Below are 57051 nucleotides of genomic sequence, written 5' to 3' on the forward strand. Positions count from 1 at the left end.
GGTGGATCCCACCGTGACACCGTCATCACCAACACCAACCCTTCAGATCAGTGTTGCAACGACCACTAGAACTTAAGTCGCGGATCGGACACGTGAAAAACCCCGTCACGGGTTCTTTCGTGACGGCGGGCCCGTGAAGGATTTAGGGGCTGCGGATGCTCAGAGTGTAGTGAAGGCCGGTCCTCATTGCGCCTTTTGCAGAGTTTGTGGTCGGTTTTCAGGTGTTTTGCGACCTTAAACTCTGCAAAACCGTGCGGGGCCCGGGCGTGCCACCCGTGCGGGGCGGAGCCCGCGAGGAGTGTGAGAGGTGCACGGATGCGCGGGTTGCTCCCGGGTGTGCTGCCCGTGCGAAGGCTGGGCCTTAGAGGGTCGGGCGGGGGAGGTGATCCGAGCTCGGGGTGTGCTGTTGCTTCGCGGCTTCTTCGCGGTTGCCCCGCACGAACTTTTCGATCAGCAGGATGGTGATCGGGAACTCCGCGACCATGAACAGGACGATCAGGATGATGAGCTGGGTGCTGCCCTCCAGAGCCGAGAACTCAGCTGGGGGTGCGACGAGAAGGTAGATGAAGGCGACGACGGCCACTACCGCAAGGACGATGATGAATGCATGTTTCTTCATAGGAATGCAACCTTTAGCTCTGTCGATCAGGGCCTTGTTCCTTCGACGTTATCCTTGTCAGCAGTGTAAATAAATGCTTTTGGGGGAAAATCTAAAGTGAATTTTTGATAAAGAAACTCCCGCCACCGGTGGTTGAAAGCCACCCGCAGCGGGAGCGGTGCGGGAACACACGCCCAGCGCCAGTGCTTAGGCCGGGTTCGTGGTCTCCTCGCCGTTGACGATGATCGTGCGGCCGGCGTCTCGCCAGCCGATGGAGCCATTGGACACGTTGATCGCGTCAATGCCGTTGAGCTCCAGCCACTGGCAGGCCTTCGCCGACCGGCCGCCAGACAGGCAAATGATGTACAGGTCCTGGTCCAGATCCAGCTCGCCGTAGCGCAGCTGCAGCTCGGACAGCGGGAGGTTCTCCGCGCCCTTGGCGTGCCACTCCGCGAACTCATTGGCCTCGCGGACGTCCACCAACTGGACGCCCTCTGGGACGTCTTCTGCTCTCATGGATTCAAAGTCACTCATGCCCGCCATGCTACTAGCTGCAACTTGTCGTGCTACGTCAAGAGTTATCAAGCCCCAAAAGGCAAATAAGCTCTGGCCCGCAGTTCGAAACTGGGGGCTATCTTTCTACCTGGGCAAGGGGTTCGTTGGGCCCCTGTTCAATTCCACCCTGCGCATACAAAAAGCGCCCGCCCCACAGCGGGGGACCGGGCGCTGAGAGCCTAAGAAGCCTTACGGTTGAAGTCTAAAATCCTAAGCCGTTACTTCTTGGCGCGCTCGATGGCGTCGGTCAGGATCTTCTCCGCGTCAGCAGCGGTGCCCCAGCCCTCGCCGCGGGCCTCCTTGCCCGGCTCGAGGTCCTTGTAGTGCACGAAGAAGTGCTCGATCTCGTCCTTCGTGAACTGGGAGATGTCGTCCACGTCCTGGTACTGGTCGAAGCGCGGGTCGTCGAGCACGCAGAGCAGCTTGTCGTCGCCACCGGCCTCGTCGGTCATCTTGAACACACCAACCGGGCGGGCCTTGACAACCACGCCTGGGAACAGTGGCTCCGGCAGGATGACCAGCGCGTCCAGCGGGTCGCCGTCCTCGCCGAGGGTGTTGTCGATGAAGCCGTAGTCAGCCGGGTACGCCATCGGGGTGAAGAGGTAACGGTCCAGGTGAACCTTGCCGGTCTCCTCGTCGATCTCGTACTTGTTGCGGGAACCCTTCGGGATCTCGATGGTGACTTCGATGCTCTGAGCCATAACTCGCGCCATCCTTAAAATCGGTGTCTGCTTGAAGCGCCTCGTGGCGCCTGACGTACATGCAGGCCCCATTCTAGTCGCAGGATAAGGTGGAACCTACTAACTCGCCCGCCCCTGCCGCCCACACATTGTCAGGATTGAGATTTTGGAAGCTGAGAAGAAGTCCTCTTTCCGCCGCTGGCTCCTCGCGGTGGTGGCGTTCCTCGTGGTCGCCGCCGCCATCATCGCTGGCGCGGTGGTTCTTTCCCAGCGCCCCCATTACGACGTCGCCCCCGCAGCGCTTCCCCGTCCTGACGAACCAGTGATGGTGGAGGCCAGCCCGCCTGCCACCCCGGTGGACTTGACCGAGGTGAAGAAGGCGGCGAAGGACCGGCAGCTGGGGCGCCTGTCCGCGGAGATCACCGACCTGGAAACCGGTGAGGTGATCTACGCCAACAATGAGGGCAAGCACCTGGTGCCCGCATCCTCGACGAAGGTGTACACCACCGCCGCGGCCCTGCTGGCGAAGGGGCCGCAGGACCGGCTGGCGACCTCAGTGGTCAAGGGTGAGCCGGGCGAGCTGATCCTCGTCGGGGAGGGGGATATCACCCTGTCCCGCAAGCCTGACTCCGGCTTCTTCACGGACGCCCCGGCCATCAGCGAGCTGGCGGACCAGGTGCGCCGCGCCCTGCCGCCCGAGGAGCTGAAGAAGATCACCAAGATCACGGTGGATAACTCCATGCGGGAGAAGTCCACCTTCCACAAGAGCTGGGACCTGGTGGAGATCGGGATGGGCAACGTGACCTTCCTGGACTCCGTGATGATCGACGCCGGGCGCATCATCCCCACGGAGAACTACTCCGCCCGCAGCAATACCCCAGCCCGGGACGTGGCCCAGGCGCTCGCCGAGGATATGGGGCTGGGGGAGAAGCTCAAGACCAAGAAGCTCAAGCTCGAGGTTTCCGATGATCCCGTGGGGCCGGCCCATCCAACCGCTGAGGAAGCGTTGGGGCAGGTGCTCTCCGCGCCACTGAGTACCCGACTGCGGGACATGATGCTGCACTCGGACAACATGCTCGCAGAGGCCGTCGGCCGCGAGGTGGCGATCAGCCAGGACCTGCCGGGCACCTTCAAGGGCGCGACCGAGGGCGTGCTCAAGGTGCTGAAGGACAACGGCGTGGACACCGAAGGTGCGGTGCTGCACGACACCTCCGGCATGAGCGAGGACAACCGCCTGAGCGCCCACAACCTGAACTCCGCGCTGGGCAGCAAGAAGCTGCACGCCCTGCAGCAGGACCTGCCGGTCGCCGGTGCGGAGGGCACGCTGCGCAACCGTTACCTGGCGGGCAGCGGGGCCGAGGACGCAGCCGGGTGGGTGCGCGCGAAAACCGGCACCCTCGACGGGGTCAATGCCCTGGCCGGCACGGTGGTCACCAAGTCCGGCCGCCCGTTGAGTTTCGCTTTCCTGTCCAATACTCCCGCCGACGTCGGCGACGGGCGCGAAGCCCTCGACCGGCTGTCCGCCGCCGTGTATCGGCTCTAGTTTTCTCGGCAACGGCCACGCCGGGTGACTGGGGCCAAGCCCTGGGGAGGAGGAACACCGTGAGCACCGCAGCGGACTTCCGCGCCTGGCTCGCTGGGCTGCGCACAACGCATCCGGAGCACGCCGCGCAGTTGGCCGAGGGGCCAGTCTACCTGGGGGTTTCCGGGGGTGCGGACTCCCTCGCGCTGGCCTATACCGCCGCCGGGATCGCCAAGAAAGACCTGCCGGGGGCGAGCTTCCGCGCCTTGGTGGTGGATCACCAGCTGCAGGAAGGTTCCGCCGAGGTCGCCGCCACCGCGGCGCAGAACTGTGAGGAGATCGGCATCCCGGCCCAGGTCCTCACCATCGATGTCCCCGGCGGGCCGGGTGCAGATGAGGCCGCCGCCCGCGAGGCCCGCTACCGCGCGCTCGGGGCCGCGGCTGCGGGGCGGCCACTGTTGGTGGCGCACACCGCCTCCGATGACGCGGAAGGGTTGTTGCTGGGCCTGGCCCGTGGTTCCGGGACGGGTGCGCTGGCCGGGCTGCGCCCCATCACGACGGCCACCCACCAGCGCTCGGATAATGGCGAGCAACAGGCCGGCAACGAGCACCCGGCCATTGCTGCGGGGGCCGGGTGGCTCGGCCGCCCCTTGCTGGACAGCACGCGAGAGGACACCGAGGCCACGTGCCACCGCGCCGGGCTGAGCTTTTGGTCTGACCCGCACAATGCCAGCCCCCGCTTTCGCCGATCGCGGGTCCGCCAGGAGCTGCTGCCCCTGCTGGAGGAGATCCTCGGCCCCGGCGTGGCCGACTCCCTCACCCGCACCGCCCGGCTGCTGCGCGAGGATTCCGACTACCTGGAGGCCGCCGCCCACGCGGAATACACCCGGCTTATCGCCGAAGCCGGCAGCCACGGGCACGCCGAGGGTCACGAGCAAGCCGACAACCGTGAGCACGCCGGGGATCGTCCGCACGCCACCGCCGAGCTGGCCTGCGCCCCACTCGCCGAGCTGTCCGACGCCCTCCGGCGCCGCGTGATCCGCCATTGGCTCGCGGGAAAAACCGGGCCGTTGACCTACTCCCACTTGAGCCGCATCGACGCCCTCGTCACGGATTGGGCCGGGCAAGGCGGCGTGTCCGTCCCGTGGCATACAATGAACGGTTATGAGGCTTTAGGCAGAGGCCACGCCCACCCGCCGAGCCCGCCACCAGCGGAGGTGTCGCCCACCGGGCAACACCGCACCCGGCTGGTGGTGGCGCGGCGCGGCGGCGTCCTGCGCCTCGTGGCGGAAGAATCACACAAGCACCCAAAGGATCGACGAGCACATGACTGATCAGAACTCGACTTGGACCAAGAAGAGCACCGACATCCCGGCCCACCCCTACGGTGACGACCTGGAAGCCGTCCTGATCGACCAGGACACCCTCCACTCCCGCATCCGCGAACTCGCCGCCGCCGTTGACGAGCGCTATCGCGACGCCCCGGAGGACCTCATTCTCGTCTGCGTGCTCAAGGGTGCGGTCTTCTTCATCACCGACTTCGCCCGCGAGCTGGAGATCCCGAACCAGCTGGAGTTCATGGCCGTCAGCTCCTACGGCAACTCCACCAGCTCCTCCGGCGTCGTCCGCATCATGAAGGACCTGGACCGCGACATCGAGGGCCGCGACGTCCTGATCGTCGAGGACATCATCGACTCCGGCCTGACCCTGTCCTGGCTGATGAAGAACCTCACCAACCGCAAGCCGCGCTCCTTGTCCGTCGTGACACTCTTCCGCAAGCCAGAGGCCGTCAAGGTCGAGATCGAGGACCTCATTGAGGTCGGATTCGACATTCCGAACGAGTTCGTGGTGGGCTATGGCCTGGACTTCGCCGAACGCTACCGCGACCTGCCATTCGTCGGCACCCTGAAGCCGGAAGTGCACGAATAGAGCGTTCACGCACCTTCAGCCAGCGCCCGGACGTCCGCGAGTAGCGCTGGCGAAACAATGCGCGGGCACAACTAACTGATGGGAAATATGGACAAGAACAAGGTCCTGAGGATCGCGGGGATTGTCGCCGCCGCCCTCATCGCTATTTATGCTTTTGGCGTGCTCACGGACAGCGACCGTGGTTTCGACAAGGTCGATACCTCCATCGCGATCAAGGAGCTCGACGCCAAGAACGTCAAGGAAGCCGAGATCAAGGACCGCGAACAGACGGTCCAGCTGAAGCTGAAGAAGCCCATCGAGGTCGAGGGCAAGGATGGGATCGAGCAGATCACCACCCAGTACCCGGCCCGGGCCAGCCAGCAGATCTTCGATGCGGTGAAGGGCTCCGAGGCGGAGAAGTTCGACACTCACGTCTCGCAGGACTCCTTCATCGGCGGGCTGCTGATGATGCTCCTGCCGATGCTGCTGATCTTCGGCCTGCTGTTCTTCATGCTCACCCGCATGCAGGGTGGCGGGGGCATGGGGCCTTTCGGCTTCGGCAAGTCCCGCGCCAAGGACCTGCAGAAGGACAACCCGGATACCCGCTTCGACGACGTCGCCGGTGCGGACGAGGCCGTCGAGGAGCTCGACGAGATCCGGGACTTCCTCTCCAACCCGGGGAAGTACGAGAAGCTCGGCGCGAAGATCCCGCGCGGCGTGCTGCTCTACGGCCCGCCCGGCACAGGTAAGACGCTGCTGGCCCGCGCCGTGGCCGGTGAGTCCGGGGTGCCGTTCTACAGCATCTCCGGCTCCGACTTCGTGGAAATGTTCGTCGGTGTCGGTGCCTCCCGCGTGCGCGACCTGTTCAAGCAGGCCAAGGAAAACGCGCCCTGCATCATCTTCGTCGACGAGATCGACGCCGTCGGCCGCCAGCGTGGCGCCGGCATGGGCGGTGGCCACGACGAGCGCGAGCAGACCCTGAACCAGCTGCTCGTGGAGATGGATGGCTTCAACGGCCGCGAGGGCGTGATCCTCATGGCCGCGACGAACCGCCCGGACGTGCTCGACCCAGCACTCCTGCGCCCGGGCCGCTTCGACCGCCAGATCCCGGTGACCAACCCGGACCTGGTGGGCCGCGAGCAGATCCTGCGCGTCCACGCTGAGGGCAAGCCGCTGGCACCGGACGTCGACCTGGCCTCCCTGGCCAAGCGCACCGCCGGCATGTCCGGCGCGGACCTGGAGAATGTCCTCAACGAGGCCGCGCTGCTGACCGCGCGCGTGGACGGCAACGTCATCACCGGCGACGCCCTGGAAGAGGCCACCGACCGCGTGGTCGGTGGCCCGCGCCGCACCTCGAAGATCATCTCCGAGCACGAGAAGAAGGTCACCGCCTACCACGAGGGCGGCCACACGCTGGCTGCCTGGGCGATGAAGGACATCGAGCGGGTCTACAAGGTCACCATCCTGGCCCGCGGCCGCACCGGCGGGCACGCGATGACCGCCGCGGAAGACGATAAGGGCATGTACAACCGCTCCGAGCTCTTCGCTCGCCTCGTCTTCGCCATGGGCGGCCGCGCCGCCGAGGAGCTGGTCTTCGGCAACCCGACAACCGGCGCGAGCGCGGATATCGAGATGGCCACGAAGATCGCCAAGGCCATGGTCGTGGAGTACGGCATGAGCCCGCGCGTGGGTGCCGTGAAGTTCGGTGAGGAGCAGGGCGACCCGTTCGTCGGCCGCGGTGGCGGTGGCCAGTTCCACCCCTCCGAGAAGGTTGCCGCGCTGGTGGACGAAGACGTCCGCATGCTCATGGACAAGGCGCAGAACATCGCCTACGAGGTCCTGCGCGAGCACCGGGAGTACCTGGACACCCTGGCGGAGAAGCTGCTCGAGAAGGAGACGCTGCGCCGCCCGGACCTCGAGTCCATCTTCGAGGGCATCACCCCGCGCGAGGTCTCCGAGATCTTCCCGGGCCAGGACCTGGACCGCCCGAAGGACTACCGCGAGCCGGTGAAGACCCCGGTCGAGCTGGCCAAGGAGCGTGGCGAGGAGCCGCCGAAGCGCAAGGACTACTTCTCCGCCGCCCGCCGCGCGCGCATCGAAAAGCGCAAGCAGGAACAGCAGGAGCAGGTCAAGCAGCTGGAGCGTGAGCAGGAGGCCAACCAGGAGCCGCAGCGCGGTTTCGAGCTGCCGGAGCACGAGCGCCCGGATAACCCGTGGACCTCGGACGACGCCCCGACCACCCAGATCCGCCCGGTCACTGAGGCCGGCGGGCAGGGTGTCTCGGAGTCCCCGGCCGCCGGTGAGCCCGCGCCGCATGTTTCTGGCCCGGATGCGGCAGAGCCAGAGAGCCCGGAGCAGCAGAACCCAACGCCGGGTAGCCCAGCGCCGGAGCCGTACAACGGCGGGCGCCACGCCCGCCGCGACCCCGCGCAGCACCCAGGGACCAGCGCCTACGGCGACGGTAGTGACTGGGGTGAGTCGGGTGGTCGTCATCACTCCCGGCCGAATGATGACAACCCCAGCGATGAAGAGAAGAACTAAGGAAGGCGGCGAACACCGACATGGCTGATTCTGCGAAGCCTGAATCAACGAGGCACTTTGACCGCGAACGCGCTGAAGCCGCCGTCCGCGAGCTGCTCATCGCTGTGGGGGAGGACCCCGACCGCGAAGGCCTGGCCGATACCCCGGCCCGCGTGGCACGCGCCTACGAAGAGGTCTTCTCCGGCATCGGCACCGACCCCACCGAGGTTCTCAACACCACCTTCAACGAGGACCACCGGGAACTCGTGCTCGTCAAGGACATCCCGTTCTACTCCACCTGCGAACACCACCTCGTGCCCTTCTTCGGCCACGCCCACATCGGCTACATCCCGGGGCATTCTGGGAAGGTCACCGGGCTGTCCAAGCTGGCCCGCCTGGTGGAGGGCTTCGCCCGCCGCCCGCAGGTCCAGGAGCGGCTGACCACCTCCATCGCCGATGCGCTGATGGACCGGCTGGACGCCTCCGCGGTGATCGTCGTGATCGAGGCCGAGCACCTGTGCATGGCGATGCGCGGGGTGCGCAAGCCGGGCGCGAACACCGTGACCTCAGCCGTGCGCGGCGGCTTCCAGAACAACGCCGCCACCCGCGCCGAAGCCATGGCGCTGATCCGCGGGAACTAGAACCCCAGCACTAGCGCCCGGGCCCAGCGCACCAACAGCGAACCCTGCGGGAACCAACCCTAGAAAGACTTGATGATGCAGCCTGCACAGTCTGCTCAGCCTGACCAGCCGACCACGCCGGAGAAGAGCACCCAGCAGAACCACCCGGCAACCCCGCCGCGCACCAAAGTGATGGGGATCCTCAACGTCACGGAAGACTCCTTCTCCGACGGGGGCTCCAACCCGGACACCGCCACCGCCGTGCGCCATGCCCAGCAGATGGTTGACGCGGGCGCGGACATCATCGACGTCGGCGGCGAATCCACCCGACCCGGTGCCCAGCGCGTTGACCCGGAAGTCGAACGTGGGCGCGTGACCCCCGTGATCGCGGAGCTCTCCGCGCGAGGTATCACCACGAGCGTGGACACCATGCGCGCCGCCACCGCACTCGCCGCTGCGGAGGCCGGGGTGGACATCCTCAACGACGTCTCCGGTGGCCTCGCGGACAAGGACATGCTCCCCGTCGCCGCCGAGACCAGCCTGCCGATCTGTCTCATGCACTGGCAGACCGACCGCTTCGAAGGCGCCGAAGGCTACGCGGACCAGAGCGCGGGTACTGGCGTGGATGTGGTCACCGCCGTCCGCGACTGGCTGCTGCGCCGAGTGGACGCAGCACTCGCCGCCGGGGTGAAAGAGGAGAACATCATCCTGGACCCCGGCATCGGGTTTGCGAAGTCCCCGGCGGATAACTGGCAGCTCCTGGGGGCGATGGGCCAGCTCAACGAGCTGGGTTTCCCCGTGCTGATCGGCGCCAGCCGCAAGCGTTTCCTCACCGCCCTGCGCCCCGCCAGCGACGGCGCCCCTGGCTCCCCGGAGACGGCGGACGACGCCACCGCGGCGGTCTCCGCGCTGGCAGCCCAGGCGGGCTCCTGGGCGGTGCGGGTGCACAACGTGGCCCCTTCCCGGGCTGCGGTGGATGTGGCTTATTACTCCCGCCTGGGCGACGGCCCGGCGGTGGCAGAAGGGTGGCGAGCACGCCGTGGCTGATCGCATTGAACTCATGGGCCTGAAGGCCTTTGGCTACCACGGGGTCCACGATTTCGAGAAGGACGAGGGCCAGAACTTCGAGGTGGACATCGTCGTCTGGACGGACTTCGCCGCCTCCGCGGCCTCGGATGACCTTTCCGACACGATCTCGTACGTGGACCTGGCAGACATCGCCGTCGCCGTGGTGGAGCAGGAGCGCTTCGACCTGATCGAAACGCTCGCCGCCACCATCGCCGACCGGATCATCGCCCTCGGCGGTGCACACGCCGCGGAGGTCACCGTGCACAAGCCGCAGGCCCCGATCCCGCACCACTTCAGCGACGTGCGGGTCGTCGCCCGCCGCAACCTCAAGCAGCAAAAAGGCAGGTAAGACCGTGGCGAGCAACACCGCCGGCTGGCGGGTGGCCATCGGGCTGGGCAGTAATATGCCCGGCGACCAGGGCAGCCCGGAAGCCATGATCCGCGCGGCCGCCCGCGCCGTGGCCGACCTGCCCGGCACCCAGCTGCTGGCAGCCTCCCAGGTCTACGCCACCCCGCCGTGGGGCGTGGTCACCCAGGAAGAATTCCGCAACGCCGTGATTCTCGTGGCCACCGAACTAGAGCCCCTCGATCTGCTGCACGCCTGCCAGCACATCGAGAACGAGGGCGGCCGGGTGCGCCTCCAGCACTGGGGGCCGCGGACCGTGGACCTCGACCTGCTGGCCGCCTACGACGGCGCTACCGGCGAGCCGGTGATCTCCGCCGGGCGCTGGGGCGAGGAACTGATCCTGCCGCACCCGTACACCACCGCCCGGGGATTCGTGCTCGTGCCCTGGGCAGAGATCGCCCCGGAGGACCCGCTGCCGCGCGTCCCCGGCTCCCCGGCAGGCCCGGCCGCAACCGCCACGGTCGGTGAGTGGCTGGCCCAGCTACCCGAAGAGGACACCGCGGGCATCACCCAGCTCGGGCCGCTGCTGACCGGTCCGGCCACGCCCGGGGAGGCTGGGGTTGACGTCCTAAAACACGGCAGCAACGAGCCCAGGGACCGCGACGAGCCCTGGGTAGACTGAGAAATATGAAGAAGATGAAGCAGGTCGCGCCCACGGCGCTGGTGGTCGCAGCAGTGATCGCCGCCGCCTTCGCCTGGGTGACCGCGCTCGGCTTCTACGCCTACTTCCCGCGCATCGAGCTGGCGACCAGCAGCGTGCTGTGGATCGCCGCGATCATTTGCGGGGTGCAGGGCTTCATCATGCGCAAGAAACTACAGGACAACGCCATCGGCCTGGACCGCAGCCAGGTCAACCCCATGACGGTCGCGTTCAGCGGAGTGCTCGGCCAGGCTGTCGCGTGGATCGGCGCGATCTTCGCCGGAGCCTATGGCGGGATGGTCGTCTTCCTGGTCTTCAACGCCGGCCACCTCGTCGTCGCGCAGGAGGATACCCCGGGCGCGATCGTCGGGATGCTCGGCGGAGCGCTGGCTGCGGTGGCGGGAAAATGGCTGGAACAGAACTGCCTCACTCCACCGGAAGATGGCGGGGTAGCCGGTGAATAACAGCGTCAACAGGTAAGGTGACCAGCATGAGCAATCGGGAGAACTGGAGCCAGAACGCCGCTGCGGGCGGTGCCGAGCAGACGGACGGGCAGAACAGCGGGCCACGCGTACTGATGGTGCTGCTCGTGGTGCTGGCGCTGATCGCCAGCATCCTGATGCTGTTCCTGGATTCCGACCTGTGGCTGAAGATCGCGGTCATTGCCGCGCTGTGGGCCGCGTTCCTGGGCATCGTGCTGGTCTCGAAGTACTCCAGCGCGCTGCGCGCCGAGCAGAAGCGCGTGAACACCCTGGAGCGTGCTCACCGTGCGGAGATGGAGCGCGAGGCCGCGGGCTATCAGCAGCGCGAGGCGGCGCTGAAGGAAAACTACACCCGCCAGCTGCGCAACCAGCGCGATGAGCACCTGGAGCAGCTGCGTCACGAGCTGATCTCCCTGCGGGCGCAGCTCGCGGAGATGTCCGGCGAGGATCTGGACGACGAGCAGACCGCCGTGCACGCCCGCGCCGAGCGGATCATCGAGCTGGACCGGGGCGGGGCGCAGCCGACCGACCGCCGCTACCAGACCGGCACGTCCGGGCAGGCTGGGCAGAAGCAGCCGCAGGCTGAGCAGGCTGGGCAGGCAGCTCAGGCCTCGCAGAGCGCGGCGCGCAGCAGCCAGCCGGGTGCGTCCGCCCGCGCCGCCTCCTCCGCGGGTTCCCCGACGCTCGGCCACCACAGCGAGCCGAGCTCCGACCGCCGCGCCTCTGCCTTCTCCACCGGCAGCTTCGCCGCCGTGAAGTGGACCGGGGACAACACCGAGGAGACCACGCAGATCCCGATCGTCGTGGACTCCAGCTCTTCCAGCAGCGCCCAGTCCAGCACCCAGTCGGGTGCCTCCGGCGCGCAGGCTGCAGCCAACCGTGGATCCGAGGCCGCAGAGCCGAAGGCAGCGGGCCGTGGCCAGCACGAGCAGCGCGAGGCCGCGCAGGCTCCCCAGCAGGAGCGCGCAGCCCAGCCCGCCCCGCGCACCGAGCCGGCGTTCCGCGCCTACGAGCCGAGCCAGGCCGCTGCCGAGCAGGCCAGCGAATCGGCACAGAAGCAGGCTGCGCCGCAGGCTGAGCAGCAGCGCGAGCAGGCCGCCAAGCCAGCTGCCGATGAGAAGCGTGGCGCCCACGAGTACCGCGCCGGCCGTCGCCGCGCGGATGAGAACTCCGAGGGCCTGACGGTCGCAGAGCTCATGAAGCGCTTCCAGCAGAACGACAAGAAGTAGCTCGAACCGCGACCTAAAGATCTCGCACCGCGACCCAAAGATTCAGCATGATTGATCGCCAACCCCCACGCCTGAGCGTGGGGATTATTTCTGCCGGCGCCGTCGGACTCGCCCTCGCCGAGGCTTTCACCCGGGCCGGTCACCACGTCCACGGCATCCACGCCCACTCCGAGCGCTCCCGGGCACGGGCAGCCCAGCGCGTCCCGGGCATCCCCATCGTTTCGCTGGCCGAGGCCGCGATGGCCCAGCTGGTGGTGCTCGCCGTTCCAGACCCGGTGTTGCCGGAGGTGGCCGCCGAGGTGGCCCACACCGTCCGCGACGGCCAGATGGTCATGCACACCTCCGGGCGTAACGGCTGCCAGGTGCTCCAGCCCATCACCGACGAGGGCGCGCTCCCGCTGGCCCTGCACCCGGCGATGGGCTTCGTCGGCACCCCGCAGGACACCGACAACCTGCTGGGCTGCGGCTGGGGTGTCACCACCGACTCCGAGGTCGGTCAGGCAGTCAGCGAACTGCTCGTCCAGTCCCTCGGCGGCGTGGCCGTCCACATTGCGGAGGACCGCCGCCCGGCTTATCACGCGGCCATGGCCCACGCCGCGAATCACCTGGTCACCCTCATCTCGGATGCCCACTCCATGCTCAACGCGGTGCTCGATAAGCCGAACGACCCGGCCGCCATCGAGGGGGAGGGGGAGTCGAGCGAGGCCCGGCTGCTGCTCAACTCCATCGTCCGAGCCGGAGCGGATGCCACCCTGCGCGAGCACCTGGGCGCCCTGACTGGCCCTGCCTCCCGCGACGACGCCCCCGCCGTCCTCGCGCACCTCGAGGCACTGCGCCAGCTCTCCGAAAACTCCGCCGACCCTCACTCCCATGACCTGCACCTGCGTTATCTGCCGATGGCCGAGCGCACCGCCCAGGCAGCTGGTTCCCCGGAGGTCGAGCGGGCGCTCATGGCCTACCGCAGCGAACACGGTCTGCCGGGTGGACTAACCTAAGGCGCATGACCAAGAATCAGCCCAGCCCCCAGGCCGACCCGCAGGCAAACCCCCAGCCCTTCCGCCGCGGCGAAGCCACCCTGATGACCACCATCGACGAGTTCAGCCAGGTCACCCGCGCGATGCGCAAGGCCGGCAAGCCGGTGTGCCTCGTGCCCACGATGGGTGCGCTCCACGAAGGCCACCTTTCCCTGGTCAAGGCAGCAAAGGCAATGCCGGGCGCCTTCGTCGCGGTCAGCATCTTCGTCAACCCGCTGCAGTTCGCGGAGGGCGAGGACCTGGACGCCTACCCCCGCACCCTCGACGCCGACGTCGAAAAGCTCAAGGCCGCAGGCGTGGACGCCGTCTTCGCACCCTCTGCCCGGGAGATGTACCCCAACGGCCCCCGCACCACGATCCACCCCGGCCCCGTCGGCGCGATCCTGGAGGGTGAGCACCGCCCGACCCACTTCGCGGGCATGCTCACGGTCGTCAACAAGCTCTTCCAGATCTCCCACTGCGACCACGCCTTCTTCGGTGAGAAGGACTACCAGCAGCTCGTCCTGGTCCAGCAGATGGTCAACGACCTCAACATGGAGCTGCGCGTCCACGGCGTCCCGATCGTCCGCGAGGGCGGGGGACTGGCGCTGTCCAGCCGCAACGTTTACCTCTCCGACGAGGAGCGCGAGCTCGCCCTCACCCTCTCCGCGGCACTGACGGCCGGTTCCTTCGTCGCCGAGGACGGCGCGGACGCGGTGCTGTCCACTGCCCGTGCCATTCTCGACGACGCCGAGGGGGTTGAGGTGGACTATCTTGCTCTCCGTGGCACCGATCTCGGCGAGGCCCCGGAAACCGGGGACGCCCGGCTTCTGGTCGCCGCTCGCGTGGGCAGCACCCGGCTGATCGATAATGTTGGCGTGCCGATTGGTGTAGGGTTCAAGAACTTGGACCCCGAGCAGGGCGTAGGAAGCCCCGACGCTGCCGCTCCTGCCACGCCCGACACCGCAACCGAGAGCTAGGAAAGTTAGGTTTTCCCCTTGTTCCGCACCATGCTGAAGTCAAAGATCCACCGTGCGACGGTCACCCAGGCCGACCTGCACTACGTGGGTTCCTGCACCATCGACGCAGACCTGATGGACGCCGCCGACATCCTCGAAGGCGAGCAGATCGACATCGTCGATATCGATAACGGCAACCGGCTGACCACCTACGCCATCACGGGCGAGCGGGGCAGCGGCGTCATCGGCATCAACGGCGCGGCTGCCCGCCTGATCAGCCCCGGCGACCTGGTGATCATCATCGGTTACGGCATCTTCGACAACGCCGAGTTGGGGGATTACCACCCGCGGGTGATCTTCGTCGACGAGAACAATAAGCAGGTTGAGCTGGGGGAGGACCCGGCCCACGCCCCGGCTGGCAGCGGCCTGAAGGACCCGCGCCACCCGGAGGCTTAAGAACCCCGGACGCGCTCTCGGTGGCGTCCGGGCGATGCAGTAGTCTGGTGGGGTGACTATAAAGAATCCATCCACCAGCAATGATGAAATTCCCGAGCAGATGCGCGTGCGCCGCGAGAAGCGCGAGCGCATCCTTGACGAAGGCCGTCAGGCTTATCCAGTAGAAGTTCCCAGGACTCACACGCTGGCGGAGGTTCGTCAGCAGTGGGCGGTCAAGCCCAAGGAGGATGACCCGGAGGCTGCGGAGAAGCTCGCCGCTCTTCCGAAGGGGGCGACCCTCCTCGACGTCGGTGAGGAAACGGACAGCGTCGTCGGCGTGGCCGGCCGCGTGATGTTCGTCCGCAACACCGGCAAGCTGGCCTTCGCCACCCTGCAGGACGGCGACGGCACCCAGCTGCAGGTCATGCTCTCCCAGGCAGAGATCGGCGCGGAAGCGCTGGACCGCTGGAAGGCGGAGGTCGACCTGGGCGACATCGTCTTCGCCAAGGGACGCGTGATCTCCTCCCGCCGCGGCGAGCTCTCCGTCATGGCCCAGGAGTGGACCATGGCTGCCAAGGCGCTGCGCCCGCTGCCGGTCGCGCACAAGGAGATGAGCGAGGACGCCCGCGTGCGTCACCGCTACACCGACCTGATCATGCGCGAAGAAGCCCGCAAGAACGCCATGACCCGCATCAAGGTGATGCGCGCCCTGCGCCACGCCCTGGAACGCCGCGGGTTCAACGAGCTCGAGACCCCGATGCTGCAGACCCTGCACGGCGGTGCCGCGGCTCGCCCGTTCGTGACCCACTCGAATGCGCTTGATATCGACCTCTACCTGCGCATCGCGCCGGAGCTGTACCTCAAGCGCGCCGTCGTCGGCGGTCTGGACCGCGTCTTCGAGATCAACCGCAACTTCCGCAACGAGGGCATCGACCGCTCCCACAGCCCGGAGTTCGCGATGCTGGAGACCTACCAGGCGTACGGGGATTACAACACCGCTGCGACGATGACCCGCGAGGTCATCCAGGAGGTCGCCGAGGAAGTCTTCGGCACCACCAAGCTGACCATGCACGACGGCACCGAGTACGACCTCGGCGGCGAGTGGCCGGTCATCGAGGTCTACCCCTCCCTGAATAAGGCGCTGGCCGAGAAGTTCCCGGATCAGCCGGAGGTCACCGTCGACTCCACCGTCGAGGAGCTCAAGGCACTCGCGAAGGTCATCGGCCTGGAGGTTCCGAAGGACGGCGGCTGGGGCCACGGCAAGCTCGTCGAGGAGATCTGGGAGTTCCTGTGCGAGGACCAGCTGTGGGGCCCGGTCTTCGTCTACAACTACCCGGTCGAGACCTCCCCACTGGTGCGCCAGCACCGCACCGAGCGCGGCGTGACCGAGAAGTGGGACCTCTACCTGCGCGGCTTCGAACTGGCGACCGGCTACTCCGAGCTGGTTGACCCGGTCATCCAGCGCGAGCGCTTCGAGGACCAGGCACGCCTGGCTGCGGGCGGCGACGATGAGGCCATGGTTCTCGACGAGGACTTCCTGCAGGCGATGGAGCAGGGCATGCCGCCGACCGCCGGCACCGGCATGGGTCTGGACCGTCTGCTGATGGCCTTCACAGGCCTGGGCATCCGCGAGACCGTGCTCTTCCCGTTGGTGAAGCCAGAGAAGTAATCTTCCTCTCGGCTGCATAAAGCCACACACCGCCCATGGTGTGTGGCTTTCTTTATGGGAATCCGCCGAAAATGTGATCTGCGCCATGTTGCCAAGTTATGATTAATAAGATCATTATCCGCACATGGTGATGCTCGGCGGATCGCAACGAGCGATGCGTAGGGCACCTCTACTGAAAGGTGGCTACCAGACAATGAGCGACTCCAAGAAGCTCAACGACTCCACCCCGGGGCTGAACAACGTCAAGCGTGACGCCATTGGTGTCGTTATGCGGGCGCTGTCTCGTTTCACTGGTTCCGACTTCGCAGAAAAGTACAACCTCAACAAGGCTGTCGACCGCGCTGCCTACGAGACCGCCAAGGGCGGCATCCGTACCGCCGGCGCGATGAACCGCCAGTTCAAGCGCATCAAGGGGTCCGGCGACCCGGTCCGTCTCCCGAAGCAGAACGAGGGCGACGTCCAGCAGTTCGAGCCGGGCAAGGCTCCATTCGACCTGAACCCGACCGAGGACCAGCAGATGATCCTCGACGCGGTACGCGAGTTCGCCATCGAGCGCCTGCGTCCGGCCGCCGCGGAGGCCAACGACGAGTCCAAGCCGACCGAGGGTCTGCTCGACACCGCTGCTGAGCTCGGCATCGCTCTCGTGAACCTCCCGGAGGAGTTCGAGGGCATCGCCAGCGCATCCGGCGCCAGCACCAACGCCCTCATCGCCGAGGCTCTCGGCTTCGGCGACATGGGCCTGGCCGTCTCCATCCTCGCCCCGGCAGGCGTGGCCAACACCATCACCAACTACGGCGACGACTCCCAGCAGAAGACCTACCTGCCGTCCTTCTCCGGCGAGTCCGTCCCACCGGCAGCCGTCGTGGTCTCCGAGGCCCGCCCGATGTTCGACGCCTTCGAGCTGCAGACCACCGCGAAGCTGGAGGGCGACGAGGTCGTCCTCAACGGTGTGAAGACCATGGTCCCGAACGCCGCAGAGTGCGAGCTCTTCGTCATCGCTGTCGAGCTGGACGGTGTGAACACCTTCGTCATCGTCGAGTCCGGCACCGAGGGCCTCGAGGTTGAGTCCGACCCGTCCATGGGCCTGCGCGCCGCAGCCCTGGGCCGCGTGATCCTCAAGGACGTCCGCGTCCCGGCCGCCAACCTCCTGGGTGGCGCGAACCTCTCCGACACCGACCGCACCGAGCAGTACGCGGAGATCATCCGCCGCTCCCGCCTGGGCTGGGCCGCACTGGCCTCCGGCACCGGCGAGGCCATCCTCGAGTACACCAAGAAGTACGTCAACGAGCGTGAGGCCTTCGGCGAGCCGATCTCCCACCGCCAGGCAGTGGCCTTCATGGTCGCCAACCTCCGCATCGAGCTCGACGGCCTGCGCCTGATCATGCTGCGCGGCGCATCCCGCCTCGACCAGGGCCTGTCCTACCACCGCGAAGCCGGCCTTGCCCGCCGCTACGCCTCCGACAAGGGCATGGTCATGGGCCTGGACGGCGTCCAGCTGCTGGGTGGCCACGGCTACACCAAGGAGCACCCGGTTGAGCGCTGGTACCGCGACATGCGCGCAATCGGCGTTGCCGAGGGCGTCGTCGTCATCTAACCCGCCATAACAAGACTTTTGGCATCTACGCACAACACAGTCCCGAGAGCAGAGGAAAAAGATCATGCTTAATCTGGAACTTCCCAAGCGTCTGAAGGCGGGCGCCAACCAGGCACACCAGGCGGCCGCACAGATTTTCCGCCCCATCTCCCGCAAGTACGACCTCAAGGAGCACGAGCGCCCGGTCGAGCTCGACACCATGGCAGCCCTCGTCGAGGGCGCCGCTGACGGCGGCGTGGCCATGGCCGGCGCCACCAGCAGCCGCGGCGACAAGAAGCAGGACACCGGCGTGAAGAACGGTGGCAACATGGCCGCCGCCCTGAACGTCATGGAGACCTGCTGGGGCGACGTCGGCCTGACCCTGTCCATCCCGTACCAGGGCCTGGGCAACGCAGCCGTCGCCGCCGTCGCTACCGACGAGCAGCTCGAGCGTTTCGGCAAGATCTGGGCCGCCATGGCCATCACCGAGCCGCAGTTCGGCTCCGACTCCGCGGCCGTCGCCGCGACCGCGAAGCTGGATGGCGACGAGTACGTCCTGAACGGCGAGAAGATCTTCGTCACCGCCGGTGAGCGCTGCACCCACGTGGTCGTCTGGGCCTCCGTGGACAAGTCCGCAGGCCGCGCAGCCATCAAATCCTTCGTCGTCCCGCGCGACACCCCGGGCTTCGAGCTGGTCCGCCTCGAGCACAAGCTGGGCATCCGCTCCTCCGATACCGCGCACTTCATCCTCGACAACGTGCGCATCCCGAAGGACAACCTCCTTGGCTCCCCCGAGGTGGACACCAAGAAGGGCTTCGGCGGTGTGATGGCCACCTTCGACAACACCCGCCCGCTGGTCGCAGCGATGGCCGTCGGTGTTGCACGCGCCTCCCTGGAGCGCCTGCGCGAGGTCCTCACCGACGCTGGCGTGAAGATCGACTACGACGCTCCGGCCTGGAACCAGTCCGCCGCCGCGTCCGAGTACATCCGCCTCGAGTCCGACTGGGAGGCTGCCTACCTGCTGACCATGCGCGCAGCATGGATGGCAGATAACAAGAACCCGAACTCCAAGGAGGCCTCCATCTGTAAGGCGAAGGCCGGCCGCATGGCGACCGACCTGACCCTGCGCGCCGTGGAGCTCGCCGGTGCCTACGGCTACTCCGAGCGCGACCTGCTGGAGAAGTGGTCCCGCGACTCCAAGATCCTCGACATCTTCGAGGGCACCCAGCAGATTCAGCAGCTCATCGTCGCCCGCCGCGAGCTGGGCCTGAGCTCCGCTGAGCTGAAGTAAGCGGAACTTCAGTTTTCCGCGACTCCTGAATAACCCCGTTCCCGGCGAGAATAACCGCTGGTAGCGGGGTTATTTCTGTGCCGGGGCTGGTGCCAACCCCCCGGCGGAAAATATGGGCTTTAGAAAAGTCCCGGAGCAAGGCAAAATGTGTACTGCCTGGGATCTCTCTGACAACGCTGGGAGCCCCCTGATATGTCTCATTCGCAACTGTTTGATTTACGAGTTAGGTCAGCACTGAATGTCTCAACCGGAGACCAAAGCCCCCATTAACGGGAGCGCAGCAGGACAAGAAAACGACTTCTGGTGGCACACCATTTTCGGCGGGTTGCTGCTCCTCGCGGTTCTCGCACTGACCTGGTGGTCCGTGGATCTCATGCCGGAGTCCGCGAACATCGGGATCCTGATCGTCACGATCATCTTCGGCATGTTCATGGCGTTCAACATCGGCGGTAACGACGTCGCGAACTCCTTCGGTACCTCGGTCGGTGCGAAGACACTGACCATCAAGCAGGCGCTGCTCATCGCCGCCATCTTCGAGGTCGGTGGTGCGCTGATCGCCGGCGGTGACGTCACGGATACCGTCCGTTCCGGCATCGTCGACCTGGACGGCGTGAACCTCGACCCGCAGCGCTTCGCTTACATCATGATGGCCGCCCTCCTCGGCGCGGCACTATGGCTGCTGATCGCGACCCGCAAGGGCTGGCCGGTCTCCACCACCCACTCGATCATCGGCGGCATCGTCGGCGCCGCGGTGGCCCAGGGCATTGCCACGGGCACCGGCGGCCTGGAGATGGTCCAGTGGGGCAAGATCGGCGAGATCGCGATGAGCTGGGTGCTTTCCCCAGTGCTGGGTGGCGTGGTCGCCCTTCTCCTGTACTCCTTCATCAAGCGCCACGTGCTGCGCTACAACGATGAGGTCGAGCACAAGATGCGCGAGATGCAGGAGCGCCGCAGCGAGCACAGGAAGCGCCACAAGGACCTCTTCTCCCGCCTCAATGAGGTGCAGCGCGCGGCTTATACCCAGACCATCGCCCGCGACGCCTCCGTCTACATCACCGGGCGCGCCGAGCCGCAGAACCTGGAATCCGACTACTACCGCGAGCTCGTCGTCATCGAGAAGGACGAGCGGGAGATCGAAGCGCACCGCGCCCTGGAGACCTGGGGCCCGTCGCTGGCTGCCCTTGGCGCAATGATTATCACGGGCATGCTCCTGCTGAAGAGCCTGAGCAACATCCTTCCGAACATGACCAACGCCATGGTCTTCGGGATCGTCGCCATCGTGGGTATCGCGGTGTTCCTCACCCTGCGTTCCTTCACCACCGGACTGCGCCGCTACACCGTGGACCGCGCAACCTTCGTGATGTTCAGCTGGATGCAGGTCTTCACCGCCTCCGCCTTCGCCTTCTCCCATGGTTCCAACGACATCGCGAATGCGGTGGGTCCCTTTGCTGCGATCTTCGACGTGCTGAAGACCGACTCCATCAACGCGACCGCTCCGGTGCCGATGGCGCTGATGCTTGCCGCCGGTGTGGCTCTGATCTCCGGTCTGTGGTTCATCGGCCGCAAGGTGATCGAGACGGTTGGCACGGGGCTGACCCACATTCACCCGGCCTCTGGTTTTGCTGCTGAGCTCGCCGCCGCGGGTGTGGTGATGGCGGCGTCCATCTCCGGCCTGCCGGTGTCCTCCACGCACATCCTGATCGGTGCGGTGCTGGGCGTGGGCATCGTCAACCGTGCCGCGAACTGGCGCCTGATGAAGCCGATCGCCCTGGCGTGGGTCATCACGATTCCGGCTGCCGCGCTGATCGGTGCGGTGGGCGTCCTGCTGATCGACTGGATCTTCTAAGAGCCGAGAAGTCTAAGCACACAACAGCGCCCCGGGTGGAGAAACACCCGGGGCGCTGTGCTGTGCTGGTGGCCGAGGTGCGGCTGGGGCGCGCCTAAAGGGCCCTGAGGAGGCTCCCTGTCCGCCGGCTTAAGCAGCGGCTGCGGACTTTGGCCGTGGCAGCTCGCGGCGGACGACCTTGCCCACCGCGTTGCGGGGCAGGGAGTCCACGTACACGAAGTGGCGCGGCACGGCGAAGCGGGCCAGCTGCTTAGAGACAGTCGCCTTGATCTCCTCCTGCAGCTTCTGCTTATCGGCTGCGCTCAGCTCCTCCTTCGTGACGATCCACGCACACAGCGCCTGGCCGAACTCGTCGTCCGGAACACCCTGGACGCAGACCTCGAGAATCTCCGGCAGGGTGCCGATGATGTGCTCGGTATCGGTGGGGTAGACGTTCTCACCGCCGGAGACGACCATGTCATCCGAGCGACCCGAGACGAACAGCAGGCCGTCCTCCCAGTACCCCAAGTCGCCGGTGGCGATCATGCCCTCATGGGTCTCCTTGTCCTTGCCCGGGCGGGTGTAGCCCTCGAACATCATGTTGTTGGCGACGAAGATGCGGCCAACCTCGCCGTCCGGGCACTCGCGGAAGTCTTCGTCCAGGACCTTGACCACCGTGGCCATCGGCGGCTTGCCCGCGGTATTCGGGTGGCGCTGCAGATCATCCGGGTTGGCGATCGTGGCCCAGCTGACCTCGGTGGAGCCATAGAGGTTGTAGAGCGCGGGCCCGAACTTCTCGAAAGTCTTCTCCACGATCTGCGGCGGGATCGGCTCACCGGAAGCTGCGATGACCTTCGTGCCCGGGTCCATGCCCTCCGGCACGGCCTCCAGCAGTCGGCGCAGCATCGTCGGCACGATGGCGATCGCATACGGGCGGTTGGCCTCGATGAGCTGCACCGCATCTTCTGGGCGGAACTTCCGCTGCATCACCATCGTCGAACGAAGCGCGAGCGCTAGCTGGATATTGGCAAAACCCCAGGTGTGGAACATCGGGGCTGCCAGGTAGAACGGGCGGCGCGCCTTGAGCGGGATCCTGCTCATGATGGAGGACGCTGGCAGGTAGCTTGGCGGCTCCGGGCGGCGAGTTCCGCGAGGGGTGCCGGTGGTTCCGGAGGTCAGGATGATGGTTCGGCCACGGCGCGGGCGGGACGGGATCGTCTGCTCGGCCGGGGTGGTGCGCAGCACGAGGCTCAGTGACGGCCAGTCCTCGCTGCGGGTCGCGTGGTCCTCCATGGCCAGTGCGTCGCGGATATTCGAGTCCATCGGCAGTGCTTCCTCGGCCTCGCGGGTCAGCCCGATGGTGTCGCCGAATTCGTGGGCGACGATGACGGGGCAGTCGTCGAAGTCCTTCGGCAGCAGCGGGATGAATTCCTCGTCGATGAACAGGACGTCCAGCTTGTTCTCACGAGCGACCGCGCGGGTCTGCTCGGCCGATGCTCCAGTGTTGAATAGGACGAGATCGGTGCCCAGGCGGCCGTGAGCGCACAGCGCCATGATGAAGCCGCGGTGGTTGCGGGTCAGCACGCCGATGCGATCGCGCTCGCGGATACCGATGCGGAATAGTGCCTTCGCGAGCTGGTTTACCTGGTTGTGGAGCTCCTGGTAGGTCATGGAGCCGCGGTCGTCGATGATCGCGGTGTGGAACGGGTCGCGGGCGGCACCAATGGCCAGCAGGGACGCGGGTTGGAACTCCCACTGGTACATGGAGCCCAGAGCCTTCGCGGCGGCGACGGGGGTCATCGATCCCAGCACACCGGCGCGCATCAGGGGAAGGGTGCCGAGCGCGAGCGTGCCCGCCGAACCGAGTGTGTGGCTGAGCTTGTCCTTGATGCCTGCTGGGCCTGCGGGTGAGAACGTGTCGGTCATTTCGATAACCCCTGTCGAATCTGATGTGTCTGCACGGGCGTTCGCCCGCGCCTTGTTCTGCAGCGATAGGTGAGTAGCTTTGTTCACCTAATAGCTATGTTGGTCACCCTATCTAAGTGACGTGGATCACGTTTCGATTTAGTGATATCGGTGCGGAGGGGGCGCGCTAGGCGATAAAAATGGCGGGTTTTGGCGGGTGTTCGCTAGGGGCGTACAGGCTGAAAACTCGTGATTTCAGCCCATAAAAAACACTTCTGAGCTGGCCTTTTCATATGGCACGGGCGGTAGAGTGCGTCGGAATACTCCGCGTGGGGTCCGGCGTTGCATGGAATGCGATTCAAGGAAGGCGCTTGCCCAGTTATGGTGGGGCATCAAAGCGCACGAGCGAAAAGGAAGATAAATGTTCGAAAGGTTTACCGACCGGGCACGACGCGTTGTCGTCTTGGCACAAGAGGAAGCGCGAGCGCTGAATCACAATTACATCGGTACCGAGCACATCCTCCTGGGGTTGATCCAAGAGGGTGAGGGCGTAGCTGCCAAGGCGCTCGAGTCCATGGGAATTTCCCTCGACGCGGTGCGCACCGAGGTGAAGGAGATCATCGGTTCCGGTGGCAACCCGCCGAGCGGTTATATCCCGTTTACCCCGCGCGCCAAGAAGGTGCTGGAGCTGGCTCTGCGCGAGGCGCTGCAGCTTGGCCACAAGTACATCGGCACTGAGCACATCCTGCTCGGCCTCATCCGCGAGGGCGAGGGCGTCGCTGCCCAGGTGCTGGTGAAGCTGGGCGCCGATCTGTCCCGCGTTCGCCAGCAGGTTATCCAGCTGCTTTCCGGCTACGAGGGTGGCGGCGAGCACGAGGAGGCCCCGGACCAGCCGGCCGTGGCCGGTGTCGCCCCGTCCGGCCAGGGCGGAGCCAAGGCAGGCCAGAAGTCCAACTCCCTGGTCCTGGACCAGTTCGGTCGCAACCTCACGCAGGCTGCCAAGGACGGCAAGCTGGACCCCGTCGTCGGCCGCGCCGGCGAGATCGAGCGCATCATGCAGGTGCTCTCCCGCCGCACCAAGAACAACCCGGTGCTCATCGGTGAGCCGGGTGTGGGTAAGACTGCCGTCGTCGAGGGCCTGGCCCTGGATATCGTCAACGGCAAGGTCCCGGAGACCCTGCGCGATAAGCAGGTTTACTCCCTGGATCTGGGTTCCCTGGTTGCTGGCTCCCGCTACCGTGGTGACTTCGAGGAGCGCCTGAAGAAGGTGCTCAAGGAGATCAACCAGCGTGGCGACATCATCCTGTTTATCGACGAGATCCACACCCTCGTCGGTGCCGGTGCCGCGGAGGGCGCGATCGACGCCGCCTCCATCCTGAAGCCGAAGCTGGCCCGCGGCGAGCTGCAGACCATCGGTGCCACCACGCTGGAGGAGTACCGCAAGCACATCGAGAAGGACGCCGCCCTGGAGCGCCGTTTCCAGCCGGTTCAGGTGCCGGAGCCGTCCGTCGCGGACACCATCGAGATCCTGAAGGGTCTGCGCGACCGCTACGAGGCTCACCACCGTGTGTCCATCACCGACGGTGCCCTGCGTTCCGCCGCCACCCTGGCCGACCGCTACATCAACGACCGCTTCCTGCCGGATAAGGCCGTCGACCTGCTCGACGAGGCAGGCGCGCGCATGCGCATCAAGCGCCTCACAGCACCGAAGTCCGTCCAGGAAGTCGACGACAAGATCGCTGAGGTCCGCCGCAAGAAGGAGGCCGCGATCGATGAGCAGGACTTCGAGAAGGCAGCGGCACTGCGCGACGACGAGCGCACCCTGACCGAGGAGCGCGCCGAGAAGGAAAAGGCCTGGCGCGCCGGCGAGCTCGATGAAGTCGCCGAGGTCGACGAGGAGCAGATCGCAGAGGTGCTGGCCAACTGGACCGGCATCCCGGTGTTCAAGCTCACGGAGGAGGAGTCCTCCCGACTGCTGGACATGGAAGGCGAGCTGCACAAGCGCATCATCGGCCAGGACGACGCCGTCAAGGCCGTCTCCCGCGCGATCCGCCGCACCCGTGCCGGCCTGAAGGACCCGAACCGCCCGTCCGGCTCCTTCATCTTCGCCGGTCCGTCCGGTGTGGGTAAGACGGAGCTGTCCAAGGCACTCGCCGAGTTCCTCTTCGGCGACGACGACGCCCTGATCCAGGTGGACATGGGTGAGTTCCACGACAAGTTCACCGCCTCCCGCCTCTTCGGTGCCCCTCCGGGATACGTCGGCTACGACGAGGGCGGCCAGCTGACCGAGAAGGTCCGCCGCAAGCCGTTCTCCGTCGTCCTCTTCGACGAGATCGAGAAGGCCGATAAGGACATCTACAACACCCTGCTGCAGGTGCTGGAGGAAGGTCGCCTGACCGATGGCCAGGGCCGCATCGTGGACTTCAAGAACACGGTGCTGATCTTCACCTCGAACCTGGGGACCAGGGATATCTCCAAGGCCGTGGGCATGGGCTTCTCCAACGCCGGCGAGCAGGACGAGGCCGCGCAGTACGAGCGGATGAAGTCCAAGGTGGATGACGAGCTGAAGAAGCACTTCCGCCCGGAGTTCCTGAACCGTATCGACGACATCGTGGTCTTCCACCAGCTCACCCGCGCGCAGATCGTCCAGATGGTGGACCTGCTCATGGGCCGTGTTCGCCGCGCCCTGGAGGACAAGGACATGGGCATCGAGGTCAGCGAGAAGGCCAAGAACCTGCTCGCCAAGCGCGGCTTCGATCCGGTCCTGGGTGCCCGCCCGCTGCGTCGCACGATCCAGCGCGAGATCGAGGACGAGCTCTCCGAGAAGATCCTCTTCGGCGAGTTCGGTGCAGGCGAGATCGTCACCGTGGACGTGGAGAACTGGGACGGCGAGTCCGCCGGCAAGGATGCGAAGTTCGTCTTCGGCTCCAAGCCGAAGCCGCTGCCGGAGTTCGACGCCGCTGACTTCGAGGTCGAGGGCGGCGAGGAGCACCACAGCCCGGCCGAGGAGGCCAAGGCCTCTGTCGCCTCCGCGGCAGCCGGGGACGTGCCTGAGGAGGACGCTGCCGGCGAGAGCACCGGCTCCGAGGGCAAGTCCGAGGACTAACCCCCTCCCTGGGCCGGTATAAGCGGAGACCGGCCACAGCTAAAGAGCCGCGGCACACCCAGTAACGGGTGGCCGCGGCTCTTGCTATGCCTGGGGTGCTATCCGTCCGTGCGGCGCGGAGTTAGCGCAGAGGCAGTGCCGAAGCAATGCCGGTGCAGTGCGGGGGGCGTGCGGGGTCGGGATGGGTGACCCCGCAGCATGCTTCTAGCGCGGGATCTGATCTGCGGTGGACAGCTCATAAGGCTGGCCATTGATGACCTTCTCCAGCCACAGCACAGCGGGGGAGAGGTTCGCCAACATCGGGATCACGTGATCCACCAGCGGGGCTACGCTCGGCACGTTCTGCTCCCGGTAGTACACCTTCGCACCCTTGCCCAGCCAGCTGCGGGCCAGATCGCGAGCCTGGGAGGCTGGGATCGTGTCGTCGTTCCTACCCTGCCCGATGTACACCGGGACGGACGGGGAGAGCGTGCCGATCAGCTGCTTCTGCACCGCGCTGGCGATCGGCTCCTCCTGCATCAGCTGCGTTAGGGAGGAGCCATCCTTCGTGAGCGTGCGGGTGTCCTTATAAGCATGGCGGATCAGCGACTCCGGCACGCACTCGTCCTTCGTCTGCTCCAGCAGCTTCCGGCCCTTGTCGTTGAGCTTCGAGTAGATCGGCTCGCGCAGCTCCGGATCGGAGTACAGCAGGCCGTTGATGGCGTAGCCGAGGGCAGCGGCGAGCGCGCCGTTATCGATGGCGCCCGCCACCACGCCCAGGTTCGCCGGGATGCCGCCCGCGTAGCCTGCGACGAGGTTCAGCTCCGGGGCGTAGGAATCCGCCAGCTCCAGGGCAGAAGCACTTGCCCCACCGCCCTGGGAGTAGCCCCAGGTCGCCACCGGGGTCTTGTCGCTGACCCCACGGATGCCCATGTTTTTCGCGGCGCGGCCGATATCCAGCGTCGCGTTCCCCTGGGCCACGCGGTTCATGTACGTGTGCTGCGCGCGGGTCCCCAGGCCCGGCAGGTCGGTCAGCGCGACATCCCAGCCGCGCATCAGTGCCTGCAGGGCGGGCAGCGCCTCGTACTCCACCCCCCACGGCGCGAGCTTGCCCGGCGCACAGGCGTTGGAGGAGCCCTGGGTGCCCGGGGCGATCAGCATCAGCGGGCGCGGCCCCTTGCCCCGCCACGGCTTCGAGGACTCGTAGATGGTGCCGGCGACCGGAATGGTCTTGCCATTCGAATCGGTGGACACGTAGGCCACGCGGGTTGCCTTGCTGTTCGTCAGGTCCACGAACGGCAGCCCCAGTGCGAGCGTGCTCGGGCCGGTCTTCAGCACCTGGCCGGGCTTGCCCTCCACGTACTCCGGCAGGGAGCTGTAGAAGTTATCCGGATCGTAGTTCGGCATGGAGCTGCCGAGCGCGGCCCCGGAACCCATCTCCGACGAGCCCCGCCACGCGCCCTCGACGGAGCCATAAAGCGGGGACGCCGCCGCGCCGGCCACAGAAAGTGGCAGCGCGACGGCGGTGATGGCAGCGGCGGCGGTGAGGCTCGCCGCGCGGCTGGTGCGTCGGAAGTTGTCCGAGCGAAGGCTGAACATGCGTGCTCCTTGGAAGGATCGTGACCGGCAGTTAACAGCTAGATCCTATCGGCAGGAACACTATTGTGTCGGGAAAATTACTATTCCGCTTCGGCAACAGCCAGCGCGTCAGCCTCGTGGCCCGAATCCTTCCGGCTCAGGTCCACCACCAGCGCAATAGCGCCAACGACGATCGTGGGCAGCACCCAGCCCAGGCCCTCCGGGTACAGCGGAATCACACTCAGGGCACCGGTGATACCGTCCATCGCCTCGCCCAGCAGGTCGCTCAGCAGGTCGATGATGGAGAACACCAGGGCGACTGCCACGGCAGCGCGGTAGGTCAGCGGAATCGGGCGGCCACGCACCGCCAGCTGCGTGAAGGTCACCGCGATCAGCGCGATTGCCGGCGGGTAGATCAGGCCGATGATCGGGCCGGAGAAGCTCAGGATTTTCTCCAGGCCGAGGTTGGCCACCGTGAAGCCAATCAGGGTGAAGACCACGGACCACCAGCGGTAGCTGATCGCGGGAACCAGCTCGTGGAAGAAGGACGCCGACGCCGCGATCAGGCCAACCGCCGTCGTCAAGCAGGCGAGCAGAACCACGCCGGAGAAGACCATGTCACCGGCCGTTCCCAGGGAGAGCTTCGACGCCTGCGACAGCACCGCTGCACCGTCCGAGTACTGCCCCTTATCCGGCATCTTCGTGCCCATCACGCCCAGGGCGAGGTACACGATCAGCAGGAAGAAACCAGCCAGCACCGCGGCGATCGAGGAGTACTTGACGACCGTCTTGCGCTCCTTGACGCCGTGGGCGTTGAAGGAGCTCACCACGATGATCGCGAAGGCCATCGCCGCGATGGAGTCCATCGTGAAGTAGCCTTCCAGGATGCCCGCGGTCAGCGGGCTGCTGGCGTACTCGCCGGTCGCGGCAGCGGGTTCGCCGTTGAGCTTCATGAAACCCAGCACCGCGAGGATGGCGATCAAGGCCAGCAGCAGCGGCGTCAGGAAGTTACCCAGGGTGTCAGCGACCTTGCCGGGGAACAGGACGATCGCGAAAGCCACCGTGAAGAAGATCGCGGTGGTCACCAGGCGCCACGCCTGGCCGGACAGACCGAAGGTGGACTCGATGCCCAGCTCGTAGCCGATCGCGGCGGCGCGCGGCATGGCGTAGAAGGAGCCGATGGATAGGTAGGCGGCGATGGAAAACACCAGGCCGAACGCCGCGCCCGCGCGCGACGCCAGCTGGCGCACCCCGGCGCCGGAGATAGCCACCGCGATGATCGTGATGGTCGGCAGCAGCACGCCGGTGAGGATGAAGCCGATGATGGCGGGGGTGAAGTTCTCGCCGGACTCGATCCCCAGCATGGGCGGGAAGATCAGGTTGCCGGCGCCGAAGAACATCGAAAACAGCATCAGCCCGACGGCGAAGATCGAGGCGGCGGGTTTCGCCGTGCCACGGCCAGCCGCGGACTGAGTGGAGGTTCCGGAACTCATGAAATGAGGGCCTTTCTACAACGACGATCCGCGCGGTGGCGGCCTAGGACCAGGTTCAACCACACCCCCGGGTGGGGTGGCGTGAGCAAGCGCGGCCGGTTGTGGCGGTGGTGCCGCTCGAGGCTGAACCAGTGGCGGATCAGAATAAACGTATTTAAGTAGAGGTTAGGGTGCCCCAGTAAGAATCAACTAGTCGGGAAGGGTAATCCCGGCGTGGGTGCGCTCGATCAGCCGGTCAGCCACGAGGGAATCCACCGCTCGCGAAAGCTGAACCCGATCGGGCCACAGTTGATCGATCTCGTCGACTGCGACGTGGGTGGTCGCAGATTCTCTCAGGGTTTTGAGGACGAGGCCCCGAACCTGGCGGTCCGTGCCTTCGAACTTCTGGACGCGCCGGGCGGCGGCGGATTTTTCCTCTTCCGTCGGCTCGGGCTTGCCTGCCGCCACCCACGCGCAGCGCGCGGCGATGGGGCAGAGCTCGCACTGTGGGGTGCGGGCCTGACAGATCAGACTGCCGAGCTCCATCAGGGAGGCGGTCATGAGTAGTGCCGCGTCCCGGTGACGCCGGTCGTGCCCCGCGTTGCGGTAGCCGCGCCGGTCCAGGGTGGGGTCGTGGTCCACCCAAGGCATCATGTCGGCGACGTCCGCCAGGTCGCGGCTGCGAGCCGGTCCCTGCAGGAAGTTGCCGTGGGCTGCCCGGTGGCACACGCGACGGACGTTGGTGTCCACCACGGGAACCGCCTGCTCGAAGGCGTAGGCGGCCACCGCACGGGCGGTGTAGCTGCCGACCCCGGGCAGGCTTTCCAGTTCGGCGACGCTGCTGGGCAGTTCCCCGTCGAAGCGCTCCACGCAGGCCTGGGCGCATTCCTGCAGCCGCAGGGCGCGGCGCGGATAGCCCAGGTTTCCCCATTCGCGGATGACGTCCGCGGTGGCAGCGGTTGCGAGCGCGGCCGGGGTGGGCCAGCGCTGCAGCCAGGCCTGCCACCGCGGGGCGACGCGGGCGACGGGGGTCTGCTGCGACATCACTTCACTCACCAGGATTGCCCACGGGCTGGTGCCGACGTGGCGCCAGGGCAGGTCGCGCGCGTTGCGTGCGAACCAGTGGTTCAGTGCGCTGATGAGGGCAAGGTCGAAGGTGGTTTCCTGCTGACCCTCTGCGGTTGGGAGTGTCATGCGGCCACCTCCCCGGGGTGTCGGGGTGAACCTTGCCCTGCGATGTGTCCCGCGCGGTGTGGGCGGGGTGCCTGGTGAAAGCGCATCGGAGAGTGGATTACAGCGGTTGTTCGAAGGCGGTGGGGGTTCCCACCTGCCGGATTGTCCTACAAAATTGTCCTGGGAAAGCTTTAAGAGCAAGATTGAAGCCATGACTGACTCCCGCAGCCCTGAAAGCCCTTCGAATACTGTACCTGGCCAGCAGGCCAACACAGAGTCGCCGGAGGCTACCGCCCAGCAGCAGACCATGACCCCGGAGCAGGCCTGGGTCGCGATGCGAGATGGCAACCGCCGCTTCATGAGCGAGGATGTTGCCCACCCGAATCAGGACGTCAACCGCCGCCATGTCCTCACTGCAGGCCAGCGCCCGCACGCTGTGGTCCTGGCGTGCTCGGACTCCCGCGTGCCGGTTGAGATCGTCTTCGACCAGGGTCTGGGGGATGTCTTCGTGATCCGCACCGCCGGGGAGATCACGGACCTGTCCGTGCTGGCCTCCCTGGAGTTCGCCGTGGACGGGCTGGGCGTGCCGCTGGTGCTGGTGCTGGGCCACGAGGCCTGCGGTGCGGTGGCCGCGGCGCAGACCGCGCTGAATACCGGCCAGCTGCCGAACGGTTTCCAGCGCGTGCTGGTGGAGAAGGTCACCCCATCCCTCTTGGCTGCCCGCCGCGAGGGCCGGGAGGGTTCCCAGGACTTCGAGAAGCAGCACGTCGTGGAGATCACCCGCCACATCATGGACCGGTCCCCGGAGATCCAGCAGCAGGTGGAGCAGGGTCGCTGCGCGGTCGTGGGTCTGCGCTACCGCCTGGAGGACGGCTTGGCCGAGCCGCTGATCTCCTTCGGTTTGGATGAAGACCAGCTCTAGGCTGCTCGGGGCTGCTGCGCCCGCCACTGCCTCGAGTCGGTTCTCGCCGCCTCCCTACCTGGCGGGTGGGGGTGTGTTTAAGCGCCATTATTCGAGGTAAGCAGACTAAAATCTGGGGCTGTGAACGCAGGACCAGGGAACACAGGAGACAGCTTCCGGCGCCGCGACCCCGAACGGGGCCAGCGCCCACCTCGTGATGCCCAGCCACCGCTGCCGCCCGAGGTCTACCGTCGTAGGCGCATCGCCGCGATCGCCGCGGTTGTCGTAGTGATCCTCCTGCTCTGGTGGCTCCTCAGTTCCCTCGGCGGCTCCCAGGAGGACGCCAGCACGCCCGCGGCGGATACCACGCAGAGCAGTAGTGCGGCGCGGACGTCCGGAAAAGAAAAGAAGCCGGACGCGAAGGACAAGAAGGCCGAATCCGAAAAGCAGGCCGCGAAGAAGTCCGAGGACAAGAAGAAGGACGCCGAGCCGAAGGACCCGGCCGCGGAGAAGACCAGCTGTGAGCTCGCGGATCTGCGCGTGACCGCGGTGCCGGGTAAGTCCACCTTCGACCCGGGCGAGGAGCCGACCTTCTACGCGAAGATCGCGAACCCCACGAAGGCGGATTGCGTGATCGACGTGGACGAGGCCAAGCTGCTCTTCGAGGTCTTCGCGATGGATGACTACCACCGCGTGTGGGGCGACCTGGACTGCAACGAGCCCTCCATCACCGGGGAAGTGACGATCGAGGCGGGGGAGAGCCAGAACTACAAGATGGGCTCCTGGTCCCGGACCACCTCCGCACCGGATCAGTGCGATGCCCGCCAGCCGGTGGGTCCGGGCAGCTACCTGCTCTACGCGCACCTGGGGGATAACGTCTCCCAGCCTGCGACGTTCAACATGAGCTAGCGGCTAGCCCCGTGCCTGGGTCGCCCGTGGCATTAGCCCCGGCGCCTCACACAACGAGCCCCGCGGCGGGAGCCCCCGCGGCTAGCTTTCGCGCAGCCGCCGCACCACGCCGAGCGCCTGGCCGATGTTCTTGACCTGGTGCACCTCCAAACCCTTCGGCACGCTCGGGCTGGTGCCCGCCGGGATGATCGCGTGCTTCATCCCCAGCCGCGCGGCCTCGGAGAGCCGCTGGTTGATCTCCGGGATGCGCCGCACCTCGCCGCCCAGGCCTACCTCGCCCATCGCGCACAGGCCGAGGGGGAGTGGCTCGTCCTGGGCCGTGGAGGCCAGCGCCAGACCCAGCGCGAGGTCTGCGGCCGGCTCGCTGATCCGCATCCCGCCCACGGTCGCGGCGTAGACCTCCCGGCGCCCCAGCTGCATCCCGCAGCGTTGGGCGAGCACCGCGAGCATCATGGACACCCGGCCCGATTCGATGCCGGTGACGAAGCGCTTCGGATTGCCCTGCTCGGTCTCCACCGCGAGCGTTTGGATCTCCCCGACGAGTGCCCGGCGGCCATCCATCTTCACGGTGACCGCAGTGCCGGTCACGGACTCGGTGCGGTGATTCAAGAACAGCCCCGAGGGGTCCGTCACCTCCTTGATTCCCTCCGCTGTCTGCTCGAAGCAGCCGACCTCCTCAGTGGGGCCGAAGCGGTTCTTGATGCCGCGGAGGAAACGCAGGGAGGAGTGTTGATCGCCCTCGAAGTGCAGGACGACGTCCACGAGGTGCTCGATGGTGCGCGGCCCGGCGACGTTGCCGTCCTTCGTCACGTGCCCCACCGCCAGCACCGGGGTGCCGGACTGCTTCGCCAGGGTGGTCAGGGTGGACGTCACGGCGCGGGTTTGGGTCACCCCGCCCGGCACGCCCTCCACGCCGCTGGCGTTCATGGTTTGCAGGGAGTCCACAATGATCAGCTCGGGCTTGACCGTATCCACGTGGTGCAGCGCCTGCTCCAGGTCGTGCTCGGCGGCGATGTAGAGCTTTTCGGAGAGCGCGTTGGTGCGCTCCGCGCGGTGGCGTACCTGGCCGACGGACTCCTCGGCGGTGATGATCAGCACCGAGCGGTTGGCCTTGGCCCAGTTGGCGGACACCTCCAGCAGCAGCGTGGACTTGCCCACGCCCGGTTCGCCCGCGAGCAGCACCGCAGAACCGGGGACGATGCCACCGCCCAACACCCGGTCCAGCTCCGCCGAGCCGGTGGGGATGTGGTTGGCGATCTGCGGGTCGATCTCCGTGACAGGCAGGGCATCGCTGGTAGCTCCGGCGAGATGCCGGGAGCCGGAGCGGGACCCGGCGGTACTCGCGGAGGCGGGGCGGCGTTCCTCGAGCGTGCCCCATTCACCGCAGCTGGGGCAGCGCCCCATCCACTTGGACAGGACGTAGCCGCACTCGGTGCATTCGTAGCTGGTTTTCGAGCTCCGCTTTGTTGCCATGCCGGTCATTCTAGGCAGCGGTGCAGACACCCCCTCCGCCGAGCGCGCCGATAATCGAACATCCCAGGTCAGTGCCCGCAGAAAAGCAAAAACCGCCGCCCCAACAACGGGAGCGGCGGCAGACCTAAAACCGAGTAGCGACTACTTGTCGGTCGGCTGGCCATCCTTGTCGCGGTCGAAGGCGCCAGCCTCCGGGGTGTAAGCGACGACCGGTGCGTTCAGGGAGAACTCAGCATCGTCGAACTTGATCTCCACCGGCTTCTGACCGCCGACGTAGAGGTCCTTCACGCCGGAGACGTCACCAGCGGCGTAGCTGAGGCACTTCTGATCCTTAGCGCCCTTCTCCAGGTCCTTCAGAGCATCCTCGCGGTCCACGACGAGGTTGCAGCCCGGCTTGATGGTCTCGTTCAGGCTCACAGCCTGGCCGTCCACGGAAGCGGAGACCAGCTTGAGGTCCTTGCCGTCGTTCTCCGCGTTGGAAGCGGTGAACTTCAGGGACGGCTTGCCGTCGGCGCCCAGAACCACGGAGACGTCCGCGACGTCCACGTTGCCTTCCTTGGCGTGCAGGCCGTTCACGGCCGGTGCCTGCTCTGCGGTCTGGGTGATCTGACCAGCGGAGCAAGCGGTCATGCCCAGGGCGGCACCTGCAGCAACGATGGCGAGGGCACCGCGGACAACGGTCGACTTCTGAGACTTCACGTTCTGATCCTCCATTGTGAGGCTAGGCCTAGGCCGGTTAAGGCCTTTCAACAGTTGTGGTCATCGTACCCGGCGCAAATTGGCCGGAAACTTATAGCTGCTTCACAGAATAGCCTCTTGGGTGGGCAGATTCCTAGTTCAGGCCACCGCTTTCCCCTAATCCCACCCCGTTGTTACCCCTATTATTTGGGGACGTCGCCCTCCGGCGTCGGTGCGCGCTGGTCGAAGCGTTGAAGCTTTCCTGCGGGACCGGGCCTTTCTGCAGGCAGCGGGCCGATCGGGTATGCTCGAACACGGTTTTTAAAGCGCAACGAGGGCGTAAATAGGAAGGTCACGGATGGATTTCAAGGTCGGCGACACGGTCGTATACCCACACCACGGCGCAGCTCAGATCGAGGGGATCGAGCAGCGCGAGTTCAAGGGTGAGACGGTGGACTACCTGGTGCTGCGCCTCTACCAGGGTGACCTTTCCGTCCGCGTCCCGGCCGCGAACGCCGAGAAGGTGGGTGTGCGCGACGTCGTCGGCGAGGAGGGTCTGCTCAAGGTCTTCTCCGTGCTGCGCGAGACGGACGTCGAGGAGGCAGGCAACTGGTCCCGCCGGTACAAGGCCAACCAGGAGCGACTGACTTCCGGTGACCAGAACAAGGTCGCCGAGGTGGTTCGTGATCTGTGGCGCCGTGACCAGGATCGTGGCCTCTCGGCAGGCGAGAAGCGCATGCTGGCTAAGGCCCGCCAGATCCTGGTGGGCGAGCTCGCGCTGGCCGATGGCGTCGACGATAAGAAGGCCGACGCGATGCTGGCCGAGATGCACGAGACCATCGAGCGCCACCGTGAGCAGGCCGCTGCCGCCCGTGCGGCGGATACCGAGGGGGACGCCGCCATCGATCTCGACGACGAGCTCAACAAGTAACAGCCACGGTTGCCAGCCGTCCCTCGAGGGTGGCTCAACGAGTAGAGAGCGCCGGGTGAGACGTGTTTTCCAAGACCGATACTGCAGCGCTGCCCGTGGTGGCCGTCATCGCGGCGGCGGGGAGCGGCACCAGGCTGGGCGCCGATCAGCCTAAGGCCTTCGTGGAACTGGCGGGGCGCACCCTCGTGGAGCGGGCGCTGGACGGGCTCGCCAGTTCCGGGGTGGTGGGGCGAACCTTTGTCATGATCAGCCCGGACATGCAGGGACGCATGGCGGAGATTCTCGACGATCCCGCGAACCAGGCCGCGTGGGCAGGGATGCGAGTGAGTACCGGAACCGGGGGATCCGAGCGCTCCGATAGTGTCTTCGCCGGCCTGCAGCTCGTGGAGGGCGAGCTCGGCTCGCCGGTGGACTGCGTGGAATGCGCGCAGGTGGACGAGGCGATCGTGCTGGTGCACGACGCCGCCCGCTGCCTCACCCCACCTGCAATGATCGCCCACATCGTCGAGCAGGTCCGCACCCACGGGGAGGCGGGTACCGCGGCGGGTGTGGTTCCCGCCCTGCCGGTGACGGACACGATCAAGACCATTGCGGACGGGATGGTCACCGGCACCCCGGCCCGCGATGGCCTGGTGGCGGTGCAGACCCCGCAGGGCTTCCTCTTCTCCGCGCTGATGGATGCCAACCGGAAGTACCAGGCAGGCCTGGAGCTCGGCCGTGGGCACGCCCGCCTGGCCACTGACGATGCCTCCATCATGGAGCTCGCGGACTATCCCGTAGCCATCACCACCGGCGATGACCGCGCGATGAAGATCACCACCCCGCGGGACTTCGCCATCGCTGAAATGATGGTCGACCAAGGAAGGAACGAGCACCCATGACCCAGCCGATTATCCCCCGCGTCGGCATCGCCTCCGACGCCCACCAGGTCGAACCCGGCAAGCCCTGCTGGATGGCCGGGCTGTTCTTCGATGGCGCCGATGGCTGCGAAGGGCACTCCGACGGCGACGTGGTCAGCCACGTCATCGTCGACGCACTGCTCAGCGCCTCCGGGTTGGGGGACCTGGGCAGCTTCGTCGGCGTGGGACGCAAGGAATACGACGGTGTCTCGGGGGAGCGCCTGATCACGGAGTGCCGTCAACTACTGGCCGAGAACGGCTTCACGATCGGCAACGTTGCCGCCCAGATGATCGGCAATAGGCCGAAGATGGGGCCGCGCCGGGAGGAAGCCGAGCGCCGTCTCACCGAGCTCGTCGGGGCGCCGGTGTCCGTTTCCGCGACGACCACCGACAAGATGGGCTTCACCGGCCGCGGGGAGGGCGTGGCTGCTCTCGCTACCGCGGTTGTGTGGAAGGCTGGCGCTTAAATTGCGTGCCCACGAAAATGGACACGATGAAGGTGTAAATCGCGAAACCTAGAAGCTCCACGGTGCTCGCTGAGCGGGGTCCATCCTTGAGGATCAGAATAAGGATGACTACTGCGGGGATCCCGAGCAGTGTGGTTCCGAGCAACGTCGTTCGCCCTAGCGCTGCGTCTCCGTGCCGGTAGTGGTGGGAAGACGAGGCCGCGCCGACGGCAGCCCCCACTGCGAGGATGAGAAATATCAACCAGCTGTGCATCGGTGGGCTCTACTTCTTCCGAATGTGGTTCACGCGGCCAAGGGCAATATTCAATATATTGCCCGATGGTGGGTGCGGAAGGTTTTTGGCTAAATCCGTTTTATGGTCGGCCTAAGAATTAGCGCACGTCGATGGTGCTGGAGATCCGGCCCAGGCCCTCGATTTCAACTTCGACGGTGTCCCCGTGCCCCAGGTACTGGGGCGGCGTCATCCCGTGGCCCACGCCTGCCGGTGTGCCGAGAGCGATGACGTCGCCAGCCTCCAGCGTGGCGAAGTTCTCCACGTACTCGACCAGCTCCTGCGGCTTGAACACCAGGTCGGCGAGGCTGTGCTCCTGGCGCAGCTCCCCGTTCACCCAGGTCCGCAGCATCGCGCCTTCCGCCACCGGGTCGAAGGGCTGACCCTTCTCATCCGTGGCCATCGTCAGCCACGGGCCGAGCGCGCTGGACTCGTCCAGATTCTTACCCTGCAGCCACTGTTGGGTGCGGTACTGCCAATCCCGCTGCGAGAAGTCATTCATCACCGCATAGCCCGCGATCTGGCCACCGTGCCCCATCACGATCGCCAGCTCGCCCTCATAATCCAGCTTCTGCGCCATTGCACGTGGCACCCGCACATTCCCATAAGGGGTGGTCAGCGCCGTGGCGAACTTCGCGAACAGCGTGGGGTGATCCGGCACCGGATGCCCCATCTCCACGATGTGCTCCCGGAAATTCAACCCGGTGCACAGCACCTTCCTCGGGTTCGGGATCACCGGAGCCAACTGACGGGCCGAGAACTCAATGCTCTCCCCGGCGCTCGCGGAGGCCGAGAGGGTGACGTCCTGAAGAAAACCCCCGAGATCCCCGTCGGCCAGGACAGTGCCGGTGCCGTGGGTGCCGTCGAAGCTCTCCACACGGATGGTGCGCAGGCGGCCGGCGGTTTCGATGGTTGCTAGGCGGTGGGCCATGATCCTCCTCGGGCAGGTCTTTTGGTGACTGCCTACCGAGGATAGCCTTCCGGTCGGCAGCCACCGGCCACCGAAGTACAATTGCGGTGACGAGGGGCGCGGGGCGTATCCGCCCTGGCCCGCCAGAGCAAAAACCTGCGAGACCCTAGAAGGCGGCCAACCATGGTTGATTCTTTGCCCACCGACGCGTCGGAGCCGATGCCGCTCCAGCTGCGCATCTACGACACCGCGAGCCGCAAGGTCCGCGAGTTCACCCCGCTGCGCGAAGGCAAGGTTTCCATCTACCTGTGTGGCGCCACCGTGCAGTCCATCCCACACATCGGGCACGTGCGTTCCGGTGTGGCCTTCGACGTCCTGCGCCGCTGGCTGCTCGCCCAGGGCTACGACGTCGCGTTCGTCCGCAACGTCACCGACATCGACGACAAGATCCTGACCAAGGCCGCGGAGAACAACCGCCCCTGGTGGGAGTGGGCAGCCACCCACGAGCGCGCTTTTACCTGGGCATATGACCAGCTGGGCGTGCTGCCTCCGTCCGTGGAGCCGCGGGCGACCGGGCACGTCCCGCAGATGATCGAGTACATGCAGCGCATCATCGATAACGGCCACGGTTATGCCGCCGACGGCAACGTGTATGCCCAGCCCGCCTCGATCGAGAACTACGGCTTCCTTTCTGGTCAGAAGCTCGACGAGCTGGACCAGGGCGAGTCCGCGGGCACGGGTAAGAAGGACCCCCGCGACTTCACGATGTGGAAGGCCGCCAAGCCGGGCGAGCCCGCCTGGGATACGCCGTGGGGCCGGGGGCGCCCGGGCTGGCACATCGAGTGCTCCGCGATGGCGACGAACTACCTGGGAGGGGAGTTCGACATTCACGCCGGCGGGCTGGACCTGCAGTTCCCGCACCACGAGAACGAGGCCGCCCAGGCCACCGCAGCCGGGGATGGCTTTGCCCAGTACTGGATGCACAACGGCTGGGTGACCATGAGCGGGGAGAAGATGTCCAAGTCGCTCGGCAACGTGCTGAGCGTGCCGAACATCCTGGAGAAGGTCCGCCCGGTGGAGCTGCGCTACTACCTGGGCAGCGGCCACTACCGCTCCATGCTGGAGTACTCCGAGTCCGCACTCGCCGAGGCCGCCGCCGGTTACCGCAGGATTGAGAAGTTCCTGCTGCGTGCGGCCGCCTACCTCGCCGCCATTGAGGACGACGCCCCCGCCTCGGCCGGGGATCAGGCTGCCCGCGGCCCGGAACAGCTGGTGGCCGTGGGCCAGTGGCCGGAGGCCTTCGCCGAGAAGATGAATGACGACCTCGCGGTGCCGCAGGCGCTGGCCGTCATCCACGACGCCGTCCGCGAGGGTAATAAGGCCCTCGAGGTCAAGGACACTGAGACGGTGATGCGGGTCGCGGGGCAGGTTCGTGCGATGATGAGCGTCCTCGGCGTGGACCCGTTCGACGAGCACTGGCTGGAGCAGACGATGGCCGGGCAGGGCTCTTCGGCAGCGATGACCGCCCTAGATTCCCTGGTGCAGGACGACCTGCAGCGCCGGGCGGAGGCTCGCGCGGAGAAGAACTGGGCGGTGGCGGACGAGGTCCGCGACCGGCTCACGGCAGCCGGTATCGAGGTCACTGATACCGCCGATGGGGCTCAGTGGAGCCTGAAGGAGTAGTGCCGCTCCGCTGAGGCACGCCCGTGGCGCCGGCGCCCCGGCCGGGGTGGGCGGTTTAACGGACGTGCTGCTCAGCTAGGGCCTGGAACACCGCCTGGTTCATGGCGAAGGCCGCGCTGGCGCAGTCAATGATATTTTCTTTGGCCTCGGCGCCGAGCTCGAGCTGGTTGAGCGTGATGCGGTAGCGGTCGCGGTAGGGCTTGATCCGGCCGATGGCGTCGAAATCATAGAAGGACGTGCTGCGCTCATCCAGGCCGTAGTACTTCTCAAACATGCGGGCGATGACCTGACCGCCCGACATATCACCCAGGTAGCGGACGTAGTGGTGGGCCAGCGCTGCCGCGCCGTCCTGTTCCGTGCCGATTTCGCGCAGGGCCTCGACGTAGTTCTGGGTCGCCGGCAGCGGTGCAATGTGCTCGCGCCACTGTCCGCCGTAGAGCTGCTCCAGGTCGGACTCCAGCGCAGAAAGCCGCTCCAGGCGCGGATCGTAGATCGGGGCCAGTTCCGCTGTGTCCTGGTTCGCCCGTACCGCGGATTCGAGGGCTTCGTAGATGAAGTAGAGCTGGCCAGTCAGAGCAGCCACCGCGTTGATATCCAGCTTTCCGTCCAGCAGCTGGGTCATGAACACTGAGTTTTCAGCGTCGTGGTGCGCCTGGGCGGTCTCGCTCTTGAGCAGGGCGGAGAGCTGACCCTCGGCATAGAAGGTGTTCTGGGTGGCGGTGGTCATGGGTTTTCCTTCCGTAAGGGTTAAAGATTCTTGAGCGAACTGGGGTTTGTTCTGCGCCGGGGGAGCGCGACCGGGTTGCCCGCCGAGTCCTGGAGTATTTCCACATCGGCGTCGTAGATGGCGCTGATGAGCCCGGAGCTGAGGACCTCGGTGGGGGCGCCTTGGGCGAACACACAGCCACTGCTGAGGACCACGATGTGGTCGGCGTAGGCCGCCGCGGCGGCGAGGTCATGGAGAACCACCACGACCGTCTTTCCCTCGTCGGCGAGGCTGCGCATCGCTTTGAGGACGTCCTCGGCATGCGCCAGGTCCAAAGCCGCGGTGGGTTCATCCAGCAGGACCACGGGGGTGTCCTGGTAGAACACCCGGGCGCAGTGCACGCGGGCGCGCTCGCCGCCGGAGAGAGTGGGGAGAACCCGGGGGAGGAGGTGCTCGATCTCGCAGGTGGCGATCACCTCCTGGCGAAGCTGTGGGTCCGGCGTGGACCACGGGTGCCGGCCGAAGTCGAGAACCTCCTCCGCCGTGAAGGGCACACCGATCGGGTGGTGCTGGGTGAGTACCGCCCGCCGTCGCGCGAGCTGCTTGCTGTTCAGCTGGCTGACGTCCTCGCCCGCGAGGAGGATCTGCCCGGAGTTGATGTCGAAGTCGCCAGCGATCGCGGCGAGCAAGGTTGATTTTCCGGCACCGTTCGGCCCCACCAGCGCGGTGACCTGGCCGGCGGCAGCGGTGAAGCTGACGTCGTCCAGTAATTCGTGATCGTCCACGCTGAAATGCAGGTTTTCTACTGTGATGCTCATTAGTGCTTCACCGACCTATCGGAACGAATCAGCAGCCAGAAGAAGATCGGGCCGCCCACGATGGAAGTCAGCATTCCCAGCGGCAGATCGGTGCCGGTGATCAGCGCCCGGGCGGCGAGGTCTGCCAATGTGGCGGCGAGCGCACCACCGAGGAAACACGCGGGAACGAGTGCGCGGTGGCCGGGGCCGATGAGTAGCCGCAGGGCATGCGGAACCACGAGCCCGATGAACACGATGATCCCGGAGAACGCCACACCTGCAGCCACGACAAGCGCTGCGATAGCGATGACCACGCGGCGGAGCGCGACCACGTTGATTCCGAGGTGTCCGGCCTGGGATTCCCCTAAGCTCAGGATGTCGAGCTTGGGTGCTAGCACCCAGAGCAGGGCGGTGGCTGGGGTGGTGAGCGCCAGGATGATCCCCACCTGGGACCAGTCGGCGCTCGCGAAGCTGCCCATTTGCCAGAAGACGATGCGATCCCGCGCCGTGGTGCTGGCGATGTAGGTCAGGAAAGAGACGATCCCACCACACACGGCGTTGACGGCCACGCCGACGAGGATGATGCGCGCAATGTCGCGGCTTCCGCGTGCGCTTGCTGCGACGATGGCGGTCGCTGCGATTCCGCCGGCGAAGGCGCCGATGGCGATGGTCCAATTCGAGGTCAGGATCGCTGCCAGCCCCGCGCTGCTCAACCCAAGGGCTCCGGCAGCGCTCGCTGTGCTGAGCACGGTGGCCAGCGACGCCCCGACTGCGGCACCAGAGGAGACACCGATCAATCCGGGTTCGGCCAGCGGGTTAGCGAACACCGCTTGCAGCGCCAGGCCGGAGACCGCCAGCCCCGCGCCGACGATGGCGGCTAGGGAGACCCGGGGCAGGCGGACCTCCCACAGCACCACATCAAGGGATGTTGATTGCCCAAGGCCGGTGACGATGTGCGCCAGGGAGCGGAGGGACTGCCCAGCGCTGGCCCCGAATTGTCCGACCACGACGGACCACAGGATGGCCGCGACCAGACCAACCGCGAGAGTGGTAATCACCGCTGAGGTTTTGGCGGCACGCAGGCGGTTCCACCGCCTCCGGATGGCCCGCCGCGGGTCGCGTTGGAAGACGAGCCCGGTGGCTTGGCCGCCCTTGGCTGCAGTCGAACGAGGCGCCTTGGATTGCTTTTTGAGCAGGCTAGTCGCCATAGAGCGCCTCCGCCATCGCATCGATGACACCCGGGGTATTTGGCCCGAAGGAGAGCAGTTCGGAATCCGGAACGTCCAGCACGGAGCGGTTCTTCCCCGCTGGGGTCTGGGATACGCCCGGAACCTCCAGCAGGCCATTGACTCCGCCGACGGATTCCAGGCCACTGCTCATGACGATGAGCGTGTCTGGGGCAGTCTCGATGAGCGCTTCGGGGGTCAGTGGGGTGAAGCTGCCATTGATGCCCAGCTTCTCGCCGGCGTCAGTACCGCCGAGCCTTTCGATGAGGCTTCGGCCACCGGATTCCGGCCCGGCGATCATCGCCACACCGGTTCCTCGCACGTAGAGGATCATCATTTTGCGGCCATCTGCGCGGGACTGCGCGGATGCGGTGGCCCGGTTGAGCTTTTCGTTGATCTGGTCTGTGACCTGGTCCGCGGCTTGCTCGAGGCCGATCCCGACGGCGACCTCCTCGACGAGGGTGCCGATGGTCTCCGGGGTGCGTTCTGCGGTGATATCGATGACCTTCACCCCAGTTGCCCGCAGCTTCTTCATGACCCGGCTCGGACCGATCGAACCATCGGTGAGGATGATATCGGGGCGCAGGCCCAGCACCGTTTCGGCGTTGATCGAGTGGCCGCCGGGGGTGACCAGGGGGAGGTCTTTGACTCCCGGGAAATCGGAAGCGGTGTCTCGCCCGATGAGGTTTTCCCCCATGCCCAGCGCCCATACCGCACGGGATAGCGCACCTGCGCGATCTAGCGTGAGGATGCGGGCGTCCCGCGCCGGGGACTGCTCCACCGTCTCCCGGTCGACGAGGACGTCGGGGTCGCGGCTGGGGAGGTGTGCAGAGACGTGGCCCGTGGGGGTAGGGGTGTGTGAACTCTCGCCGTCGCGAGTAGTTGCTGTCTTTTCTGCCGAGGTTGCCTGCGACTGCTCGGCCTCGGGGGAGGGCCCCGAACTTGGTGCCCCGCAGCTGCTCAGGGCAAGCGCCGCCACGAGGGAAAGCGGCAGAAGTGCGCGCTGTGGGGGTGTCCGCATGGTGAGCGTCCTTAGGAATTCTTGACTATAACAACATAGGTTAGGTTAACCTCGGTGAGGCTAGCATAACCTAGCTTTACCTTAGGAAGGGGTTCCAGAATGAAGACAATCCGCACCGCACGCCCACGCGCAGCAACCGCTATCGCCGCACTCATGGCATTGAGCCTGCCCCTGCTGGCAGCATGCTCAGACGATGGATCGGAAGAGCAGGCGTCGGCCACCGCCACCACCGAAGCGCCAGCCAGCGAGGCATCGAGCGAGGCCCCGAGCACGTCCGCTGCCGCCGAGTCCAGCGAAAGCGCCGAGGCTGCAGAAGGCGGCGAGGTGAAGATCACCGCAGACCCAGTTGAAAACCTCGCAGATGGGCAGAAGATCTCCGTCAAGGTCACCGGCCTGGACCCGGAGGCGGGCTACTACGGCGCCATCTGTGCTGCGGAAGGCGTCCCGGGTAAGCCGATGCCAGACTGCACCGGCGAGCGGGGTGAGGCCGGAACCCAGCAGTGGATCACGCAGAAGGACGGCGGCACCGCCAGCCTCTCCCCGGCAGGCGAGACCGAGTTCGAGCTGACCGCAAAGCAGAAGGGCCAGGCCGTCGACTGCGCCACGCAGGAATGCGTTCTGAAGATTTTCGGTGACCACACCGAGGGCTTCGAGGACGTCGCAGACATCCCGGTTACCTTCGCCAGCTAGCCACAGCAGCAAAGCAGTGGCCGGGCAATAGTGTGAATGGGCGCTGGGGCGATAGACTTGGTGCTCGATAATTCACGCACAACTAGGGAGCACGATGGCTGGCAACTCGCGACGGCACGGCGGCGTACGCAAGAACAAGAAGGGCCCGTCGAAGGGCTCGGCCGGGGAGAAGCGCCGCGGCCTCCGTGGTAAGGGTCCGACCCCGAAGGCGGAGGACCGCGTCTACCACCAGGCGCACAAGCGCAAGAAGGCCGCGCAGCGCCGGGCATCCGGGGCGCACGACCGCCGCGATGCCTTCGGTGGCAACGAGCTGGTCGTCGGCCGCAACCCCGTGGTGGAGTGCCTGCACGCGAGCGTCCCGGCGTCCGCCCTGTACGTCGCGGAGGGCACCGGCAACGACGACCGCCTCTCCGAGGCCGTCCACATCTGCTCCAGCCGCGGTATCTCGGTCCTGGAGGTCAGCCGCCAGGAGCTGGACCGCATGACCGGCAACGGGCTGCACCAGGGCATTGGCCTGCAGATCCCGCCGTATAAGTACGCAGATGTCCACGACCTCATCGAGCGCGCCGCGGACTCCGCCACCCCCGGCCTGGTCGTGGCGCTGGATAACATCACCGACCCGCGCAACTTGGGTGCGGTGATCCGCTCCGTGGCGGCCTTCGGTGGCCACGGCGTGGTGATCCCGGAGCGTCGCAGCGCGTCCGTCACCGCCGTGACCTGGCGGACCTCCGCGGGGACGGCGGCGCGCCTGCCGGTCGCGAAGGCGACGAACATGGTGCGCGCGCTGAAGCAGTTCCAGCAGAACGGCTACCAGGTCGTCGGTCTGGACGCCGGCGGGGACCACACGCTGGACACCTACGACGGCACGACGCCGACGGTGGTCGTCGTCGGCAGTGAGGGCAAGGGTCTATCCCGCCTGGTCGGGGAGACCGCGGATACGATCCTCTCGATCCCGATGGCCGACAAGGTTGAGTCCCTCAACGCCTCCGTGGCTGCGGGCGTGGTGCTGAGTGAGTTCGCCCGCCAGCGCCGCGTGGCGAAGAAGTAGGGCCAGATATTCAAGCGAACGGCCGCGCTAGCGAGTGCTAGCGCGGCCTTTTCTATGAGGTGAACGGGGGATGAGCCCGTTTCCGAGGCTCTCAGCGCTGGTGGTTCTCCGGGTTGGCGCAGGAGTCCGCCTCGCACAGCGGCACGGAACTATCGGTGCCCGGCTGAGAGCTCAGGCCGGCCGCGCCCGACTGGTCGGCCCGGCCGGCGACCCCACTTAAGCCCTGGCCTGCGGCATAGGAGGCGGCGCGCACCTCGTCGGCGTCCATCCGGCGACCCCGCAGCCACTCGATGAACCAGCAGACCAGGTAGATCAGGAAGCTCAGCGTCGTCACGAAGACGGAGACCGGCAGACCGGGCGCCAGCGAGAGCACTAGGCCACCCACCGCAGCCGTCACCGAGAACACCGCGGAAAGAACCACGGCGACCAAGGGGTTGGCGGTGACCTTCACTGCTGCCGCACCTGGGGTGATCAGCAGGGCGATCAGCAGCAGGGCTCCCACGATCTGCACGCCCTGGCTGGCCACCGCGCCCAGCAAGGCGGCGAAGAGGACGGAAAGCAACCGCACCTTCACCCCGCTGGCAGCGGCCATCGTTGGATCCACGGTGGCGAAAAGCAGCGGCCGCCACAGCAGCGCGATGACCGCGACCACGATCACCGTCATAACCGCCAGCATCTTCATATTCGACGAGCTCACGCCAACGATCTGGCCGGTGAGCAGGCTAAAGGCGGTGGAGGAGCGCCCCGGGTAGAGGTAGATAAACAGCACGGAAAGACCCATGCCGAAGCTCAACACCACGGCGACGATGGAATCCTGCTCCCGGGCGCCCACCACCCCGAGGATCACCGCCGCGCAGACCGCGCCGAGGAGCGCGCCCCAGGAGACGCTGAAGCCGAAGAGCAGGGCGGCCGCCGCACCCATTAGCGCGAGCTCGCCGGTGCTGTGTGCCGCGAAACTCATATTGCGCATCACGATGATCGGCGCGATCGCCCCGGAGAGCACCCCCAGCAACAGGGCCGCGAGGATGGACTGCTGCACGAAATCCACGCCCAGCAGGGCGAGGGTGTCCGCCCACCACTGGCCGGTGTGAAACTCGCTCATAGGACGATCACCTTCCCATCGACCTCGATGACCTTCACCTCGGTCTGGTACAGCTCCGAGAGGGTTTCGGTGTTCATGACTTCCTTGACCGTGCCCTGCCGGTGCCCGTGCGGGGTGATGTAGAGAACCCGGTCGGTGACCTCGAGGATCGGGTTGATGTTGTGCGTGATGAACAGCACCGCGGCGTTGCGTTCCCGCCGCTGGCGCTCCAGCAGCTCAACGGTGGCGCGCTGGGCGCGCAGGTCCATGGAGAGCAGCGGCTCGTCGCACAGCAGGATCTCCGGGTCGCCTGCGAGCGCCTGGGCCTGGCGGATCAGCTGCTGCTGGCCACCGGACATCTCCCCGACGCGGCGGTTCGCGAGCCCGGCGGCGCCCACCTCGGCGAGCGCGGCGTCGACCTGCTTCCGGCGGGGGCGGCGGTTGCGGAACACGCCGTGGGCGGTGGAAAGGCCCACGAGGTCGCGTGCGCGAATCGGCAGGTTCGCGGGGAACATTCGCTGCTGCGGGATGTAGCCGATCGTGCCTTCCACCTCGACGCTGCCGCGGGTCAGCGCGCGCTGCCCCAGCACGGTCTGGAAGAGGGTGGACTTGCCCACGCCGTTTGAGCCCAAAATAGCGAGAAATTCCCCCGGGGCGACCTCGAGGTTGAGGTCGCGCCACAGGGGTTCAATCGCGGCGTTGTGAAACGCTAATCTCATGCGTCCTCTAGCTGCTTGAGGATGTCATCCACGTAGTCGAAGTACGTGGTGCCCCGGTCCGGGGTTTCGTTCACGTTTACAGTAGCAACGTCCTTATCCTTGGCGGCCTTCGTCAGCTCTTCGGCGGCCGGGGTCTGGGCCTGCTCGTTAGTGATCAGGACGTCCAGCTTGCCGTCCGTGATCAGCTTCTTCGCGGCGGCGAGGTCTGCTGCGGAGGGCTCGGCCTCGCGGGCCACGGCCTTGGCGAAGGACTCTGGGGTGATGTCCTCGAGGCTGGAATCCTCGACGATGGCCTCGGCGACGGACTCGGTCAGCATAACCTTCTTGGCCGGCAGCTTCTTCATGCGCTCGGTGTAGGACGCGGTCTTCTCCTTGATCTCGGCGTCCTCGTCCAGCTCGGCAGGGAAGTCCTCGTCGAGCTCGTGGAGCTGGGCTGCGAGGTTATCGGCGAAGGCGTTGACGATGTCCATGTCCAGCCAGGCGTGCGGGTTCTGGCCGCTGCCGTGATCGTGTCCGTGATCGTGGCCCTCGTGATCATGCCCATGGTCGTGGTCGTGGCCCTCATGGTCATGTGCGTGCTCGTGGTCGTGATCGTGACCCTCGTGATCGCCGTGATCATGCCCGTGGTCATGCCCGTGATCGTGGCCCTCGTGATCGTGACCCTCGTGGCCGTGGTCGTGATCGTGGCCCTCATGCCCGTGGTCGTGATCGCCGTGGTCGTGCGTGTGGGCCGCAGCCAGCGGGAGAGCGGAAACGACCGGGGCGTCGTCCGCATTATCGGTGAGCCAGTTGTCGTAGCCCGCGCCGTTGGCAGCGATGAGGTCCGCGCTCTTCGCCTTCGCGATGTCGGCCGCGGTGGCCTCGTAGCCGTGCGGATCGTCGTCCTTGTTCTCCATGATGGTCTCGACGGAGAAGGTCTTCTCCGCGCCGTCGACGCTCTCGATGACCGCCTTGGCGATGTCTCCCCAGACCGGGGTCGAGGTGACGATCTTGAATTCCGTGTTCTCGGCCGGGTTGTCCTGCGAGCCGCCCTCGGAGCAGGCGGCGAGGCCTGCGGTGAGGGTGAGGACGCCGAAGATGGCGGCGCCGCGCTTGCGGGTGGTTGCACTAAAGTTCATAAAAACTTCTCACGGTTGTTGGTAATGGGAACTGGTTGCAATAAGCAATGTAGTGCAGCACCCCTCCGCCCAGCAATTTTTTGGCCAACCGCCTACGGTAAGAGGCATGAATCAACCCGCCCGCCGAGGCACCCTCGCCTCCATCGCCGCCGAGTTGGGCGTATCCCGAACCACCGTCTCCAATGCCTATAACCGGCCCGGTCAACTCTCCGAGGAGCTGCGCACCAAGATCCTGCAGACCGCGGAGAAGATGGGCTACCCGGGGCCCGACCCCATCGCGCGCTCCCTGCGCATCCAGCGGGCGGGGGCCGTCGGCGTTCTCCTGACCGAGGAACTGACCTACGCCTTCGATGACCAGGCCTCTGTTGAATTCATGTCTGGCGTCTCGCAGGCCTGCGGCGAGATGGGTGTGTCCATGCTGCTCATCCCCGCCGGGGTGCAGTCTGATGGGAAGGACGCCACCGCCCTGGTCAACCAGGCCGCCGTCGACGGTTTCATCGTCTACTCTGTCGCCGACGAGGATCCCTACCTGGAGGCCGCCATCAGCCGGGGACGTCCCGTCGTCATCTGTGACCAGCCCGCCGGCCGGGAGGGGGTTCGCTTCGTCGGTATCGACGACCGCGAGGCCATCAAACCGGTCGTCCGTCGTCTCGTCGACGCAGGTCACCGGAAGATCGGCATCCTGTGCATCCGGCTGGATCGGGAACCCAACAACGGGCCCGTCAGCCAGGAGCGGCTTGCCGGGGCGCGCATGAACGTGCAGCGGGATCGTGTGACCGGCGCGCTGGAGATTCTCGCCGAGGCGGGCATCGACACCGCCAGCGTGCCCCTCGTGGAGCGCCACATTAACGACGCTGGAACTACCGAGGACGCGGCCCGCGAACTGTTGGAGAATAACCCGGATCTCACCGCCGTGGTGTGTACGACCGACTCGATGGCGCTCGGTCTGCTGCGCTACGCCGAATCGGCGGGCATCGACGTGCCCGGCGATCTCTCGGTGACCGGTTTCGACGGCATCCCGCAGGCCGAGGCCGCAGGTCTGGTCACGGTGCGCCAGCCCTCCCGCACCAAGGGGCGGCTGAGCGGGGAGCAGCTCGCGGAGGAGATCAGCGAGCGCCGGAAGGCGGCGAAGAACCGGAAGTCCGCGCCATCGCGGGCGCAGTCGGAGAACCCGCCGGCGGTCTACCTGGAGACCACGGTGCTGGACGGAACTTCTATCGCCGCCCCGCGGGCTTAGGGAAAGCGGGCACTAACCACCCAGCTCCGCGGGCGACTGCACCGCGGGCACTAACCACCCAGCTCCGCGGGCGACTGCACCGCGGGCTCAAAGGATCCAGCTCCGCGGGCGACTGCACCGCGGGCACTAATGACGCAGCTCCGCGAGCTGCTGGAGTGCGTCTCGAACGTCGAAGGGGCTGCCCAGGCTACGGGTCGCCGCGGTGGTGTCTGCGAGCCGGCCGCCCACGTGGACGCCGACGTCCGGGCGTGGCTGGGTGAGGGTGGCAAGGACGGTTTCGTCCGTGACGTCGTCGCCTAGGAAGAAGACCACGTGCTCCGGCAGCTGGGTGCGCAGGCCCACCACGTAGCTGCCCTTTGTTGCGGTGGCGACGCTGAGTTCCAGGATGTCGCGACCCCAGGTGACCTGCACCGGAACCGCCGGGTTGCTGCAGGTGGCCGCGAACTCCGCCAAGCGGTGATTTGCCTGCTCCGCGGCCTCGGGGCTGGTGGCCTGCCGGGTGTGCAGGCCCACCGAGTACGGCTTGTACTCCACCCACATGCCGGGGTTGGCTGCCGCGATCTGTTCGGCGTGGCTGCCCAGCTTCTGCAACACCTGCGCCTGAGCCGAGGAAGCGGAGTTCGCGGCAGCGTCCGCGGTGCTGCCGGCGGCGTCCTCGCTCGAGGTGTCGGTGCCACCCGAGAGTGAGTCCTCCGCGCCGTGGGAGCCGACCAGGCGGATATCGTCCGGGCCCGGGCTTTCGAGTACCGGTAGGCCGGTGACCGCGGAGAGTTCGCGCAGCTGGCGGCCGGAGATGATGAGCACCGTCACCCCCGGGAGCCCGGCGAGCTCGTGCAGTGCCTCCAGCGCGCCGGGGACCGCGCGCACGTCGGTGGGGGAGTCCGAGAACTCCGCCAGCGTGCCGTCGAAGTCCACCGCGAGCAGCAGCTTCTCTGCCGCCGCGAGGTAGGAGAGGTCCTGTGCGCCCAGCGTGTCGGGGCCCAGAGTGTCGGAACCCAGCGTGTCGGGGCCCAGAGTGTCGGAACCCAGCGTGTCGGGGCCCAGATCGTCGGAATCCAGCGTGTTGGGATCCTGTTCCTTGGGGCGCGGTGAGTTGGGATTCTGCGGGCCTGGGATCGGGGTGGCGGGCATTGGCGAGCTCCTTAAAGTGTTCTCTTCTCGGGGGCCCGTGGCGGCCCCTGGGGGCGCCGCTTAGGCGCGGGAGACCATGCTCAGCGACTTCGGGGTCTCCCACTCCGGGGCGTCTGGGTGGAATTGCTGCAGCCGCAGCGAGCGTCCACCGTCGCGCGTGTAGGTCAGTGTCTGGTTCTCCAGGACGTCGCGAAGGCGCTTAGCGTTGCGCTCATCGCTCGGTGCGCACTGGGATTCGCCGCCGATTTCCTCGACGCTCAGCTGACCGACCTCCAGCTGGGATTCCTTCTCCCGCCATTGCACGTCGGCCTTGAGATTCAGGCAGCCGCTCGCCCCGGTCAGGGAGTCCTCACCAATGACCAGGAAGAGGCGGCCCTCCTGGGTCTCCGGCAGATCCGCCGGAGTCTCCGGGTCCTGGTAGATGCGGGTGACCTGCCACTGCGTCCAACCCACCGGGGATTCGGACTCGCCGCAGGCACTAAGCCCCAGCAGGCCGGCGGCAGCGAGGATGGCGGCACCCGCCCGGGCCACGGTTCGGCCCCGCTGAGCTCCACGCAGGTTTCTGAGTTCCATCAACGTTCCTCCCCACCCGGGTACACGACGGCGTTGTCCGCGCGCAGTTCGGCCAGGAAGCTGTCCGCCCAGTGGTCGACGTCGAACTCGCGGACGTTCTCCCACATCTTCCGCATCCGCGCCCGGCGATCCGAAGGCGTGGAGGTCGCCGCCGCGAGGATGGTCTGCGAAAGCTGGGTTTTATCGTAAGGGTTGCACATGAACGCGCTGGTCAGCTGCGTGGCTGCGCCCGTGAACTCCGAGAGCACCAGGGCACCCGTGCCATCCGAGTGGCAGGCTACGTACTCCTTGGCCACCAGGTTCATCCCGTCCTTCAGCGCGGTGACCAGCATGATATCCGCCGCCAGGTACAGCGCCACCAGCTTCTTGAAGGACTGGTTATTGTGCACATAGCTGACCACCGGCCGGCCCATCGAGCCATGCTTGCCGTTGATGCGGGAGACGATGCGCTCCACGTCCTTGCGGGTGGCCTGGTAGTCCTCCAGCCGTTCCCGCGAGGGGGTGGCCACCTGCACCATCGAGATGTCCTTGGCCTTGAGACCGTGCTTCTTCAACTCCCCGGAGTCCAGCAGCTCCTCAAGAGCCAGCAGGCGCTGCACGATGCCCTTCGTATAATCCAGCCGATCCACCCCGGCCATCAGCACCTTCGGCGAGCCGAGCTGCTGGCTCAGGTGCTGCGCCTTGGCCAGCGTCTCCGGCTGCTGTGCCTGTCGTTCGACAGCGGCGGAGTCCAGGGAGATCGGGAACACCCCGATGCGGGTGACATGCTCTCGGGCCTGCTGAGCCTTCCCATCGACCTCGGCCTGCGCATCGGCTGCGGCAGCACTGGTCGCCGTGGGATTCGTGGTGCACCAACCGATGACGGAGTTCTCCTCCGGAAGTCGGGCACCATTGACGAACTCGGCATCCGTAGGGTCGTCGTAATGAACGTCGAAATCCAGTGCGCGGAGCGTATGCAGGAAGTTCCGGGCGCTGTCCTGGGTCTGGAAGCCGATGAGATCCGCGCCGAGCGTGCCGGCCAGCACCTCGCGGCGCCACGGGAGCTGGCGGAACAGCTCCGGGGCAGGGAAGGGGATGTGGAGGAAGAAACCAATCTTCAGGTCCGGGCGCGCCGCGCGGATCATGCCGGGCACCAGGTGCAGCTGATAATCCTGCACCCACACCGTCGCGCCGGGCGCGGCCTCCTTGATCGCCTTATCCGCAAAACGGCGGTTGACGGCGTGGTAGCTCGCCCACCAGGACCGCTTATAGCGCGGATGCACAATCAGGTCGTGGTACAGCGGCCACAGCCCCGCATTGGAGAAGCCCTCGTAGAACTCCTCGTAATCCGTCTCGGAGAGATTCACCGGGATGAGGTCGATGCCGGTCTTCTTACGCGACGGCATTTCCTTGGACTTGACCTTCTTGGTCGTTCCCGGCCAGCCGATCCACGCGCCGTTATTGTGCTGCAGCACTGGCTTGAGCGCCGTGACGAGCCCGCCCGGGGAGGCGACCCACTTATCGTCGATCCGGTCGACGGGCAGACGGTTGGCGATAACAAGAAAATCCGAACCACCGTCGGTGGCCATCGTGCCTCCTGAAGCGCTTCCTAGGTGCCGATTATGGCACCAAGTGTACGCGGACTACTGGGCCTTCTTCGTGGCCTTTTTCGTCGCCTTCTTAGCGGCCTTCTTGGCGCTCTTCTTCGCAGCCTTCTTCGTGGCCTTCTTGGTCGCCTTTTTCGCAGCCTTCTTGGTGCTCTTCTTGGCGGCCTTCTTTGCCGACTTCTTCGTGGTCTTCCGGCTCGCCTTCTTCGTGGCGGCCTCGTTGGCCTCCATCTCCTCGACGACCTTGCGGTGGATCAGGCCATCCGGCTCGACGCCGAGCATGCTCATCAGGGTCACGCCGTCCAGGAAGTCCTCGGCATAGGTGGCAACGATCCGCTGGGCGGCGAGAGCGGTTTCCACCGGTACGGCGTGCAGAGACTCGGCGCTAGCTGGACGATTGTCTGTGACCTTTGGGGGCACTGGCATCCTCTTTCACGAAAACTCTTGAACTGGCGGTGGGCTTTGACGGTGAATCAAAAACTCGTTGCCTGGTAACGGGCCTATTCTACGCTAATCAGTCCCGGCCGTGTTCGGAGCCCGCAGCTGAGGCACCATCGCCGGTGAGGTCCTGCTGAGCCGGGGAGTCGGCCTGCTCCTGCGGCTGCTGTTGTGCCTGCTTCTCGTTCTCCCGGATCTTCGCGAGCTTGCGGCGCTGCCTCGTGCGCAGCAGGGAGTCGATGCTCCACAGGGACCGGGTGCCCTCCCGCTTGCGGCTCATCCGCGGCACCGAGCGGTCCATCGGGTGCTGGTCCAGGGGGTGTGCCGCATGGTTGCCGTGTCGGCGCCGTGGCCGGCGCTCGCGCACCGCGATGCGGGGGCGGCGCAGGCCGTACTCCCGGTGCAGGATGCGCGGGCGACGCAGGCGACGGGCCACCCACTCGCCGAAAACCACGCCGGCAGCCAGCGTCGTCGCCGTCGCCGCAGCCAAGGCCAGGTTCGACATACCGATGACCAGCTTGTCCTGCAGGATCGAGGACATCCCCCGGTATAGCGCCAGGCCTGGCAGGAAGGGGGTGATGCCCGCAGCCGCGGTGATCTGCGGCGGCACCATGTACCGGCGGGAAAGTAGACCACCGGTCATGCCCACCAGAATCGCGGCGGCTGCCGCCGGCATCATCGTGGAGCTCTCGGCCAGCACCTGGACGATATTGTGCGCGATGGAGGCGACCAACGCGGTCGCCGCGGCGACCACCGTCGCGCGCCGCTCCGTGAAGCAGGCCAGGCAGAAGAAGACCGTCGCCGCCGCGCCAGAGAGCACGCGCACCGTCGTCCCGCCGAGTACGCCTGAGGTGGTGGACACGTCCAGGGGCGTCATGTCGATGCCGACCATGTGGACGAACTGCAGGGCCGCGCCGATGCCGGCGATGATCGCGCCCGTGTTCAGCACCGTCTCGAAGAAGCGGGCAGAAGCGGTGACCGGCGCCCCCGTCACCGCATCCTGGAGCGCTTGGACCAGCGTCAACCCCGCCAGCTGCGCGACGATACAGGACGCCACCACCAGTGAGGGTGGGAAATACCAGCCACGCTCCGTCGCGAACTGCGTGACAACCGCGGCGGGCAAGACCGCGATGAAGCCACCCAGGAAGTTCTGGTAGAACTCCGGCAGCGACTTCGACGCCAACCACGCCGTCGAGAACATGATGAACAGGGTCGTGATCGTCGCGACGAAAGCGACGGCGTAGCCACCGCCCAGCAGCAGGGCGATGGAGAAGGCAAACCCACCCCAGGAGAGCAAAGCCCAGCGGGTGCGGAACGGCAGGGGGCTGCGCTCGATCTGGGCGAGAATCTGCTCCGCGGTATCCAGCGGGGTGGCGCCGGCGATGATGGAACGCACCAGCCGGTCGATCTCCGTGAGGCGGGAGAAATTCGTGCTGAGGGTCTTCACGACTCGGAAGGCGGACACGGGGCTGCGGGACTCGTCGTTGTGGGCGTACACGGTGATGGTGTTCAGCGTGATGTCCACGTGAGTGTAGTGCAGGCCATACGCGGCGGCGATCGCCTTGATCTCCGCCTTCGCGTCCGAATTGCCGGTGCCGGCGGCCAGCAGTTGGTCCCCGATGCGTGCAGCAAGGTTCAGTACGCGGTGGATTTCCTCCGGGTCCGTGAGGTTCACCGGGGCCAGCGGCGTCGGCGGCGGCGCTAACCGAATCCCGTCGATGGTCGCGCGATTGCCGGTAAAGAGCATGTCGCTGGCGCGTCGGGCGAACCGAGCTAGATAATTTGCCACAACCACACCGTACACAAGGCCCCCTCCCGCACTTGAGGTGATGGTGGGTCTAGAAATTCGTGGGCTCTCGTGGTGGGCTGCTACTCTTTAAGCGCTCATGCCTCGTACGGGGCGTTGGGTGTGCCGAAGTGGCGCAATTGGCAGCGCAACGCACTTGTAATGCGTAGGTTGCGAGTTCGAGTCTCGTCTTCGGCTCTGTGAAAGGCTCCGGGAAACCGGGGCCTTTTCTTTATGTCTTGACTCTTGCTCCGGGGTGCGCCCGGGAGGCCGTGCGGGTGGCGGGGATAAGTTCTTAGTGGTTTGGGGCATTTAATAAATGGGGAGAAAGAGAGAGTTTTGGAATAATTACTTTTCAGGCGAAATAAAAATTAACTCCAGTTTTGCCCTCTATTAACTCGCGATATAACTGGGGTTGGAGAAGCGTTTCTCTAATTAGACCCAAATGGGGGAAATTCATATCCGCGCTGGCACAAGGCTGTTTCGAAGCTATTCTTCTGCTGTGTGTTCGTGCCGCTGAAAGACGTTAAGTATTTCTTCGGCGCGGCTTTCTCGCCAGAAGTAATAATTCACCCCACGCGTAATGTGAAAGCTTTTTCATGCCTCAATTGACCGCAATTCGCCTGTCGCGCTCGAATAAGATCGCCGCCCGCGCGGCTGCAACAGCCCTCGCCGCCGCCCTCGTCGGCGGCATCGCCGCGAGCCCGGCAGCCACCACCGCAGCGCTCGCCGCTCCGGCCGGTTCCTCCCAGGCCGGTACCGCACCTCGAGGCAACCTGCTGCCGGAAAGCTCCGCCACCGGATCCGTCCAGCTCCCCGGCTCCTACGACCCCGTCCCCCACAACGGCGCCCCGCAGCCGCAGGCCTTCCCGGCCTCCGAGTATGGCTGGTACCTGTCGGACCTCAGCTCCCACCCTTATGGCAACTACGTCACCCTCATCGACGGCTTCAATGACCTGCGGGCCAAGCGCCCGGACGTCATGAAATCCAACCTTGACCAGGTCGCCGAGATCAACAACAACGCCCCCACCGCCCGGATTGCCCAGGCCCAAGAGGACGCCGCGACCTCCAAGGAAGGTGTGCTCCGCATCTTCGCCGACGCCTTCGGCGAGGAGCTCGGCGAGCACTTCCGCCAGGCGCTGAAGGAGCATCGTCTTCCCAAGACCCAGATGCTTTTCGGCGGTGCCACCGCACGCGCCGGGGGAGTAGCTTCCTCCACCTTCATTGAGAAGACCTACTACAACAACGAGCGCCCGTTCGTCGCCGCACCGGAGAGGATCACAAAGCACAACCTGCCGGGCAAGGACTTCTACAGCACCTCGAAGTCCTTCCCCTCCGGGCACACGAATCAGTCCACCTGGACCACCACGCTGCTGTCCTATATGCTCCCCGAGTTCGCTCCAGAGCTGCTCGCACGCGGAGCCGAGGGTGGCTACTCCCGCGTGGTCTTGGGCGTGCACTACCCGCTGGACGTTATTGGTGGTCGCATGGTCGGCACCGCTGCCGCCGCGGATCGACTGAACGACCCGCGCATGCGCGCCAACCTGAATGCTGCCGCCCAGGAGATCCGCGCTGAGCTCGAGTGGCGCTGCGGCGACACCCTCGCCAACTGCGCACAGAAGCAGGCCGAGGCCGGTAAGGGCTATAACCCAGAATCCGTGGATCGCTACACCGAGCTGATGAATTACGGCTTCACCCCGGTCTACTCCGAGTCCGCCCCAATGGTGGTCCCGCAGGCCGCGCCCGCCCTGCTGCTGGGCAAATACCCGAACCTCTCCCACACCCAGCGCGCCGAGATCCTCCGCCAGACCGCCGGCCCGGCCGGGTACCCGCTGGATAAGCAGGGCCCGGAGGGCTCCTGGCAGCGACTCAACCTGGCCAAGGCGCTCACCGCCCAGGTCACCATCGCCGACGACGGCTCCGTGGAGGTGGCTGGCTAATGGCAACGCTTGCTCGCCGCCGCGTCCTGCAGGGAATGGCCGCCACCGGTGGGGTGGCCGCCGCGGGGAGCCTGCTGCCTGCCGCCCAGGCAGCCCCCGCCCGCACCGTGTTGGGTGCGGAGAACTGGGACCCCGAGGTCTTCGCCCACTCCGTCGCCTCCGGGGATCCGACCGCCAGCGCCGTCATCATCTGGACCCGCGTGACCCCAACGAAGGACGCACAGCCCGGCTCGGGGAAGGGGCCGGACGTCCCCGTGACGTGGGAGGTCGCCACCGACCCGGAATTTCAGGACGTCGCCGCATCCGGGAAGGTCACCGCCAGCGCCGAGTTCGATCACACCGTCAAGGTCGACGCCACCGGCCTAGGATCCGCCACCACGTATTTTTATCGTTTCACGGCCGACCTGGGGGAGCGGAAGGCGACCTCCCGGGTGGGGCGCACCCGCACCGCCCCCGGATCCGGCGACGATGTCAGCGCGATCCGCTTCGGCGTGTGCAGCTGCTCGAACTACGAGGCCGGCTTCTTCCGCAGCTACCGGGACATGGCCGAGCGCGATGACCTGGAATTCGTCCTGCACCTGGGGGACTACACCTATGAATACGAGACGGGCGGCTACACCGGCGTG

51 protein-coding genes and 1 tRNA gene (1 of these 52 only partly in view) are annotated in these 57051 nt (G+C 66.3%); 30 read left to right on the forward strand and 22 right to left on the reverse strand.

Features of this window, described 5'->3' with window-relative positions; all coding sequences use genetic code 11:
* Positions 1-361: 361 nt before the first annotated feature.
* The 3 genes from QP140_RS04840 to QP140_RS04850 form a co-directional block, all read right to left on the reverse strand.
* Positions 362-619, reverse strand: coding sequence for a hypothetical protein (locus QP140_RS04840; RefSeq protein ID WP_284758507.1), 258 nt, complete (start codon positions 617-619; stop codon positions 362-364).
* A gap of 186 nt (positions 620-805) precedes the next feature.
* The gene (locus tag QP140_RS04845) at positions 806-1132 is read right to left on the reverse strand and encodes a rhodanese-like domain-containing protein (RefSeq protein ID WP_070759758.1); all 327 of its coding nucleotides are present in this window, start codon (positions 1130-1132) and stop codon (positions 806-808) included.
* A 239-nt stretch (positions 1133-1371) separates the two neighbouring features.
* On the reverse strand, positions 1372-1854 hold the full coding sequence (locus tag QP140_RS04850) for an inorganic diphosphatase (RefSeq protein WP_284758509.1): 483 nt from the start codon (positions 1852-1854) through the stop codon (positions 1372-1374).
* A 145-nt stretch (positions 1855-1999) separates the two neighbouring features.
* Between QP140_RS04850 and dacB the strand changes: the two genes are divergently transcribed.
* The 17 genes from dacB (at position 2000) to QP140_RS04935 (ending at position 21014) form a co-directional block, all read left to right on the forward strand.
* Positions 2000-3376, forward strand: a complete 1377-nt coding sequence (dacB, locus tag QP140_RS04855) for a D-alanyl-D-alanine carboxypeptidase/D-alanyl-D-alanine endopeptidase (protein WP_284758511.1) — start codon at positions 2000-2002, stop codon at positions 3374-3376.
* A gap of 59 nt (positions 3377-3435) precedes the next feature.
* Complete coding sequence (gene tilS, locus QP140_RS04860) at positions 3436-4689, forward strand: tRNA lysidine(34) synthetase TilS (protein WP_187440874.1); 1254 nt, start codon at positions 3436-3438, stop codon at positions 4687-4689.
* The gene (gene hpt / locus QP140_RS04865; protein ID WP_284758513.1) at positions 4682-5284 is read left to right on the forward strand and encodes a hypoxanthine phosphoribosyltransferase; all 603 of its coding nucleotides are present in this window, start codon (positions 4682-4684) and stop codon (positions 5282-5284) included. Before tilS ends, hpt begins: the two co-directional genes overlap by 8 nt.
* 87 nt (positions 5285-5371) lie before the next feature.
* Positions 5372-7804, forward strand: a complete 2433-nt coding sequence (gene ftsH / locus QP140_RS04870) for an ATP-dependent zinc metalloprotease FtsH (protein ID WP_284758514.1) — start codon at positions 5372-5374, stop codon at positions 7802-7804.
* 20 nt (positions 7805-7824) lie between these two features.
* Positions 7825-8424 (forward strand): GTP cyclohydrolase I FolE, encoded by a 600-nt coding sequence (folE, locus tag QP140_RS04875; protein WP_284758515.1) that lies wholly within the window; start codon positions 7825-7827, stop codon positions 8422-8424.
* Between the two features lie 171 nt (positions 8425-8595).
* On the forward strand, positions 8596-9450 hold the full coding sequence (gene folP, locus QP140_RS04880; protein ID WP_284758566.1) for a dihydropteroate synthase: 855 nt from the start codon (positions 8596-8598) through the stop codon (positions 9448-9450).
* The gene (gene folB / locus QP140_RS04885) at positions 9443-9820 is read left to right on the forward strand and encodes a dihydroneopterin aldolase (RefSeq protein WP_284758516.1); all 378 of its coding nucleotides are present in this window, start codon (positions 9443-9445) and stop codon (positions 9818-9820) included. The genes folP and folB overlap by 8 nt, the downstream gene beginning before the upstream one ends.
* A 4-nt stretch (positions 9821-9824) precedes the next feature.
* Positions 9825-10499: a 2-amino-4-hydroxy-6-hydroxymethyldihydropteridine diphosphokinase gene (folK, locus tag QP140_RS04890; protein WP_284758517.1), complete on the forward strand. Its 675-nt coding sequence runs from the start codon at positions 9825-9827 to the stop codon at positions 10497-10499.
* 5 nt (positions 10500-10504) lie between these two features.
* The gene (locus tag QP140_RS04895) at positions 10505-10981 is read left to right on the forward strand and encodes a DUF3180 domain-containing protein (RefSeq protein ID WP_284758518.1); all 477 of its coding nucleotides are present in this window, start codon (positions 10505-10507) and stop codon (positions 10979-10981) included.
* A 26-nt stretch (positions 10982-11007) separates the two neighbouring features.
* The gene (locus QP140_RS04900; RefSeq protein ID WP_284758519.1) at positions 11008-12228 is read left to right on the forward strand and encodes a DUF6779 domain-containing protein; all 1221 of its coding nucleotides are present in this window, start codon (positions 11008-11010) and stop codon (positions 12226-12228) included.
* A 47-nt stretch (positions 12229-12275) separates the two neighbouring features.
* Positions 12276-13223 carry a DUF2520 domain-containing protein gene (locus QP140_RS04905; protein WP_284758520.1) on the forward strand — a complete coding sequence of 316 codons (948 nt, stop codon included), beginning with the start codon at positions 12276-12278 and terminating at the stop codon, positions 13221-13223.
* Positions 13224-13228: 5 nt separating this feature from the next.
* Complete coding sequence (panC, locus tag QP140_RS04910; RefSeq protein WP_399529267.1) at positions 13229-14221, forward strand: pantoate--beta-alanine ligase; 993 nt, start codon at positions 13229-13231, stop codon at positions 14219-14221.
* 18 nt (positions 14222-14239) lie between these two features.
* Positions 14240-14656, forward strand: coding sequence for an aspartate 1-decarboxylase (gene panD, locus QP140_RS04915; protein WP_148792644.1), 417 nt, complete (start codon positions 14240-14242; stop codon positions 14654-14656).
* 100 nt (positions 14657-14756) lie between these two features.
* Positions 14757-16304 (forward strand): lysine--tRNA ligase, encoded by a 1548-nt coding sequence (gene lysS, locus QP140_RS04920; protein ID WP_284758568.1) that lies wholly within the window; start codon positions 14757-14759, stop codon positions 16302-16304.
* 193 nt (positions 16305-16497) lie between these two features.
* A complete protein-coding gene (locus QP140_RS04925) occupies positions 16498-17898 on the forward strand; it encodes an acyl-CoA dehydrogenase family protein (protein ID WP_284758521.1) in 1401 nt (466 codons plus the stop codon).
* Between the two features lie 64 nt (positions 17899-17962).
* Positions 17963-19168, forward strand: coding sequence for an acyl-CoA dehydrogenase family protein (locus tag QP140_RS04930; RefSeq protein ID WP_012360923.1), 1206 nt, complete (start codon positions 17963-17965; stop codon positions 19166-19168).
* Between the two features lie 238 nt (positions 19169-19406).
* A complete protein-coding gene (locus tag QP140_RS04935) occupies positions 19407-21014 on the forward strand; it encodes an inorganic phosphate transporter (protein WP_284758522.1) in 1608 nt (535 codons plus the stop codon).
* Positions 21015-21143: 129 nt separating this feature from the next.
* On the opposite strand, the gene QP140_RS04940 is transcribed toward QP140_RS04935, so the two are convergent.
* The gene (locus QP140_RS04940; protein WP_015381920.1) at positions 21144-22919 is read right to left on the reverse strand and encodes an AMP-binding protein; all 1776 of its coding nucleotides are present in this window, start codon (positions 22917-22919) and stop codon (positions 21144-21146) included.
* A 400-nt stretch (positions 22920-23319) separates the two neighbouring features.
* Here QP140_RS04940 and QP140_RS04945 point away from each other — a divergent pair, with 400 nt between their 5' ends.
* Entirely contained in the window at positions 23320-26004 is a 2685-nt protein-coding gene (locus QP140_RS04945) for an ATP-dependent Clp protease ATP-binding subunit (protein ID WP_284758523.1), read from the forward strand.
* A gap of 204 nt (positions 26005-26208) precedes the next feature.
* On the opposite strand, the gene QP140_RS04950 is transcribed toward QP140_RS04945, so the two are convergent.
* The 3 genes from QP140_RS04950 to QP140_RS04960 all read right to left on the reverse strand — a co-directional run bounded on the left by QP140_RS04950 (position 26209) and on the right by QP140_RS04960 (position 30227).
* The gene (locus tag QP140_RS04950) at positions 26209-27582 is read right to left on the reverse strand and encodes a lipase family protein (RefSeq protein WP_284758524.1); all 1374 of its coding nucleotides are present in this window, start codon (positions 27580-27582) and stop codon (positions 26209-26211) included.
* A gap of 80 nt (positions 27583-27662) precedes the next feature.
* A complete protein-coding gene (gene brnQ, locus QP140_RS04955) occupies positions 27663-29054 on the reverse strand; it encodes a branched-chain amino acid transport system II carrier protein (RefSeq protein ID WP_148812913.1) in 1392 nt (463 codons plus the stop codon).
* A gap of 189 nt (positions 29055-29243) precedes the next feature.
* Positions 29244-30227, reverse strand: coding sequence for an A/G-specific adenine glycosylase (locus QP140_RS04960; RefSeq protein WP_284758525.1), 984 nt, complete (start codon positions 30225-30227; stop codon positions 29244-29246).
* 286 nt (positions 30228-30513) lie between these two features.
* Here QP140_RS04960 and QP140_RS04965 point away from each other — a divergent pair, with 286 nt between their 5' ends.
* Together QP140_RS04965 and QP140_RS04970 are read left to right on the forward strand one after the other, a co-directional pair.
* Positions 30514-31128, forward strand: a complete 615-nt coding sequence (locus QP140_RS04965; protein ID WP_070759760.1) for a carbonic anhydrase — start codon at positions 30514-30516, stop codon at positions 31126-31128.
* A 120-nt stretch (positions 31129-31248) separates the two neighbouring features.
* Positions 31249-32016 carry a hypothetical protein gene (locus QP140_RS04970; protein WP_284758526.1) on the forward strand — a complete coding sequence of 256 codons (768 nt, stop codon included), beginning with the start codon at positions 31249-31251 and terminating at the stop codon, positions 32014-32016.
* An 81-nt stretch (positions 32017-32097) separates the two neighbouring features.
* Here the strand turns inward: QP140_RS04970 and radA are convergent, their stop codons facing one another.
* Positions 32098-33498 carry a DNA repair protein RadA gene (gene radA, locus QP140_RS04975; protein ID WP_442875003.1) on the reverse strand — a complete coding sequence of 467 codons (1401 nt, stop codon included), beginning with the start codon at positions 33496-33498 and terminating at the stop codon, positions 32098-32100.
* Positions 33499-33630: 132 nt separating this feature from the next.
* The gene (locus tag QP140_RS04980) at positions 33631-34203 is read right to left on the reverse strand and encodes a hypothetical protein (protein ID WP_284758528.1); all 573 of its coding nucleotides are present in this window, start codon (positions 34201-34203) and stop codon (positions 33631-33633) included.
* 322 nt (positions 34204-34525) lie between these two features.
* Between QP140_RS04980 and QP140_RS04985 the strand changes: the two genes are divergently transcribed.
* The 3 genes from QP140_RS04985 (at position 34526) to ispF (ending at position 36464) form a co-directional block, all read left to right on the forward strand.
* Positions 34526-35098, forward strand: a complete 573-nt coding sequence (locus tag QP140_RS04985; RefSeq protein WP_012360912.1) for a CarD family transcriptional regulator — start codon at positions 34526-34528, stop codon at positions 35096-35098.
* 62 nt (positions 35099-35160) lie between these two features.
* Positions 35161-35979, forward strand: coding sequence for an IspD/TarI family cytidylyltransferase (locus QP140_RS04990; protein WP_284758529.1), 819 nt, complete (start codon positions 35161-35163; stop codon positions 35977-35979).
* A complete protein-coding gene (ispF, locus tag QP140_RS04995; protein ID WP_284758530.1) occupies positions 35976-36464 on the forward strand; it encodes a 2-C-methyl-D-erythritol 2,4-cyclodiphosphate synthase in 489 nt (162 codons plus the stop codon). Before QP140_RS04990 ends, ispF begins: the two co-directional genes overlap by 4 nt.
* 371 nt (positions 36465-36835) lie before the next feature.
* Here the strand turns inward: ispF and QP140_RS05000 are convergent, their stop codons facing one another.
* Positions 36836-37666 (reverse strand): fumarylacetoacetate hydrolase family protein, encoded by an 831-nt coding sequence (locus QP140_RS05000; protein ID WP_284758531.1) that lies wholly within the window; start codon positions 37664-37666, stop codon positions 36836-36838.
* A gap of 162 nt (positions 37667-37828) precedes the next feature.
* Between QP140_RS05000 and cysS the strand changes: the two genes are divergently transcribed.
* Positions 37829-39328, forward strand: a complete 1500-nt coding sequence (gene cysS / locus QP140_RS05005; RefSeq protein WP_442875005.1) for a cysteine--tRNA ligase — start codon at positions 37829-37831, stop codon at positions 39326-39328.
* A gap of 55 nt (positions 39329-39383) precedes the next feature.
* Here the strand turns inward: cysS and QP140_RS05010 are convergent, their stop codons facing one another.
* Genes QP140_RS05010 through QP140_RS05025 form a run of 4 tightly spaced genes read right to left on the reverse strand, consistent with a single transcriptional unit; the run spans position 39384 to position 43078 of the window.
* Positions 39384-40055 carry a biliverdin-producing heme oxygenase gene (locus QP140_RS05010; protein ID WP_284758532.1) on the reverse strand — a complete coding sequence of 224 codons (672 nt, stop codon included), beginning with the start codon at positions 40053-40055 and terminating at the stop codon, positions 39384-39386.
* Positions 40056-40075: 20 nt separating this feature from the next.
* A complete protein-coding gene (locus QP140_RS05015; protein ID WP_284758533.1) occupies positions 40076-40852 on the reverse strand; it encodes a heme ABC transporter ATP-binding protein in 777 nt (258 codons plus the stop codon).
* Complete coding sequence (locus QP140_RS05020) at positions 40852-42039, reverse strand: FecCD family ABC transporter permease (RefSeq protein ID WP_284758534.1); 1188 nt, start codon at positions 42037-42039, stop codon at positions 40852-40854. The genes QP140_RS05015 and QP140_RS05020 overlap by 1 nt, the downstream gene beginning before the upstream one ends.
* On the reverse strand, positions 42029-43078 hold the full coding sequence (locus QP140_RS05025; RefSeq protein ID WP_284758535.1) for a heme/hemin ABC transporter substrate-binding protein: 1050 nt from the start codon (positions 43076-43078) through the stop codon (positions 42029-42031). Before QP140_RS05025 ends, QP140_RS05020 begins: the two co-directional genes overlap by 11 nt.
* A 99-nt stretch (positions 43079-43177) precedes the next feature.
* Between QP140_RS05025 and QP140_RS05030 the strand changes: the two genes are divergently transcribed.
* Positions 43178-43768: a neocarzinostatin apoprotein domain-containing protein gene (locus tag QP140_RS05030; RefSeq protein WP_284758536.1), complete on the forward strand. Its 591-nt coding sequence runs from the start codon at positions 43178-43180 to the stop codon at positions 43766-43768.
* A 94-nt stretch (positions 43769-43862) separates the two neighbouring features.
* On the forward strand, positions 43863-44816 hold the full coding sequence (gene rlmB, locus QP140_RS05035; protein WP_284758537.1) for a 23S rRNA (guanosine(2251)-2'-O)-methyltransferase RlmB: 954 nt from the start codon (positions 43863-43865) through the stop codon (positions 44814-44816).
* Between the two features lie 91 nt (positions 44817-44907).
* Here rlmB and QP140_RS05040 read toward each other — a convergent pair whose 3' ends face one another.
* Genes QP140_RS05040 through QP140_RS05050 form a run of 3 tightly spaced genes read right to left on the reverse strand, consistent with a single transcriptional unit; the run spans position 44908 to position 47734 of the window.
* Positions 44908-45918: a metal ABC transporter permease gene (locus tag QP140_RS05040; protein ID WP_284758538.1), complete on the reverse strand. Its 1011-nt coding sequence runs from the start codon at positions 45916-45918 to the stop codon at positions 44908-44910.
* Positions 45915-46616: a metal ABC transporter ATP-binding protein gene (locus QP140_RS05045; RefSeq protein WP_284758539.1), complete on the reverse strand. Its 702-nt coding sequence runs from the start codon at positions 46614-46616 to the stop codon at positions 45915-45917. Before QP140_RS05045 ends, QP140_RS05040 begins: the two co-directional genes overlap by 4 nt.
* Positions 46613-47734 carry a metal ABC transporter solute-binding protein, Zn/Mn family gene (locus QP140_RS05050; protein ID WP_284758540.1) on the reverse strand — a complete coding sequence of 374 codons (1122 nt, stop codon included), beginning with the start codon at positions 47732-47734 and terminating at the stop codon, positions 46613-46615. Before QP140_RS05050 ends, QP140_RS05045 begins: the two co-directional genes overlap by 4 nt.
* Positions 47735-47840: 106 nt before the next feature.
* Between QP140_RS05050 and QP140_RS05055 the strand changes: the two genes are divergently transcribed.
* Positions 47841-48971, forward strand: coding sequence for a LacI family DNA-binding transcriptional regulator (locus QP140_RS05055; RefSeq protein ID WP_070759702.1), 1131 nt, complete (start codon positions 47841-47843; stop codon positions 48969-48971).
* Between the two features lie 126 nt (positions 48972-49097).
* Here the strand turns inward: QP140_RS05055 and otsB are convergent, their stop codons facing one another.
* From otsB to thrE, 5 genes are all read right to left on the reverse strand, one after another.
* Positions 49098-50102 carry a trehalose-phosphatase gene (otsB, locus tag QP140_RS05060; protein ID WP_284758541.1) on the reverse strand — a complete coding sequence of 335 codons (1005 nt, stop codon included), beginning with the start codon at positions 50100-50102 and terminating at the stop codon, positions 49098-49100.
* A 60-nt stretch (positions 50103-50162) separates the two neighbouring features.
* Complete coding sequence (locus QP140_RS05065; protein WP_284758542.1) at positions 50163-50675, reverse strand: hypothetical protein; 513 nt, start codon at positions 50673-50675, stop codon at positions 50163-50165.
* Complete coding sequence (locus QP140_RS05070; RefSeq protein WP_284758543.1) at positions 50675-52243, reverse strand: alpha,alpha-trehalose-phosphate synthase (UDP-forming); 1569 nt, start codon at positions 52241-52243, stop codon at positions 50675-50677. Before QP140_RS05070 ends, QP140_RS05065 begins: the two co-directional genes overlap by 1 nt.
* A gap of 54 nt (positions 52244-52297) precedes the next feature.
* A complete protein-coding gene (locus tag QP140_RS05075; RefSeq protein WP_284758571.1) occupies positions 52298-52681 on the reverse strand; it encodes a hypothetical protein in 384 nt (127 codons plus the stop codon).
* A gap of 94 nt (positions 52682-52775) precedes the next feature.
* The gene (gene thrE, locus QP140_RS05080) at positions 52776-54488 is read right to left on the reverse strand and encodes a threonine/serine exporter ThrE (RefSeq protein ID WP_371441317.1); all 1713 of its coding nucleotides are present in this window, start codon (positions 54486-54488) and stop codon (positions 52776-52778) included.
* A 122-nt stretch (positions 54489-54610) separates the two neighbouring features.
* On the opposite strand from thrE, the gene QP140_RS05085 reads away from it, so the two are divergent.
* From QP140_RS05085 to QP140_RS05095, 3 genes are all read left to right on the forward strand, one after another.
* Positions 54611-54683, forward strand: a tRNA-Thr gene (locus tag QP140_RS05085).
* Between the two features lie 494 nt (positions 54684-55177).
* Positions 55178-56425, forward strand: coding sequence for an acid phosphatase (locus tag QP140_RS05090; RefSeq protein WP_442875008.1), 1248 nt, complete (start codon positions 55178-55180; stop codon positions 56423-56425).
* Positions 56425-57051: the beginning of an alkaline phosphatase D family protein gene (locus QP140_RS05095; RefSeq protein ID WP_284758545.1), read on the forward strand. 1137 nt of this gene lie beyond the right edge of the window; 627 of the gene's 1764 nt are visible here — the first part of the coding sequence; it begins with the start codon at positions 56425-56427; its stop codon lies beyond the right edge, outside the window. The genes QP140_RS05090 and QP140_RS05095 overlap by 1 nt, the downstream gene beginning before the upstream one ends.

The organism is Corynebacterium sp. UMB9976 (genome assembly GCF_030212265.1).
Lineage (GTDB): Bacteria > Actinomycetota > Actinomycetes > Mycobacteriales > Mycobacteriaceae > Corynebacterium.

Bases quoted from the DNA above. Each gene is read 5' to 3' on its own strand.
- QP140_RS04840 (WP_284758507.1), bottom strand. From the start codon at position 619: ATGAAGAAACATGCATTCATCATCGTCCTTGCGGTAGTGGCCGTCGTC.
- QP140_RS04845 (WP_070759758.1), bottom strand. From the start codon at position 1,132: ATGAGTGACTTTGAATCCATGAGAGCAGAAGACGTCCCAGAGGGCGTC.
- QP140_RS04850 (WP_284758509.1), bottom strand. From the start codon at position 1,854: ATGGCTCAGAGCATCGAAGTCACCATCGAGATCCCGAAGGGTTCCCGC.
- hpt (WP_284758513.1), top strand. From the start codon at position 4,682: ATGACTGATCAGAACTCGACTTGGACCAAGAAGAGCACCGACATCCCG.
- ftsH (WP_284758514.1), top strand. From the start codon at position 5,372: ATGGACAAGAACAAGGTCCTGAGGATCGCGGGGATTGTCGCCGCCGCC.
- folE (WP_284758515.1), top strand. From the start codon at position 7,825: ATGGCTGATTCTGCGAAGCCTGAATCAACGAGGCACTTTGACCGCGAA.
- folP (WP_284758566.1), top strand. From the start codon at position 8,596: ATGGGGATCCTCAACGTCACGGAAGACTCCTTCTCCGACGGGGGCTCC.
- QP140_RS04895 (WP_284758518.1), top strand. From the start codon at position 10,505: ATGAAGAAGATGAAGCAGGTCGCGCCCACGGCGCTGGTGGTCGCAGCA.
- QP140_RS04900 (WP_284758519.1), top strand. From the start codon at position 11,008: ATGAGCAATCGGGAGAACTGGAGCCAGAACGCCGCTGCGGGCGGTGCC.
- QP140_RS04905 (WP_284758520.1), top strand. From the start codon at position 12,276: ATGATTGATCGCCAACCCCCACGCCTGAGCGTGGGGATTATTTCTGCC.
- panC (WP_399529267.1), top strand. From the start codon at position 13,229: ATGACCAAGAATCAGCCCAGCCCCCAGGCCGACCCGCAGGCAAACCCC.
- lysS (WP_284758568.1), top strand. From the start codon at position 14,757: ATGCGCGTGCGCCGCGAGAAGCGCGAGCGCATCCTTGACGAAGGCCGT.
- QP140_RS04925 (WP_284758521.1), top strand. From the start codon at position 16,498: ATGAGCGACTCCAAGAAGCTCAACGACTCCACCCCGGGGCTGAACAAC.
- QP140_RS04930 (WP_012360923.1), top strand. From the start codon at position 17,963: ATGCTTAATCTGGAACTTCCCAAGCGTCTGAAGGCGGGCGCCAACCAG.
- QP140_RS04935 (WP_284758522.1), top strand. From the start codon at position 19,407: ATGTCTCAACCGGAGACCAAAGCCCCCATTAACGGGAGCGCAGCAGGA.
- QP140_RS04940 (WP_015381920.1), bottom strand. From the start codon at position 22,919: ATGACCGACACGTTCTCACCCGCAGGCCCAGCAGGCATCAAGGACAAG.
- QP140_RS04945 (WP_284758523.1), top strand. From the start codon at position 23,320: ATGTTCGAAAGGTTTACCGACCGGGCACGACGCGTTGTCGTCTTGGCA.
- QP140_RS04950 (WP_284758524.1), bottom strand. From the start codon at position 27,582: ATGTTCAGCCTTCGCTCGGACAACTTCCGACGCACCAGCCGCGCGGCG.
- brnQ (WP_148812913.1), bottom strand. From the start codon at position 29,054: ATGAGTTCCGGAACCTCCACTCAGTCCGCGGCTGGCCGTGGCACGGCG.
- QP140_RS04960 (WP_284758525.1), bottom strand. From the start codon at position 30,227: ATGACACTCCCAACCGCAGAGGGTCAGCAGGAAACCACCTTCGACCTT.
- QP140_RS04965 (WP_070759760.1), top strand. From the start codon at position 30,514: ATGACCCCGGAGCAGGCCTGGGTCGCGATGCGAGATGGCAACCGCCGC.
- radA (WP_442875003.1), bottom strand. From the start codon at position 33,498: ATGACCGGCATGGCAACAAAGCGGAGCTCGAAAACCAGCTACGAATGC.
- QP140_RS04980 (WP_284758528.1), bottom strand. From the start codon at position 34,203: ATGGAGGATCAGAACGTGAAGTCTCAGAAGTCGACCGTTGTCCGCGGT.
- QP140_RS04985 (WP_012360912.1), top strand. From the start codon at position 34,526: ATGGATTTCAAGGTCGGCGACACGGTCGTATACCCACACCACGGCGCA.
- ispF (WP_284758530.1), top strand. From the start codon at position 35,976: ATGACCCAGCCGATTATCCCCCGCGTCGGCATCGCCTCCGACGCCCAC.
- QP140_RS05000 (WP_284758531.1), bottom strand. From the start codon at position 37,666: ATGGCCCACCGCCTAGCAACCATCGAAACCGCCGGCCGCCTGCGCACC.
- cysS (WP_442875005.1), top strand. From the start codon at position 37,829: ATGGTTGATTCTTTGCCCACCGACGCGTCGGAGCCGATGCCGCTCCAG.
- QP140_RS05010 (WP_284758532.1), bottom strand. From the start codon at position 40,055: ATGACCACCGCCACCCAGAACACCTTCTATGCCGAGGGTCAGCTCTCC.
- QP140_RS05015 (WP_284758533.1), bottom strand. From the start codon at position 40,852: ATGAGCATCACAGTAGAAAACCTGCATTTCAGCGTGGACGATCACGAA.
- QP140_RS05020 (WP_284758534.1), bottom strand. From the start codon at position 42,039: ATGGCGACTAGCCTGCTCAAAAAGCAATCCAAGGCGCCTCGTTCGACT.
- QP140_RS05025 (WP_284758535.1), bottom strand. From the start codon at position 43,078: ATGCGGACACCCCCACAGCGCGCACTTCTGCCGCTTTCCCTCGTGGCG.
- QP140_RS05030 (WP_284758536.1), top strand. From the start codon at position 43,178: ATGAAGACAATCCGCACCGCACGCCCACGCGCAGCAACCGCTATCGCC.
- rlmB (WP_284758537.1), top strand. From the start codon at position 43,863: ATGGCTGGCAACTCGCGACGGCACGGCGGCGTACGCAAGAACAAGAAG.
- QP140_RS05040 (WP_284758538.1), bottom strand. From the start codon at position 45,918: ATGAGCGAGTTTCACACCGGCCAGTGGTGGGCGGACACCCTCGCCCTG.
- QP140_RS05045 (WP_284758539.1), bottom strand. From the start codon at position 46,616: ATGAGATTAGCGTTTCACAACGCCGCGATTGAACCCCTGTGGCGCGAC.
- QP140_RS05050 (WP_284758540.1), bottom strand. From the start codon at position 47,734: ATGAACTTTAGTGCAACCACCCGCAAGCGCGGCGCCGCCATCTTCGGC.
- QP140_RS05055 (WP_070759702.1), top strand. From the start codon at position 47,841: ATGAATCAACCCGCCCGCCGAGGCACCCTCGCCTCCATCGCCGCCGAG.
- otsB (WP_284758541.1), bottom strand. From the start codon at position 50,102: ATGCCCGCCACCCCGATCCCAGGCCCGCAGAATCCCAACTCACCGCGC.
- QP140_RS05065 (WP_284758542.1), bottom strand. From the start codon at position 50,675: ATGGAACTCAGAAACCTGCGTGGAGCTCAGCGGGGCCGAACCGTGGCC.
- QP140_RS05070 (WP_284758543.1), bottom strand. From the start codon at position 52,243: ATGGCCACCGACGGTGGTTCGGATTTTCTTGTTATCGCCAACCGTCTG.